This is a genomic window from Legionella nigrisilvae (genome assembly GCF_977063395.2).
In genome coordinates, this window is sequence record NZ_CDRUGZ020000044.1 from 1 (window position 1) to 57,671 (window position 57,671).

The following is a 57,671-nucleotide window of genomic DNA, read 5'->3' on the forward strand; positions in this document are numbered from 1 at the left end:
AAGCACTCAAAGGTTCTTCAAAGTGCCCACACAGTTTGTCTTCTATCTTCTTAATGAACCTGCCCCGAAGGCGTGCTGCGTATTCTACTGATTTCACTCTCAGTGTCAAACACTTTTTTCATTTTTTCTAAAAAAAATGATGACACTCTGTTTATTGTAAATGCAGCTTGGCAATTCTACGTTTACCAACTTGTATTATATAGGTCTTATTTGTTGATAATACAAGCGTGGGATCCTCAATTTTATCTCCATCTATTTTAACTGCACCTTGTTTTACCAGACGAATCGCTTCTGAAGTACTTTGGGTTAAATTCATTTGCTTTAATAATTGAGCTAAAGAAAGCGGCTCTTTGGTGGTTATGGTTTGTTCCTCTAAATCTTCAGGGATAATGCCTTTTTGAAATCGCTCTATAAATTCTTTGTGTGCATGTTCCGCTTGGGATTGGTCGTGGAAACGTGCAACAATTTCTTTAGCAAAATCAATTTTTACATCCCTAGGATTCGCACCATTCAGTACTGAAGTCTTTGAAGCCTGAATTTCCTTACCTGTTTTAAAGCTTAATAAATCTATATAGCGCCACATTAATTCATCCGATATCGACATAATTTTACCGAACATATCGGATGCTGGCTCACTAATACCAATATAATTATCCAGTGACTTAGACATTTTCTTCACCCCATCTAAGCCTTCAATCAATGGAGTCATCATCACAACTTGTGGCTCAAGCCCATAATGCTTTTGCAATTCACGGCCCATTAATAAATTAAATTTCTGATCCGAACCACCCAGCTCAATATCGGCTTTGAGCGCAACAGAATCATATCCCTGAAGTAAAGGATATAAAAACTCATGAATTGCGATGGGCTGACCTGTGGTGTAGCGCTTATTAAAATCATCACGCTCTAACATACGAGCTACTGTATGGGTAGCGGCCAAACGAATTAAATCTGTGGCATTAAATTTTGCAAGCCAATGAGAGTTAAATGCTACTCGTGTTTTATGAGGATCTAAAATTTTAAAAACCTGCTCTTGATAGGTCTTAGCATTATTAAGAACCGTTTCTGGGCTAAGCGGCAAACGAGTTACATTCTTCCCAGTTGGATCGCCAATCATCGCCGTAAAATCACCAATTAAAAAAATGACCTCATGACCATATTGTTGAAATTGCCGTAGTTTATTAAGTAATACAGTATGTCCCAAATGCAAATCAGGTGCAGTGGGATCAAAGCCTGCTTTTATTTTTAAGGGAGTTCCTTTTTGTAATTTTTTTTCCAATTCATGCTGGGGAAGTACCTCTTCACAGCCCCTTACAAGCTCGGAACAAACTGAATCTTCAACTATCATGACATCAAAACCTTTATAAATGATTGACCTATCTTCTCACACCGAGTATCTTAGCCCGGTTGGCAATTTCCTGCCATACCTAATAGGTGATTTAAGATAATTTGTCACCCGAAATTTAATAAATGCAGACAATAGCATGATTCCGGATGGCAATGTATAGGCAAACAATGGATAAAAAACCTTATATATATATCGAAAAAAGAAAAACGAATAAAAATAAAAAATCTAATCCATCTAAGGTATTAATGGGTTTTGCCTTGATTATTGCCTTTTCGCTACCCTATTTCCTTGTAAAAAAGTTTTCCCATAATCCACACCAGATCCCTACAACTCAGTCTATTGCCTTACCCGATCTTGATGAGGATGAAGAGTATCAAGATGAAACTTATTCAGAAAATCCATTTCAGAATGAAGCAGAACAAATTGTTGAAGAGTCAAAGCCCGATCTTACGGAAGAAACCGCTAAAACTGTTGTAGAAAACGCTGTTAAAACGGTTCAGCCCGTTAAAAAGATTACCAAGGACAATGAATGGCAAACCCTCAGGCCTCGATCTGGTGACTCCATGGCCACTATTTTTAAGCGTCTTGGGTTAACTGCCCAAAATCTACAATTAGTTATGCAAAAAAACCCCTATGCTAAAGCTCTAACCGCAATAAAACCCAGTCAAGAATTGAAATTTCTAATTAATAAGAATAAGTTGGAAAAATTAATTATCCCGATGAACACAATACAAACACTTACAGTGTATAGGGATGGAGCCGTTTATAAAACAAAAGTTGATTCCAAAAAAGTAAAAACCCAAGAGCGTTATGTTACAGGTGTAGTCAAAGGTTCCTTATTCGGCACAGCCCAACAGTTAGGGATCCCCAGAAAATTAATTCAGCAAATGACTACAATCTTACGTAAAGAAATAGATTTTTCGCGTTCTGTTCGTAGTGGAGATAAATTTTCTATTGCCTATGAAACGTTATATGTAGAAGAGAAAATGGTGGGTATAGGCGATGTTGTTGCCGTGAGCTATACCAACCAAGGTAAAACCGCTGAGGCTGTACGCCATATTAGTAGAAATGGTACGCGAGACTACTATACTCCTAAAGGAGAAAGCTTTAAAAAAGCATTCTCACGATATCCCATTAAATTTAGCCATATCAGTTCAACTTTTACCACTTCAAGATATCATCCCATATTACACTACAAGAGAGCCCACAAAGGAATCGATCTTGCAGCGCCCATAGGAACTCCTATTCAATCGGTTGGTGATGGGACAATTGTTAATATCGGTAGACATAATGGCTACGGTAATATGATTGAGGTCAAACATGATAAAACATATAGCACGCTTTATGGGCACATGCTTCGATTTGCAAAAGGTCTATCTAAAGGAAGCAGAATAAGACGAGGACAAGTTATTGGCTATGTAGGTCAAACTGGTCTTGCCACCGGGCCTCATTGCCATTATGAACTCCATGTCCATAATCAACCAAGAAACCCAACGACAACCTATTTGCCTACAGCATCCCCTGTTCCTGCGCGGGAAATGGCTCAATTCAAGGCAAAGGTGCGTAATGTGTTTGCTCATATGAAATCAATGGAAAAAACCAAGTATGCCCGCAAAAGCAAAAGTAAAGGCAAGAAAAAAACAAAAATGGGCTAATCTACAGAGCGCATGAGTCGGCGTGCGCCAACTCTTCGAGCTTGCCATTTAGCTCTGCATGGGGTGCTGTCAATGAAAAAACTCTTAGGGTTTCTCATCCGAATAAATAGCGACAAACTACTACTGACGCAATAATTCCGGCCAGATCAGCCAGTAAACCAGCGGGGATAGCATGTCGTGTGCGTCGGATTCCTACAGAGCCAAAATATACGGCAATAACATAAAATGTGGTTTCGGTACTTCCCATCATCGTTGCTGCAATTTTGGCAATGAGTGAATCTCCCCCATGTTGGTGAATCAATTCTGCCATCATCCCTGTTGAAGCACTTCCAGAAAAGGGCCGAATCAAAGCCAAGGGTAATACTTCTGGCGGCATGCCAATCATCGCTAAAAGTGGCGCCAGAAGATTGGCCATTAAACTAAAGAAACCTGAGGCCCTGAGCATACCTATAGCAACTATCATTGCGATCAAATAAGGTACTACGCTTAAAATCGTATCAAAACCTTGTTTCGCACCCACAATAAATGCGTCAAATACGTTAATTTTTTTTACTGCTGCAGCATATAAAGGAATTCCAACAACAAAAACTAAAAGCATCCAATTGGACAATTGATTGGCAAACCCACTCATAAGCTATTTTTCCCTTCAACACGAAACATCGGTAATTTTGCCAATTGTTTTACAGAAATAATGGCAACCAAAGTAGAAATGCTCGTTGCGATCAATGAACTGACTATAACGCTGCTTGGATTCGTACTTCCATTTGTCGCCAAATAGGCAATTGCCGTCGCAGGAATTAATTGTACGCTCGAAGTGTTTATTGCTAAGAAAGTACACATAGAATTTGTCGCAATTTTGGTGTGCTGATTCAGTGTTTGTAGTTCTTTCATTGCTTGAAGTCCAAATGGAGTTGCTGCGTTGGCAAGACCCAGCATATTTGCAGCAATATTCATAGTCATCGCCCCCATTGCGGGATGTTCCGTAGGAATATCTGGGAATAATCGTCTTAAAATCGGTCGAAGTATTTTTCCCAATAAGGAAACCAGGCCGGACTCATTTGCTATAGACATAATCCCCAGCCATAACGACATAATTCCTGCTAGACCAAGAGCGATTTCAAAGCCTATTTTTGCCGATTCTGTGACAGCACGTGCGACCTCATCAATACGTCCTTCAATTACGCCAACAACTACAGAAAGTAGTATCATTCCTAGCCAAATTAAATTGAGCATCCTTGCCTCCACACTTTGGAACGGGTTAAAATGTAGTCTTTACTTGGCTTGAGATAGAAATAACGAATGAAGTACACACTTACTCCCTTAAAACATCTGACAGTTATAGCCTGTTTTTTCATTTCTTTTCCAAGTCATGCTTTTGACTCAGATAGTACTCAAAAACAAGCTAACTCCTCAATAGAAGAACTATATCATAGACTGGGCAGCATGCCGAATAGTTCCATGTCTGACAGAATAGATTGGGTCAGTAGCCAATTTTTAGGCGTACCATATGTCCTTGGCTCCTTAGGGGAAGGACCAGAGGCTCGATACGATCAATACCCACAATACCGTGTTGATGCGTTCGATTGTGATACCTACGTTAACACAGTTGTCTCATTAGCGATGGCCAATTCGCTTACATCGTTTCAACAATGCATAAAAAATATACGCTATAAGAACGGGACTGTTTCTTATCTACAACGTAACCATTTTACCGGCCTGGATTGGAATCATAATAATCAGCGAAATGGAATTCTCAGAGACATTACACTTACTATAAAAGATCAAAATAACCAACCCGTAGCCAAAGTTGCTGATGCACTCGTTAATAAACCCAATTGGTATGCCTATAAAACTGTTGGAACCATCAGATTAGCAAACGGTGATAAGGGGAAAGAAGAGGAACGATTAGTTGAATTAAAAAGGAAGGGAGCCCAATTGGAAACTATTTCCGAAGAAGTTCCTTATCTTCCCCTCACTACTTTATTTTTGGAAAAAAATAAACCCAATATGTATTTATTCGCCCAAATTCCTAATGGTGCCATCATCGAAATCGTAAGACCAAATTGGGATATAAGTCAAAAAATCGGTACTGCATTAAATATTTCGCATTTAGGTTTTGCAATTCGAAATAAGGGTCAATTATATTTTCGACAAGCTTCGTCAGAATACGGAAAAGTAGTTGATGTTCCATTGATTGAATATCTTGAAAAAGTAATAGATAGCCCAACCATTAAAGGAATAAACGTCCAAATTGTTGTACCAGCACAACCATTAAAAGACTGTAAGCTGCCTGTTTGAAATCAAACATAATTTGAGTACACTATCCTCACTTTTTTTGTAGTATTTTTCGAGTTATTATAGGGAACATTTTTATATTAGTGTCATTGCTTATAGTGCCATTCCGCCCTGGCGGGAATAAATCCCACAAATTAATTCCGTACTTTGTTTTATGAGATATTCCCAGCCAGCGCGAAAAATGACACTGTGTTTAAAAAATGACGACAGTTCAGGTAAACTACAATCAAAACGTAGTCTGGGTGAGCGCAGCCCAGGTTAATTAAATTCCCGGGTTGCATTGCGCTTTACCCAGGTATCCAGACATCAGGGATCCATAAAATGAATTACGGATTAACGCAAAAACCAAATTTCTCAAGTAGTGAATGCCTTGTTCTTGGAGTATTTTCTGATGCTGAACTATCTAATCTTGCCCTAAGTAAGGAACATTATGGTTTAGTCAGTAGACTGATTAAAAAAACACCTGAACCGGGTGATATGCTATGGCATCATGATCTGGAGGGTAGTTTATTAATCATTCAATGTGGTGAACAAGCCAAATTTACGCCCTCTCAGCTTAAAAAAAGAGTTACTGAGATTACTGGAGCTTTAATCAAACATCGGGTTCGTTCTGCCACAATATGTTTGCCACAGATACCTCAATATTCAGCAGATTGGCAACTGGAGCAAATGATTATTCAGATCGACAATCAACGCTACCAATTACTCGATTTTAAAAAGAAAAAAGCCAAACCACATCAATTGGAAACAATAACTTTTTATTTGCCAAATGCGAGTGAAGAAGGATTAAAATTAGGTCAATCCATTGCAGCAGGTGTTGAATTAACCCGCCATCTGGCTAATATGCCCGCCAATATATGTACTCCTACCTATTTGGGGGAGCAAGCAATACAATTAGCTAAAGAATTTGCACAAAATATGAACTGCAAAGTGATGGGACCGGATGAAATGCATCAGATGGGTATGGAAACCTTATTAGCAGTAGCACAGGGTTCAGCCCAACCTCCAAGACTCATAGATATCCATTACAAAGGAGCAAATGATGCACCTCCAATAATTCTGGTAGGCAAAGGAATAACTTTTGATTCCGGTGGATTATCCATCAAGCCAGCCAATGCAATGGACGAAATGAAATATGATATGTCTGGCGCTGCCAGTGTGCTAGGTACTTTAAAAGCATGCGCTTTGCTAAAGCTACCTGTTCACGTGATTGGTTTAATTGCCAGCGCGGAAAATATGGTGAGTGGCACTTCCGTTAAATCCGGTGATATTGTTACCAGCATGTCGGGACAGACAGTAGAAATCATTAATACCGATGCAGAGGGTCGTTTGGTTTTGGCCGATGCACTGACTTATGCAGAGCGTTATCACCCGCAATTTGTCATCGATGTGGCAACGCTTACAGGCGGAATTATTGTGGCGTTGGGTACTGTTGCATCAGGTTTTATGACTCAGGATGAAGAGCTAGCAAAATTGATTGAGGATGCTGCTAAGGAAAGTAATGATAGAGTCTGGCGTATGCCTTTAGATGATGAATATCAAGACGCCCTGGATAGCCCTCTAGCTGATATGATCAATGCAGGCTTTGATCGTACTGCAAGTAGCATCACAGCTGCTTGTTTTTTGTCTCGGTTTACAGAAAAGTATCGCTGGGCCCATTTAGATATAGCAGGTACAGCATGGATTTTTGGAAAAAATCGTAATGCCACGGGCAGACCAGTTCCTTTACTAACTCAGATAATACGCCATGCCATCAATTCGCATTGATTTTTATTTATTAGCGAGCGACCAAAATGATCTACGTTGGTCGGTTGCTTGTCGACTTTTGGAAAAAGCTTATGCTAAAGGCCATAAGGTTTACGTATTGTGTAACAACAAACATGATGCAGAACTTCTCGATGAACTCCTGTGGACTTTTAAAGACGACAGCTTTATTCCACATAATTTACAAGGCGAAGGCCCTGAGCCCCCGCCTCCAATTCAGATCGGTTATGAACGCGAACCTCGAGGATTCAACGACATCTTGCTGAATCTTGCGGATTATATTCCAGATTTTTACTCCAAATTCAAACGAGTTATGCAAATTGTTGCCAATGTAGAAACGGAGAAAGAATTAAGTCGCGCACAGTACCGAGAGTATCGAGCTAAAGGATGTGAATTGCATACGCATCAAATTGAATTGAAGTAACGCTATCCTGTCATTCCTAGGGCTGGCGCAAGGGTAGCATCCACAAGTGGTGTCAGTATAATTCTAGTATGAGCATTTAGCCTGAGGTGAAGCGCAGGGACCGGCGGATGAAGAATTTCATCCAAAAAAGCTGGGTCCGCTGCTGAACCAAGGCCACACATAATTCACTTTAATCCCAAAGTACATCTTTATCTTTTTTTATAGCAGCTTGCAGTAAATTTATTAAAGGAACGGCTCGCTTTGACAAACTTATTTCCGGTTCATTTTCATCATCATCTTCGACAACTTTTTTTTCTTTTGTAAGTCCAGTCTGTAACTTTGCCAAAGCTTCAGGAAGATTTTCCGATTTGATAGCCCCAGGAATAGTACCGCTATGTCCCATTAAAGAAAGCAGACGCTTAGCTACCTCTTCAAAATAAGTTATATCTTCATAAGCATCTGTATGAAATGTTATTAACATCAAAATCTCCTTTTAAACTCAACTTTTACGTTATCCATAAACCTTTAGTAAATATTCTGCAACCGTATGTAAGCCCATTGCTTCCCCACCTTCGGGTTTTCCTGGTCGATTACCTAAATTCCATGCCATAATATCAAAATGCATCCAAGGTATAGATTTCCCTACGAAACGTTGCAGAAATAATCCTGCGACAATCGCCCCTGCATAAGGGTGATCACTAGAGTTCGCTAAATCAGCTACATTTGAGCGAAGCAACTCTTCATAAGGTGCAAATAAAGGCAATCGCCAGATGGGATCAACCACTTTATAAGAAGCCTCTGTTACTTCTGCAGCTAAGTGATCGTCATTCGTAAACAGCGCGGCAATCTCCGTACCGACTGAAACACGAGCAGCTCCTGTTAAAGTCGCAAAATCTATCAGTAAATCCGGTTGTTCTTCGCATGCTTTGACTAAAGCATCTGCTAAAACCAACCGTCCTTCCGCATCTGTATTATGTACTTCCACAGTTAAACCGTTACGCATGGTTAAAACGTCACCAGGCCTAAATGCGTCCGGTCCAATAGAGTTTTCTACAGCAGGTATAAACATTTGGAGGCGTATGGGTAAATTCCGCGTCATAATCCATTGCGCAAGACCTATCACATGGGCAGCACCTCCCATATCTTTTTTCATTAATCGCATCCCCGAGGCGGATTTAATATCCAGACCACCGCTATCGAAACAAACCCCTTTACCTACAAGAGTGATACGAGGATTTTTTTCCTCGCCCCAAGTTAATGACAACAAGCGGGGTTCTGATTTAGAGGCACGCCCAACAGCATGAATTGCTGGAAAATTATTCTTAAGTAATTCCTCACCGACCCATTGTGTGAATTGAGCTTTATGTGTTTCAGCTAATTGCTCAACCACCTCAGCTAATTCTTTGGGGCCTAAATCACTTGTGGGTTTGTTAATCAAATCCCTTACTAAAAAATGAGCCTGTGCTAATGCCAAAATTGGATTTAAATCATCTGGATGAACGATTAATCGACGTGGTTGAGTTTCTTGCTTTTTATATGCTTCAAAACGATATTGCGCCAAAGCCCAACTTATTGCTCCTTCTTGGGAACATACCCCTTGTACCTGATAAACATTAGGAGGAACAACTAATGCCGCATTGGCTAAAGCCTGGCTCTGATTCCCATCACCGGTGCCTATATAGACTTTATCAATCAAACCATCTGCATTCTGGATAAAACAAGAATCACATATTTTTCCTTTAAATTGGTACAAGGAAAGGCAATTCTGTATCGCCGGAGGAAGTATACAAAGCTCCTCTTCCCATTGACTTTGTGAAATCAAATAAAGTGGAATAGCTCTTTCAAATTGAGTCTCATAAAATAAGTTTGCTTGCATGTTTTATTCCTTCACTTGACCACGAAAATGGGCAGGTCTAAGCCCTGTTAATCCCAGAACGAACAAATAAATGATTACTGCAGTTACAACATGGGCAGACAGCACGCTTAAACGCATTACAGGCGAAAAACTAAGCCAGTAACTCACTGTACCACTCATTAAAATTAAATAAATGCCAATTGCTATATTAGCAATAAGTAATTGCATACTGTACTTTAACCATCCAGGAGAAGGTTTGAAAACCTCTCGTTTAATCAATAAATATAATAAAGTACCGCAATTAACATAACCTGCCAATGCGGAAGCTAAAGTCAGACCAGCATGGGCAAAATGCCAAATAAAAATAGAGCATAATACGGTATTTACGATCATAGATATCGCACCTACCTTAACTGGAGTGCTAATGTCTTGTCGGGCATAAAACCCAGAGGCCAATACTTTGACCATCATAAAAGCAGGTACACCGGCTCCCAGGGTAATTAAGCTTTTTTGAGTTTGAATTACGTCATAAGCAGTAAATTTTCCATAGGCAAAGCAACTCGCAATTAATGGCATAGAGAATAAGCACAAACCTAACCCTGCTGGAATTCCTATAAGCAAAATGGAACGCAATCCCCAATCTAAGGCACTTGAATATTGGCTAATACTTTGTTCCGTATGCCTCCGAGATAGATGGGGAAGAATCACAGTTGCAATCGCCACACCAAAGACTCCCAATGGAAAATCGGTAAGGCGGTCGGTGTAATATAACCAGGACACACTTCCAACTTTTAAAAAGGATGCAAAAATACTATCAACCATTAAATTAAGTTGAGCAATAGAAACACCAAACAAAGCAGGAATCATCAACTTAAGCACTTTATTCACTCCAGCATCATTTCTGACTAACTGAGGTTTTACTAATAAACTGCGTTGATGCAAAAATGGAATTTGAAAAAGCAATTGCGCAATGCCAGCAATAAGAACGCCCCAAGCCAAACCTATTACAGGTGTGGGCAAATGAGGACATAAATAGATCGCTGCAAGAATCATACTGATATTCAGTAATACCGGGGTAAATGCAGGGATTGCAAAATAGCCATAAGTATTTAATACCGCACCAGCCATTGCTGTTAGCGAAACGAGCATTAAGAAGGGAAAAGTTATACGCAACATTTCCGTAGCCAATACTGCACGGTCACTGTCATGACTAAAACCAGGAGCAAATAAAAAAATAATCACGGGTGCAGCAAATATCCCGATTAAAGTGACAACACTAAGAATTGTGCCCAAATATCCTGAAATACGCGCTATAAAAATCCGCACATCGGTGGGAGATCGAGTTTTTTGATACTCAGCAAGGACAGGAACAAACGCTTGAGCAAATGCTCCTTCTGCAAAAAGACGACGCATAAAGTTAGGAATGCGGAATGCGACAAAAAAAGCATCCATCCCAGCTTGAGCACCAAAAAAATTGGCGAGCACCATATCACGTACAAAACCTACAATACGTGAAATAAAGGTCATTACTGAAACCAATGTTGTTGAACGTAATAAGCTCTGCCTTTTAGGGACCATAATCTCTGTTTCTGTTGCGGACATAATTTTTTATACTGGGCAAATACCTTATAATATCCTAAATAAATCAACTGTCATAATTCTAAATGGTAAGTTTCGGTCATTAAACTGACTTTCCAGGGATAATTGGAACTTGCTATCGCCGCATTAATTTGAGCATAATTGACACATACCGTCATAGAGTGAATCAATTTATACTTTAGAAACAAAGAAGTCTATTGACAAATTCTAACTCATTGTGCATGATCATCATCTTTTTGTACCATCTGAATGAGTGGAGATTTTTAAGTGGCAAATATTAAATCAGCGATCAAACGTGCTCGCCAAAACGTAAAACTACGTCAACACAACGCCAGTGCACGTTCTATGTTCCGCACTTACATCAAAAATGTAATTAAAGCTGTTGAATCAGGTGATAAAGAAGCCGCGAATGCAGCATTCACCAAAGCGCAACCTATTATTGATAAAGCGGCTTGTAAAGGTTTAATTCATAAAAATAAAGCTGCTCGTATTAAAAGTCGTCTAGTAGCTCGTGTTAAGGCAATGGCTGCTTAATCAATAATCCGAATCTATCGAACTGGTAATTCCGGTTCGATTTCTTTTCCTCCTTCAATAATAGTGCAATCCTAATAGCGTCTCTTTTTATCTTATTCTATGATTTTATAGCAGACATATTTACAACACTGAATTACCCGGGTTATAGCATGCGCCTCACCCAGGGTCGGATCATGCTAATTAATAACAGATAATGTCACCATTTCAGGGGGTTCTTCATTCTGCAAATAAGATCTTCCAATTATCTTGCATAAACTGATTTTATCTTCGGTCGATAAATAAGCAGCTAAGGCTTCCAGCACATTATAATCTTCTGCGTCTTCTATTGTAGACGTCTCAGAAGGATATTCATCATAGATCGACCAATCATCTACTACTGCCATATAAAGAGAATTAAAAAGCAATTTCGCCCTCTTAATTTTATCTTGTAATTTTTTTTCTTCACAACTTCTCGGTAGAGAAAAGAAACTAAGAATTGAGCCTTGCCAACCTGTTGCTTTAGTTTCATTCTTGAGCTGAACAGTAGCAAATGCCTTATAACAGGAAATAATACGCTGGATTAAACTCTCTTGATATTCTTTGTACTTTTCAGGTAAAGATGCATTTCTTATTAACCACTCCAAACGCTGCAACCGACTGACAATGTTTTTCACTTCATCACGATATGTTTCATCTATTTTAAATAGATTTTCAGTATCCTCTGATAATTTATCAAAACATTGTGGGGGTACACTCCAATATAATTTAACTTCTTTATCTTGTTTCTTATCTCGATAAAAAACTTCTTTACCTGATGCTTTTTTATGAGTGTGTAAGGGGCCTTCGCTATGCAAAAGAATAGGTTCTAAACCGGGGATCAATCGTGGCAAAGAGGAGTTTTTAAATGGAGCAAGTTGTTCCTCAGATAATATTCCTTCCAAAAGCGAAACTGCCCTCGTTTTGCAGGTATTGGAATTTTTCAGACTGGGTCCTGCTAAATCAAAGGATAAACGGAAATCAAAAGGCTTGAGCCTAGAAGGACGTCCTTCAATTCTTGCTTTTATCTGTTCGATTTCAAAAATTTGTCTCGAATAGGCCTCTTCTTGATAAACTCTTCCTTTTTTTGAAGGATCTGTTTTAAAATTTTGGCCATCCCCTATTACTTCTTTAATAGCCGCCTCCTGCTCTGCTACAGCCTTTGCACATCTTTTTTGTAACAGTTCAAAATTATCCTGATCCAGCTCAAAAGTATATCCGTGTAATCCATGCCCAAGATCCATGAAACGTACTTCCTCGTTGATTAACATCCCATGATTTCCTTGAAAATCAACATCTAAATGGTATTTGTTTTTGAATTGCTCGAACCAACTACTTTTATCTCCAGTACTGGTAACTCCATAAAAGCCCCAAGCCTCAACAACCTCGAGCAATTGTTTGTTTTCATCCAGCATCGATAGAAAAAAAGAGCCATGCCAAAAAGGATTCCCGCCTACAGTATGATCAAATACGCAAAAAGTTATCGTATATTTCATGGTGACACTCCTGTCAATTGTTAGACTTTCTATTAAAAACTAGATAAATCAAAAGCTATTTTGAGTAAAATTTATAAAATTTGCAAGATTTTATCCCAAGGAAAGTAGAGTAAATTAAAGGGGCTTTTCTATTGAGAATAACGAGACAGTGTGTTCATAGACGATAAATAAAACTTCCCGGGTCATGGTAACGGCCCGGGAATTTAAGAATAGATTAACCATAAATACTGACTAATTTTGCCTGGTTCAACCGCTCAAAAGCTCGTTTTGCCGGTACAAAATTAGGATATTGAGTCACTAAACGTTGTAAAATCATTCGGGATAAAATCTCATCCCCCTGATTCCATTCATTTAATGCTTGCAGATACATAAAATCTGCATTTTGCTCCATAATTAAAGGAGCTTTATTCATTACCACAGGTTCAATAAAGCTTACACGAGCCTGATTTTGGGCTTCCATTCTTTGTAAAACTTTACGTGCCTGTACGCTGCCATTATCACTGGCTTGTTGTAATAATTCCTTGCCCTTAGCCAGAGAACGCTCACCAGCAGTACCTTCCAAATAATAAGTACCCAATTGATATTGCGCATAAGCGTTTTGACGTGCAGCCAGTTTTTCATAAAAACTTGCAGCCATTTTGGGGTTTTTCTCAACACCCACCCCGTAATGATACATCCTTGCTAAAGCCAACATTGCCTTCTCATTCCCTTTATCTGCAGATTGTTGGTAATAGTTAATCGCATCATTAAAATCAAGCTTGGTAATAACTCCTGTTTCTGATAACAAGCCCAACTGGTAAAGAGCATTGTCATTTCCTAAAGCCGCTGCTTTTTTATACCAGGCTAAAGCTTGTTGTGTATCACGAGACTGCCCGAGGCCATTGAAATAAATTGCCCCTAATTGATTCATTGCTTCATGAACTTGATGAGTTGAGGCTTCAACAAACAAATCCCTAGCTTTTTGATAGTTGACTGGCGTTCCTTTACCGTATAAGTACATTAACGCCAAATCATATATCCCTAAAGCATCTCCTTTTGCAGCCGCTTGCTGATAAGACTTTATAGCCTGGGAATAATTATCATTGACTGTTTCATCAATAAAACCTAACGCAACGGAAGCTTCAGGTAAGACTGAAGCAGCTTTCTCATACCACTGCTTCGCCAAATTATAATCTGGCTCACCATTTTCACCCAGCTGATAAAACTGCCCTAACTGATACTGAGCAAGAGAATTTCCTTGTTCTGCAGATGCAGTATACCAGCGTTGTGCCTCTGCTAGATTAGGTTCAGAGCCCAAACCTTTTTCGAGCATAAAAGCCAATTTCAATTGGGCATACTGGTCTCCTTTTTCAGCTAAACCGGTATAAATTTGTTTTGCTTCTTCCATTTTCTCTGGATCAGAATTTTCAGCCAAATAGAAATCTGCCAAAACGATTCCAGCATGACTATTTCCTAACTTATAAGATCGTATTAGATTAGGTAAGAAATCTTGTCCATTTTCTTTTTGCAAAACAGCCATATTAAAATCTGCATAAGAAAATTTGTCATCAACGGATTTTTGTAATAGTTCCATTCCCTTGGTCTTGTCTTGCGCAATACCCTTCCCTTCTGCAGTGTATGTCCCTAAGATAAAATCGCTCACTGAGTTTTGCCCCGCTTGCTGATACCAGGCGATCGCTTGTCCAGGATCCGCTTTTACCCCGACGCCTCGATCATAAAGTAATCCTAGCAATAATGCGGCGTTTTCATCACCAGAGGCTGCCTGATCCTTCGCAATCAGAAAAGCTTCGGCTTGTCTTGCTTTATCCTTATCCATAGCATTATAAAATGCAAGGGGCAACAATGCTTGAGAAATACCTCTATCTGCTGCTCCTTGATATAATTGTCGAATCATTGCTATTTTGTGCGCCCTAACGTTGACACTTAAACCGTTATCCTTTTGACGCGCCAAACTATCAGCGAGTTCATATTCTGCAGGGCCATAATTATTGGCCGCAGCTAGATATAACATAGAGGTTGCTTGTTCTGGATTAGGTTGGATGTATACGGTACCATCAGAACCCGTTATCCCCTGAGATAGGATTCTTGCCAAAACATACTGAGACTTTTTATTTCCTTTAAATGCTGCATCCGTTAAATCATTTAATGCGAGCTGATAATCATTTTTATCCTTTGCGTGTTGCAAATATAAAAGTCCCAAGTTGTATTCAGCGCCTAAATGTTGCTGTTGTGCCGCGTTTTGATAAAAAATAATGGCGGAAGAATCACTTTGTGCTACACCTATGCCATATTGGAACATTTGTCCTATTTGAAACTGCGATTGAGCATCACCTAATATAGCTCTGAAATATAAATGATTAAACATACACATATAGTTAAGTTGAGCTTGCCAACCCTGAGTCCACAAATCCATGAGGTTTGCCTGTGAGTGATCATCATAATCATAATAATTAGCATCTATATAAGGCACGGGTAAATTCAACTGGGCAAATATGGGTGAATTCGCCCGTTCTAATGCAGAAAGTTGTGGGTCTAAAGGATAAATAGGATAGGTCCATTGATTTGCCTGGAAGGTTGGGATTTTACTCAAGAGTGCATCGTAATAACTGGTGATTGGAACATCATTAGGTTGAACTAATTCAAATTGGGGCTGAAAAATAGACTGACGCAATATTTTTTTCAGTTGAGGTGCTTGATTATAAGCAAAATCGCCTAAAACTGCAGGATTGTTCCAAGCACTGAGTATTCCTTTCATTTGAAAATCAGTTTGTTCCAATTTATCGGTTGTACCGTTGCTTAACCACAAGGCGGCTTGCGCTAAAGCGGCCTCCTGATTTTTTGAACTTTCATCTTGATTCGCCTGAGCCAACCATTGTTTTGCCAAATTTTGATCCGCCTCAACGCCTATTCCTTTTTGATACATTTCGCCTAATTCACGTTTCGCTTGTGGCAACCCATCTTGAGCTGCTTTCAAAGTCCACATAAATGCAGTTTTCGGATCATAAATTGGACTTTTTTGCTGTAAATAAAGATGGGCCAAGTCCAAGTATGCTTCATCACTTGATTGATTACCGGCTTTATTAAACCACTGTAACGCTTGTTCTTTTTGATTTTGATCTAAAGCTAATTTCCCTAAAGCGACCATTGCAGGTGCAAAACCTTGAGCTGCAGCTTGATTTAATAGTTCTTCGCCTTTCTTCTCATCTTTATCGACTAGCTGTCCTTCAAGATAAAGCTCGCCCAATCGAGTTATGGCTTGAGGATTGCCATTAGCAGCTGCCTTATTTAACCAAATAAGACCTAATTTACGATTTGAGGAATTACGACTATCAATAAAATTCTTTGCTAAGGTAAATTGTGCCAGGGAATTACCACTTTTTGCCGCATTAATATAATATCGAGTTGCTGTATCGACATTTTTCTTAACTCCAACTCCATACATGTAAGCGGCTGCCGTAAACATTTGGGCATCTACATCCCCTGCATCGGCTGCTTTTTTAAACCAAGTAAAAGCTTGCTGGGGATCCTTTTCATGCAATAAGGTATATTTCGCCATCAGTTGGATTGCGGGGAGATATCCCTTTTGTGCGGATTGGGTAAAATAACGTATTGCTAACAAACTATTTTTTAACTGCCCATATCCATAGAGATAAATCCGTCCTAAGTAGTAATCAGCTACTGCATTTTTCCCTGATTGACTCATTAAAGGCTCTATCGCATTATTATAATTCCCTAATCGATAAGCACTGAAATCATCAGCAAAAGTATTTTGGCTAGCTGATGCAACGAATAAACATACCCAAGGTACTAGCGATTTCATGAAAATTCTCCCTCTTTGCATGGCAATTTAACCTGATTTTTATCATTATATTTTCAGATTTATACCCCAGGTATTATGCCATAATGCACGACTTCATTAACGGCCCCATTTCTCGTTGTGCCATCGACTATCCAAAAATTACCTTTATTATTCAAACCAAATTTAACATTAACGTATTCACAAACTTTGATTGTATCCGCGCAATCAATAATTTTGCCATAGGAAGTTTTACCATCTCCTGCAGTACAAATAAATTTGACTAAGGGTTCTCCTGTAGCTAATGCCGCCCATTGCCGACCACCTATTGAATGATTATATCGTGTTGTGTACTGGCTATTTTCATCACGCATTTGGTATAAACTGACCGTTTGTGGTGATTTGTTAAAGAAAAAATACAAAGATTGTAAAGCCCCTTCTTTCCCCGGATAAAGAGATAATACTTTTAAACTTTCTTTATATCCTACTGGTCTACATCCTATGGGAAATCGCGCCTCCTCTTTTTCCGCTTTGGCTTGCGCCTCTTGAGGATCATTTTTTTTGGGTTTGGCAGCTGCTTCAAGTTGTGCAGACATGAGTCCTAAAAAAAGCATCAATGAAATTGAAGTGATTTTATTTATTGTATTCATTATATTTCTCACTCACTGTCATTTATTGGGCGTACAATAATTGTTGTACCCATAAAATTATTTCGTTCACTTGATAATTCTACAAAGCTTTGATTTAACCATTTAGCATCTTGGGTGAACATTCGCACACATCCATGACTCGCTCTTACTCCTGGAATATCATCGGAGCCATGTAATGCGAAACCTTTATGGAAAAACATACAGAAAGGCATCTTTGCGCCACCTTTCCCTATAGGGAAAACATCGGAGACGCATTTTTCATTTTCTTTACTGAAAACCCGATAAATCCCAGTTAAAGTGCGGCAAGAACGATTGGCATCAGGGCATCGGTCTCTTCCTGATGAAATTGGGCCCCATTTCACCAGATTACCTTCAGCGTCATAAGCACCAAAGGCTAATTTATCCTGATCAACAATAATTTGCTTTTGGTGTTCATTCTGAATTTTTAATGGGAATGGTGCTACATCAAAAACAGTGAGATAAGCTAAATTTTTTGGAACAGCGATAATCTTGCCAGCCCATAAAGGGTTATAAGTACGATTGACCCTTTGAACAATATCGCGTTGATTTGGATCTGGGAATAAGGTTTCCCAGCTTTGACCCGATTCCACCTTAATACAATCGTATTGTGGGTATCCACATAATCCCGTGCCATAAAAGCTACCCGCATCCGCTATGGCAACCACGAGCATCATCACTGCAGCTGAAAGTAATTTATACATATGCCCCCCTCTCACCTTACTTTTTATTTTTACATGCAAGATTTGTGCTTAAATATCAATTTATTCTAATTATTATTCGAGCATATCTAAAATAAGTTTAGTACGAATATTAGAGTTTTTGCTAGGGTTATGAATAATATTCCGCTTTATTCATCGATAACTTAGGATTTGGAAAGGGAAACTTGAGGACTCGAACAGCAATAAAGCCCGGTCTTGCAACATTGTACCCAGAATCTAACCACTTTATGGCAATATGTTTTCGCCATGAAAAAATTGAAAAATACGTTTTGCTAAATGTTCACTAATTCCTGATACTTTGGCAATTTCTTCCAGAGGAGCCTTAGCAAGCTCGCGTATCCCTCCAAAACGATGCAGTAATGCTTGTCTTCGTTTTGCACCCACTCCTTCTATATCCTCAAGAGTAGATTCTAATCTCTTTTTTTGTCTTTTTTTCCGATGAGCAGTAATGGCGAAACGATGCGCTTCATTACGAATATGTTGTAACAAATGCAGGGCTTTGGAGTCATCTGGTAGCGTCAATTCGTGTGCTTCGTGTACTAAAATTAATTTTTCCCATCCCGCTTTGCGTGCAGGTCCTTTCGCTACTCCTAACAAGGTTACCGTTGCAACGTTTAATGACATAAGCACTTTCTGGGCCACCGCTACTTGCCCTTTGCCTCCGTCAATAATTAAAACATCAGGTAAAGATTGAGCTTCCACTAAACGCTTAAAGCGACGAGTAATTGCCTGCTCCATTGCAGCATAATCATCCCCTGGAGTAATGCCTTCGATGTTAAAACGGCGATACTCATTGGGAGTAGGACCTTCATGATCAAACACCACACAGGATGCAACGGTTGCCTCACCTTGAGTGTGACTAATATCAAAGCATTCCATTCGTGTTATTGGCTTATTCAGTCGCAAAAGCCGCTCTAATTCTTGGAAACGAGATTTCATTGTTGAATGTTTTGTAACATATTCTGCAACTGAAACACGTAAATTATTGCGTGCAAAATCCATCCAGCGAGACTTAACACCGCGAGGATTCACTTGAATTTTACACGATTTCCCACGCTGTTGAGATAAGGCCTCCTCTAAGGACTGATGATCATCTAAATTTTGATGGGTAATGATTAAAGCAGGAATTTTCTCTGGAGCATCCAAATAATAGAATCCTATAAATGCCTCAAAAGTTTGTTGCCACAAATCGTTCATATCCAGTTCATCTTCTAAACCTTTCTGAGGAACCGATGGAAAATAACAATGACTGGCTATTACTTGGCCTTCACGAATAGTCACGCATTGGACGCATGCAAATCCAGGACTAACCTCAATGGCAATAGCATCTGCATCCCCACGTAATTGTAAAACCCCCTGTTGTTCCTGCACCAATCGCAAACTTTTAATTTGGTCGCGCAGAAGCGCTGCTTCTTCAAAATTCAATTCGTTTACAGCTTTATCCATTCGCTTGGCAAGCTCATCAAGAATTAATTGAGATTTACCCTGTAAAAATCGCATAGCATCCTGCACTGAGCGCTTGTAATCCTCAGGAGTAATATAATTGACACAAGGTGCGGTACATCGTTTAATTTGGTACTGCAAGCAAGGTCTCGAGCGTGCATTAAAATAACTGTCTCGACAATTTCTGAGTTTAAAGACTTTTTGAATCGTTACTATGGTTTCTTTTACCCCGGCGCTACTTGGATAAGGTCCAAAAAAATCACCGGAAAGAGGTTTTTTTTTAGAGCGATAGCTCTCTATCCGCGGAAAATAAGGATGATTGGACAGATGAATATAGGGATAAGACTTATCATCACGTAATAAAACATTGTATTTGGGTTTTAATGTTTTAATCAGATTACTTTCTAATAATAAAGCCTCTGTTTCGCTACGGGTAACAGAAATTTCTATGGACGCAATTTGATTCACTAAAGATCGGGTTTTAATACCTGTATTTTGTTTATTAAAATAGCTTGTAACTCGTTTTTTCAGATTGGAAGCTTTACCTACATAAAGAAGATTACCCGTTCCATCAAGCATACGATAGACTCCGGGTTCATTAGGTATTTTAGTGAGAAACAAAGCTAATTCTGTAGAAATATTCATTTAATAATAATAGCAATCATTTTGGCTTAAAAAGTGTTTTCTGGGGACAATGCTGCACCTGTTACCAACTCAGAGAGTTTTGGAGAGAAGTCAGACACTGCGCCCAGGTACTAGAACCCTTTTAATCTTCTGACGTCAAGTCGATTGGATTTTCTATAATTCCATGTTTTAGAGCTAAATAAGTCAACTCTACATCATTTTTAATGCCTAATTTTTCAAATGTTCGATAGCGGTAGCCATTAATTGTCTTGGTGCTAAGAAAAAGCCTATCACTAATTTCTTGCACATTCATGCCACTAGTAATCATCAACATCACTTGCATTTCACGTTCAGACAATACATCAAAGGGTGAACCTTGTACTTCTTCCAAGCTATTAATCGCGACTCTTTGAGCAATTTCAGCGCTGAGGTACTTTTCGCCTTTGGCCACTTTACGTATCGCTGCAGCCATTTCTTCAGCACCTGATTCTTTAGTCAGATACCCCATAGCTCCTAATTGCAAAACGCGAGTCGGTAACAAATCAGAACACATCGCGGTTACAGCTATAACCTTAACATGTGGATTTGATTTTTTTAGGCGACGTGTTACTTCCCAGCCATCGATTCCAGGCATTTTCATATCTAAAAGGACCACGTCAGGAGAATGTTTTTTTACCAGTGCTAAAGCTTCTTCACCGCTTTCTGCATCAGCAACTACCTCTACATCCGACATATCTTCGAGTAATCGTCGAATACCCATTCGAACCAGTGCATGGTCATCAACAATTAGTACTTTAATCAAATAATGCTCCTTGACCTTAAAGCCAATGAACAAACTAGGTTGGTCGATGTTAACAAGACTAGCTGTTCATTACAATACATAGATTAACATGCCCTAATATGGATATTAGGGTTATCTGGATCCACTTTGAAAAAAGGTGGAAACTCCCCTAGTTCTCGAGTTCGAGCTAAGAGTTTACCTATGTCTGATAAAACAAAATCGTACAAAACCTGATAATCTTTGATTACAAAATATACTGGTTGCAACATATCGATGCGGTATGGCATTCGGAATGCTGCAACTGGCTCAAAAATCACTCTTAATGGAATATCGCTTTCTACGCTATATACTGTTTCACTAATGGAAGACAATATTCCGCCACCATAGGCTCGGAGTCCATTTGCGCTTCTCACTAAACCAAACTCCACGGTAAACCAAAACAACCGTTGGAGTAAGGGCCAATCTGATTCAGGAAACGTTAGTACTTTTTGAGCATAGTCATAAACAAACTCTGCATACACCGTATCAGTCAACATAGGACAATGGCCAAACACTTCATGAAAAATATCCGGCTCTTTAACATAATCCAACTCTTCCTCACTTCGAATAAAAGTAGCTACCGGAAAATGTTTGGTTGCCAACAGTTCAAAAAATTCTCGAGCAGAAATTAACGCCGCAACTGCAGACACTTGCCAACCTGTTTCAGCTTTAAGTCTTTGATTTAGATCAGGAATTTGTGGAATTTTTTCAGATGTTAAAGCTAAAGTTTTTAATCCAGCTATGAATTCATCACAAGCCCTTCCGGGTATTAATTTTATTTGTCTTTCAAATAAAATATTCCAGATCTTATGTTCTTCTGCAGAATAATTAACAAACCCTTGAGCGTCTGGAACATGCGCTACATAACGGCTTGAAAATTCCATAATTTCTCCTTTACATACAAATAATCATACACATCAATCGCAAGAATAGTATTTATCTTAAAAAAAAACACCTTTTCTAGTTATTAGGCAATTTCAGAATAAATGTCAATAACTATTACAGATTTTTCAAATTATGCTATAAAATCATACGAATATGATCCTAGGAAAATCAACTATGACAGTAGCCATTTTAGCAACCGGTGATGAAATTGTTCATGGTGATACTTTAAATACCAATGGGCGCGATATCGCCCATGCCCTAAGCTCAGAAGGTTTATCTTTAGGCTTACATCTCTCTTGCAGCGACAAGAAAGGTGATATAGTCAACTGCCTAAAGTTCTTGACCAAAAAGCATGACATTATCATTACCATTGGGGGACTCGGCCCAACGACCGACGATCTCACTCGTTTTGCCTTATCCCAATTTACAGGCGAGGCATTGGTACAACATTCAGAAGCTCTTGAACACATTAAAAAACGACTACGGGATGCAAATTTAATCCTCAATGCAGGAAATTTACAACAATGTCTTTTTCCTGAGCGAGCTCAACTTTTACCTAATCCAGTGGGTAGCGCCTTAGGATGCTATTATCAGTGGGATAATAAAATCTTTTTTTTATTACCTGGCCCTCCCCGCGAATGTTTGCCCATGTTTAATAATTATGCCCTACCTCTCCTGCAGCAAACCACCCATAGCCAAAAGCAAATACTCAAGTGGCGAATTTTTGGTTTAGCAGAAAGTGAAATAGCCCAAATATTAGAAGAAGCGCTCCAAGGAGTTGATTGTCATACAGGCTATCGCTTGGAATCACCTTATATTGAATTTAAGGTTCGTTGTGCCCCAAATTTGATGGATAAAATCAAAGCCATTGTCAATCCCATCCTCGAGCCACATATTATCAGTTCTGTAGAAAAAAAAGCTTCTGATCACTTACGTGAATTAATTGCGAGTATTAATGAACCAATAACAATAATCGACGAAGCAACAGGTGGATTACTGCAATTATTACTGACCAAACCTAACATCCATCACTTACTACATTTTAGTGGTTTACATCAAAATATGCTGTATTTCCATATACGTGGTTTAACAGAATATTGGCAGCAACAACCGACAAATGGGACAACACAATTAATCATTGATTATAGTAACCACTATCAAAAAGGTCGTGAAACCCATAACATACCCTATCGTAATGTTTCCGTAGTAGAACATGCTGCAGAATGGCTATGCTGCAGACTCTTTCATCTCATCAATCAACTGCATCAATGAATAGCATAATTGTTGTGTTCCCTCACCACTAATTGCAGAGATGGCAAACACCTTATCCTTCCAGTCCAGACCCTTTACGATTGTCTGTATTCTTTCTTCTCGACTCGCCACATCAGGTAACATATCCATTTTGTTCAACACCAGCCATCGAGGTTTTTGTAAAAGCTCAGGATTGTATTCTGCTAACTCATGAATAATAGCTTTAGCGGATGCAACCGGATCACTGCCATCTAAGGGAGCGACATCAATTACATGGAGTAACACACAGGTACGTGAAAGATGTTTTAAAAATCTATGCCCGAGTCCAGCTCCTGTAGAGGCTCCTTCAATGAGGCCAGGAATATCTGCCATCACAAAGCTTTTGTGCGCAGAAACACTTACAACACCCAAACCTGGATGCAAGGTTGTAAAAGGATAATCCGCTACTTTTGCTTTGGAACTTGACACTGCCCGGATTAAAGTAGATTTGCCAGCGTTAGGCAACCCTAATAAGCCTACATCAGCCAAAACACGCAATTCCATACGTAAATGCCGTGATTCACCTGGACTTCCTTGAGTAGTTTGTCTTGGAGAGCGATTCACACTACTTTTATAGCGGGTATTTCCTAGACCATGAAATCCACCTTGAGCGATCAATACGGGTACGCCTGGTTCTCTGATATCAGCAAGTAATTCTCCAGTATCTACATCATAAACCATAGTGCCAACAGGAACCTTTATCGTTAAATCATCGCCTTTTTTCCCAGTACAATTTCCACCCATACCGTGCTGACCATTGCGGGCTTTATAATGACGCATATAACGAAAATCAACCAAGGTATTTAAATCCGTACTGGCTTCAAAGTAAACGCTGCCTCCATCACCCCCATCACCCCCATCAGGACCCCCACGTGGTATGAATTTTTCGCGTCGGAAGCTTAGACAACCATTTCCACCATGGCCTGCTTCTACTTTTATCACTGCTTCATCAACGAATTTCATGACCAACCTCAAAATAAAAAAAAACCCCGTTGCCGGGGTTAAATAACGACATTGTGTTTGGGTATAACATATAGCCTGAATAAAGTACATCGTATTCAGAATATGTCAAAAACACCAAGCCGCTTTGAGCGGCAATCGGTTTCCAGTATGAATTAGTTAGCAGCTTCTTCTTTTGCTTCTGCAACTATAGTCACATACTTACGGTTTTTATCACCCTTGACAACAAATTGTACTAAACCTTCAACTAAGGCAAACAAGGTATGATCACGACCACAACCTACGCCAGGCCCTGGATGAAAACGTGTACCACGTTGTCTTACGATTATTTCACCCGCATTAACAAATTGACCGCCATAACGCTTTACACCAAGATACTTGGGATTCGAGTCGCGGCCGTTACGAGTACTACCACCTGCTTTCTTATGAGCCATTGCTATCCTCTCTTACTTGCTTATCGCAGTAATTTTAACTTGCGAATAATATTGTCTGTGCCCCATTTGTTTCATGTGGTGCTTACGACGACGGAACTTAATAATTTTAACTTTTTTGTGACGACCATGATCGAGCACTTCAGCTTTCACTATTGCCTTGGCAACTAATGGGGTACCACAAACGATTTTATCACCATCAGCCAACATTAATACTTCTTCAAATTGTATTTCATTGCCAACATCTTCAGGCAGTAATTCAATTTTTAATACATCACCTTCCTTCACGGTGTATTGCTTACCGCCAGTTTTGATTACCGCATACATAATATTTCTCCAATTCGCCTGATTGGCTATCACAAATTCAATAAAGTCGCATATTCTATGAAATTATGACTATGACTTCAAGTTCATTTTAAAATATTGTATACTTCGCCACCCTTTCCGAATATTTTAATTCATTATTCGGTGTTTAATCTGGTCGCGGATTAAATTTTAAAGGAACTGAAACGATTCGACACCTCTACTCTTGCAAAAAACAGGTTGAGTGAAATGTGCTGAATAGTTATCAAGAACTTATATAAAATTTTTGGAGTATATAATGTCAAATATCCTTTTAGAAGCACAAGCAAGAACGGATATGGGGAAAGGTGCGAGCCGCCGCCTACGTCGTCTTGAAAATAAAGTACCCGCTGTAATTTACGGTGGCGATAAAAAGCCAATGTCTATTCATTTTCAACATAACAAAGTAGTTAAAGCACTGGAAACTGAAAGTATTTATTCAAGTGTTTTTGATATTACAGTGGATGGCAAAGTTGAACATGTTATTTTAAAAGCGTTGCAACGTCATCCTTACAAACCTGTTGTAATGCATATGGATTTACAACGCGTTTCTAAAACTGACATACTCGTTAAATTAGTACCTATTCACTTCATCAATGAAGAGAAAGCTCCAGGTATTAAAGCTGGCGGTATCATTAACCACACAATGACTCAAGTGGAAATTCGTTGCCAAGCAAAAGATCTTCCTGAGTTTATTTCAGTAGATATGTCAGAAGTTAAAATGGACGATATTATTCATTTGTCTCATTTAAAATTACCAAAAGGCGTACAACTAACTGTTGATGTTACTGATGGAAGTCATGACGCACCTGTTGTTAGCATTCATATGCCAAGAGGAAACGTAACAGAAGAAGAAGCAAACGAAGCGGCCGAAGTTTCAGCCTCTGCTGTACCTACTGTTAACGCTGAGAAAAATGAAGAGTAATCTTCAAGTTTGAAAATGTAACCCGTAGCCTGGGTGATGCGGACAGCAGAACCCCAGGTATCATTCCGCTTTACCCAGGCTACATAAGCTCCAGAATTACGACCTCTATCAAAGAGCTATATCATGGCTATAAAACTTATCATTGGTTTGCGCAATCCCGGATCAGCCTATGAACATACACGTCATAATGCCGGTGGATGGTTGGTCTCTGCCTTAGCTCAGCGACATGGTGTTTTTTTCAAATTGGAAAAAAAAATGCAAGCCGAATTGGCTGATTTAGAATTAAATCAGCATTCAGGTAAATTGATCTTGCCCCTTTCTTTTATGAATCATAGCGGTCAACCTACCCGGATTCTTAGTCAATTTTATAAAATTCAACCCGAAGAAATACTGGTGATTCATGATGAATTGGATTTACCTCCAGGACGAATTAAACTTAAAACGGGTGGCGGTCATGGCGGTCATAATGGTTTAAGAGATATAATAGCTCAACTAGGCAGCCCAGAATTTCATCGCTTACGAATTGGAATTGGCCATCCTGGTCATAGAGATTTAGTTCATCAATTTGTGCTCAGTAAACCCTCGGCACAAGACAGACAATTAATTTATGATGCAATTGATAGAGGTATAGCGGTAATGCCTTTAGTCTTATGTGGTGATTTAGCTAGAGCCATGAATCAATTGAACGTTTAGATATTGTTTCTCCGCAATTTAAAAATCCATGTAGATTTTGAATAGGTCGCAGAGTAACAGTTTAATTTAGTTTAAAATGCGTTCGAAATAAAAAAGAAGGTATTCTTTTTTATCGAACTAAATTATTTAGGATCGATCCCATTTAAAATGCAGCAAATTTTATGGGGTAAAGTTCGTTTAAGGACATAAAAAGAAAACCAGCTTTTTTTCTTTTTATCCGAAATTAACGTTAGTTTTAACATTTAGAGGTATTACTCATGGGATTTAAATGCGGCATAGTGGGCTTGCCCAATGTTGGTAAATCAACTCTGTTCAATGCACTTACCAAAGCAGGTATTGAAGCAGCAAACTACCCTTTCTGCACTATTGAACCCAATGTTGGGATAGTTACTGTTCCCGATCCCCGGCTTGATGCTTTGAGTGAGATAGTAAAACCGCAACAAGTGCTTCCAGCAACCATGCAATTTGTTGATATCGCGGGTATCGTAAAAGGAGCATCCAAAGGTGAAGGCTTAGGGAATCAGTTTCTAGCCAATATTCGCGAAACCGATGCCATTGCTCATGTAGTGCGTTGTTTTGAAAATACGGATGTAGTCCATGTAGAGGGTCATGTTAATCCATTAAGTGATATCGAAGTAATTAATACAGAACTGGCTTTAGCAGATATGGAAACTCTTGAAAAAGCCATTTTAAAAGCAGGAAAAAATAGTCGTAGCGGTAATAAAGAAGCAATTTTTGAAATGAAAACCTTGGAAAAAATCAAGGCACATCTTGATGAAGGGTTTCCTGTTCGTACTCTTGAATTAAGTGCTGAAGAGGAACCTCTAGTACGCCGTCTATTTCTACTCACCGCCAAACCTGTGCTCTATATTGCCAATGTGGATGACAATGGTTATGAAAACAATCCACTACTGGATAAGGTTCGTAACTTAGCGCTGCAGGAAAAAGCCAGTATTGTTGCTCTATGTGCAGCAACAGAAGCGGAATTAGTCGAATTGGATGAAGCGGATCGCCAAGAGTTTATGGAAGATTTAGGATTAAGCGAACCTGGACTACATCGAGTAATTCGTGCAGGTTATGAATTGTTAGGATTACAAACTTATTTCACCGCGGGTGTAAAAGAAGTAAGAGCCTGGACCATTCCTAAAGGAGCTACAGCACCTCAAGCTGCAGGTGTTATTCACTCCGATTTTGAAAAAGGATTCATTCGCGCAGAGGTCATAGCATACGATGCATTCATCGCCTGTAAAGGGGAACAAGGAGCTAAAGAAGCCGGAAAGTTACGTCTAGAAGGCAAGGATTATATCGTGTGTGATGGAGACGTGATGCATTTCCGATTTAATGTATAAGTTCAAGTTAAACCCAGTTTTGCTTGACAATTCGTATGCTCAAACCTTAGCATTTGTTGATTGAATCGTAGAGGACAAACAATGGCGATTGATAGTATACGCGCGCTAATTAGTGACGATTTTAATGCAGTTAATACTTTAATTATTAATAAAATTGAATCGCAAATTGGCTTAATTGATGATATGTCCCACCATATAATACAAAGTGGCGGCAAAAGATTACGGCCATTGTTGGTTCTTTTAGCAAGTAATGCATGTGGTTACCAAGGTAAAGAGCATATTACTCTGGCTGCGATGGTTGAATTTTTCCACACAGCCACGTTACTTCATGATGACGTCATTGACGAATCTACATTAAGAAGAGGACGTCAAACTGCAAACGACATCTGGGGTAGCAAAGCAAGTATTTTAGTTGGTGATTATCTCTTTACCCAATCAATCGAACTTATTGTTGATTCCGGAAATTCAGAAGTACTCAAACTCTTTGCTAAAACCGCACTCGAGATCAGCTGTGGGGAAGTAAAACAACTATCTAACCGCCATAATCCTGCCTTAACCTTTGATGAATATTTCGATGTAATTCGTGCGAAGACGGCTCTTTTATTTGCAGCTGCGGCCTGTATAGGGCCGATGATTAGCAACGCCTCTAAAGACCTTCAAGACAGCCTCTATGCTTATGGCCTCCATCTAGGAAATGCCTTCCAGCTTATAGATGATGCTCTGGATTATTGTTCTGATGCCAAAACTATAGGTAAAAACATAGGAGACGACTTAGCGGATGGGAAAGCCACATTACCTTTAATTCATGCTTTACAACATGGCACTGAAATGCAAAAACAGCAAATCATGAGCAGTCTAAAACAAGGAAGCCTAGATTTCTTACCCGAAATTCTTAAAGCTTTGGAAGAAACCAAAGCAATTGAATATACCAAAAACATAGCCGCTCAAGAAATCGACAAAGCATTATCTTCATTAGTGATATTACCCGATTCAAATTACAAAGAAGCGCTTATCAATTTGGCACATTTTGCTTTGCAAAGAAGCTATTAATTGAGCACGGAGTGTAGCTCAGCCTGGTAGAGCACTGCCTTCGGGAGGCAGGGGTCGCAAGTTCGATTCTTGTCACTCCGACCAATAACAGCAAGGGTTCTTGAGGTTTTCAAAAACCGAATTGTCATCACAAGGTGCATATAGGGTGCAAATTGAATATTCAATTGCTGATAGCTTGTTATCCGTGGAATGAAAACAGCAAGAGAATTTAAACGATTTTCCTGATTTAAAGAAATGGGTTTATAACAATTAAGGAATGCCCTACTACTCAACGGGCTTATGATATAGCAAAAGGAATGAACGTCCTACAAACCTCAAATGATACTGCCAAAAGATATTATTTAATTAAGCTCCAAAAAAAATGGAAATTAAAACTTTTTATACAGTAAACTTGCTTCCAAAAAAATACCTATCGAGGTTTATCACCATTTACTATGTTATTTCGGTAATTCTGAAAATTACCGAAAACCTACAAAAATTCTATACTAGGTCAGCAAATTAACCTCGCTCTGCGGTAGTTAACTTTGACCTATTCCAACCTATATTAAAGTACCTAAATATTGAACTTACACTTTGAAATTATTTGCAAAACAGTTGCATAAATTTTCACTCAGCTAGAGTGGAGCTATTTACATTAGAACCTTCTGCTCCATTTTCTCTAAAGTCTCTTGCATAGTCTCAATTAATTTAGCCGCTTCATTTTTGAAAAAACTGTAACTTACTTTATTCGTATTTTTATTAGTATCTGGATAGAAATAAGATATAGGATTAAAGTAAGAAATAAAGCCATAAAAATCTGTTTCAGAAATGTCACACGAAGATTCAAGGACGAAACTTTAGGTTTTTGTTAAATGGGTATTAGGTTGTTCAACTTTCATATAATGGCATTGATTTCATATAATTCTGTGATAATATTTAACACATTTGCTCAAATATAAGCATTTTGTATGTTAACAGCAATTTTTCTATCCGTTGGGATAATCGTTTTTATAGTTATTTATCTGATTAATAAACTATTTTATTTTAGTCTTGTAGAGAACACTATCAAAATATGTGAAGCAAAAGAAGACTATGTTACTTTACGGGGTGTAATTAAAACATTTGCCTATATTTTATCCCCATTATCGAAACAACCTTGTTGCGGTTATTTATATTTAGTGATAGACAAACATGATTCAGATCGAATTGTACATATAGAAAGTAATATAGTAGATTTTTTACTGGATGATAAAACAGGAAAATGCATTGTACATCCCCAATCCGTGGGAACTTTTCATAATAATGCCCAATGGCCTCCCTATATTCGATTTGGAGATTCCATTAGTCCATTTAACTTAAATTCAAATCCAGGGAATAAGCGCTATCGGCATATGGAATATAGGCGACAAGAGGGTGAAGAAATATTTCTACAAGGTTATTATCGAAGAGCAAATGCGATTCCTAACGATTTTCCTGTGCTAATAGGAACGATTTGCGGAAAGGAAGACAGGCCTTTAGAAATTATTCCCGCCTACAAAGGTTCCGAAGTTTCAACTTCAAATGAGGGCAGCTGGTTTATTCAATTAATAGACCCGTTTTTAACATTTTGCGTGAAATTCATCTATCATCAATAAGCCAATCCGAATAACTTGATAGTCCAATCAAGTCGCTTAGCATCTAAAACTTACAATATAGCTTTATGGAGATAGAGAATCCGATCTTGCCATTTAGCTACTAATTCTTGAGTATTGAAGTCCAAATAAGGCATTTTTTCTCAGTATTGCTCCACTAACAATCAATTTAAATCACAACCATTATGAAAATAGTATCATCAAAGAGGTTCTTTATAGTTCATACGAAAACATAGGGAGAAAAGCGATTTCCTGGGAATTGATTTGAAATATCATATAACTTATGATCTTTCCTCAAAATCAATCCAAGGTATGAAGTAATGCCAAATGTAACAAAATGTTTCATTATAGCGCTGATTACGCTGATTCCTAGCCTGTCTTTTGCCACTCTAAAAAAATTTACCAACAGAGATTGCCCTGCTTTAGGGATGCCTAAAACAGTATTATTGGTCCATGCCTCATGGTGCTCACACTGCAAGGCTTTTTTGCCCGTGTATGAACAAGTTTCTGATAAGGAAAAGTACAAAGATTGGATTTTCTATCAAATGGTAAATGATAAATTTGCAAAGGTTTGTGGTATAGCAATCAAGGGCGTTCCTATCACTTTTAAAAATAACATGAAAAAGAACATCATGGGAAACAGGACGCAAGCAGCCCTTGAAGAATTTCTAGACTCGACTATTTAAAATGATGACTTATACATCATTTGATGTCGCAATAAGCTTAGTCGATGCCCACCTGAAGTATCGTCACGTTATTTGAAGCACAATGTCATTCCGGTACAGGGAGAAATCCATCTCCAAACAGATGCGTAATTATTTGAGGGAAAGATCCCCACCTACGCGGGGATGACATTAGACCGCAGGATAACATTATAAATCGCGGGAGTGGTCAATCAGTTCTCCTAGTATAGTAGCAATGCATAAAAATGGATGGATCAGAATGGATTCCCCTCAGGTGTATTCTCCATCTCCCTTTTTTGCTCTTCAACCCAAGCTAAAAAGGCCTCTCGATCAGCTTCAGACAAACTTTTAAATTTATTTTTAACTGATTCAATAGGTGGTAGCTGTTTCCTTGGGGTTGGTGAAAGCAATACATCTTTTAACGCTACTTTACCGTGTACTACCTTATTGTATGTCTCTTTATCGTAGTTCCTTAATTTAAGAAGCTGGCCATCATCTGATTTAGATCTTGAGGGTAAATAGGTGATTGTTTGCTCAACTTCAGGATTTGTAGTTTTACTATCTAGTGCAAATAGATTTTTATCCAACTCTTTAATTGGAATTTTATTTTTTTTAGCATAAGTCCTGACTGAGCCATCCACTTCATTTAGAACATCACCCCATTCAAGGGCATGCTTGCCATGAATGTCCATTGCACACTTTAAAAGCCATAATCTTTGATTATTAGTAATACTTAAACCGCTAGATGAGTGTTTCAGTGCATACTCTCCAAAATTTTTATAGTTTTTTTCTTCCCACACCTTCTGGTCTATAATTTGTTCGATGATTTTGGGCAGTTTTTGAAATACAAGCTCTTGTGCTTCCAAAATACATTTATTGGCTTGTGTATGGACGTCTTCTTCCGATGATTTCCATGAATCCATCGTTGTACTGTTCGGTGTTTTTACAAAATTTTCCATTGCAACCCTATTTTTTTAAAGTAATAACCTATCCACTCCCCTGCTAAACAGAGGTTGTTTCTTAAAAGAGAACATGAATTTTACTAAAAATCAATTTCAATCCAACAATAACGAAACTGGTTAAAAAGGTAATAGATATTTATTGAGTATTTGATGGCTGTTCTTGTGTAATATATACTCACAAGCGATAAATTATTAACACCAACCCACACAAAAGAATAATGGACTTATATTTAGAGGCTACAAATGACCACAGAAACAACTAAAGCGAAACCTAATTATCTCATTCATATGATCTATGCCGCAGCTTTTGTACTCGCAGTACAGATAGTTGTTGTTTATCTTATATGGAACAATATTCAAATAAATAATGAGAGAAAGGCAATAGACGAGAAAACCCGGCAGGCTCAAGAAGCTCAGGCACTTAAAGAAAAAGAACGAAAGTTAATCCTTTCAACGTGTCAAAAAATTGTCTCTAACTTGCATAAAAAATCATTGACGGAGGCTTGTATTACTCAAAATAATGATAGTATGAAAAGATACAAAAATTGTTTAAATGAGGCTAAAAACTGGGCAGACTACAATGCCTATTATCCCCATAACAATGCACTTTATGCTTATGAAGTTAATGAATGTAAAAGAAGATATAGCATGAGCGCAAAATCTAATTCGAATTGTGTTTTACCTAAATCAATAGCAAATAAAATAAATGCTGATTTCAATAAAATGCAACAAAGTTGCTATAAGATCACCTAAAAAGATTTGAAGTCGTAACCCAAGAAATAACTCAGATCAATTAAGCATTAACTTAATCAACTTTAATCAAGTCATAAAGGGTTGAGTCAAAATCACTGAGATAGTATTAATTTACTGTGTCATTCCCGCCTGTGCGGGAATGACTAAAGGAATACCCTTGATATAAAATAGATGCCAAATCGTAGGTCACAAAAGTCTTTTTTTCGATTCGAAAGCCTGTATTTACTTTAATACATCGGGTCTTTTTTCTGTTTGCATTTCCTCAAAGAAATCTAAACTCTTTCCTCCTGAGAGGTAAGAAATTAGTGCCGATGTGTGCTCCTCAGTATAATCAAGCTCCTTAGCCATACTTAGATAGAAATCCAACTCTTGTTTCCCATACTTTTTAACTTCATCTGGATCAGGTGTTTTAGTTTGAATCAGATCATAAAATTTATGTAAAACTTGTTCATATTCTCTTTTCAGTTCTGAGGATAATAATTTTTGATCCACGTATAGTGGATTATATTCAATCTTCCAGGCAAGCAAATTTTTGCGATCCACTCTCGCGAGACAAGAAGATATATGGGCCGCACTTAAAGTGCACTCATTTTCATGACTATAATCGGTTTCATTACCCGTAGAACTCATTCCCATTGCACCTTGAATATATATTTGATGGTATCGTTCTTGTTCGGGAATGTTTTCTAAATTCATTACCATTATTTCATGATCTTTAGCCAAATAATTAGCAAAACTTTTCGCTGAGGATAAGGTCAGTGAAGTAGAAACTCCCTTGATATTGCCACGTTGATGCTCAAGCATCTCATTTTCTTTTTCTTTGAGCCTAAATGATCCAGGATTTCTTCCTACCAGCCCATGCATTTTTTGATTATGTTCACAATCAGCCTCTAATTTTGACATCCCTCTAAATGCTAAATTATAGGTTCGAGGCATAGAAAAAAGGTTGAAGAGATTAAACTCATGCAACTTTTTGCCACCAAAAGTACTCGTTGGAAAACAACAAATCTCAATTGTCCACTGTGAGCTGAATGTTGTTGGATACGATTGAGCTCGAGTCCATAAAGCTCTATTTGATGGACCACGTTTTACGTTAGAAGCAAACAGCGGAGTTCTACTGTGCATATACCACCACCTTGATGGTTAATAATCATACTTAAAGTGTAGAACAAATAATCTTTTGGTACGCAATTAGGACATGTTTATTTAGGAATTAACAACGAGTGAATAAGTATTTGCAAAATCATAAGCCTTGATAATACTAGGAATTTCGATCAAGTTCAGAAGATAAAACTCATACTGATTAAATTTTTGGAATTAGCATGAAGTGTGTTTTAAGTAAAACTTTGCAGCCTCCTCTAGGCTCAGAGTAGGTATCAATATTATAGGTTATGCCGAATTATTTCTTATAATGCATAGCCCGATATAGAAATCATGTATGTCCTTGTGAATCATGGACAACAGCGATTCAAAGCAAAACAAACAACGTTTATAGAAGATATTTAACAAACCCAAGGGTCGTCTAACTCCTGAGTTTACGCAGCTAAAAATTTCAGTTGAATAGAACATATGAACTTAAAAAGAGGAAAACCTTTGATAGATTAGGTAATATTATTAAAGACCATTTTTTTAAAGAAACAAAGCAAAACGATCTGTTCAAGACCGCTCAAAAGGAAACGTTTGATAAAAGGAATATTATGTTAATTGGCGCTTTTGTTTTTTTGGCTGTAGCAATTCTGATGGCTATTTATAGATTTAAAGGAAGTAATCCTACCCTTATCCTTTTAGCTAAAATCTTTTTATATCTTTCCCTGGCTGCTTTTATTAGCCTATTAATGGTGCATGTTCTTAGCTCTGCACCACCAAATTCCAATGAAAAACACAATCTCCCCCTATAAGAACAGGAGAAATGGTGTAGCATGTACGGTAAAAACTAGGGGACCGTTTTCATTTAGTGGAAATTAATACTCCAATTGCATTACCGAAAAATACCAGGATTGAAAAAATGAATATATAAACTACTTCTATCATGATAAATGAACCAATTTTTACCAGGAAAAATAAATATATGAATTGACCGAGTACAATACCAAGATAAGAAGAAATAAACATACGGTTACAAATCAATCCAACAATTAATCCATAACAAAATAGGCAAAAATAATACAAAATGATGTTTTGCATCAATTCTATGTTGAGCAGTGAATTAAAAAAAAACCACAAACAGAGTCCAAAAGAACATCCCACTATAAAATGCCCAACGGTTTTCTTCAAATTCATAGTCCATTTTCATAATGGCACTCACCAAGAGAATATCCCTTTCGCTCATCCCTCTAAGGGGACTAGAGTGCTTTTTTAGCCAACCGATTTAAAATATGTTTGGGAAGCAGCAGCCAATAATGACCCTCGTTTTTCATATGTTCACCTAAAAACGTGGCAAACTTACCTGAACCCCAATAAATATCGCCTCGCATAAATCCCCGAATCGCACCCCCTGTATCTTGCGCGATCATAAGGCGTTGAAATTGCTTTTCATGGGTTTGATTTTTACCTGGTCGTTTCGTGTCCAACCAAAGCGGAGCACCCAGCGGAATCCATTTTTTGTCTACAGCCAAAGAATATCCCGGTGTAAGAGCCATCCCTTGAGCGCCAAGAGCCATGGGTTCCTTTAAATCTTCGAAAAAGACAAAGGACTTATTTTTCTGAATAATTGATTTGGCTTTTTCAGGATGATTCTCTAAATAGCGGATAATCGCGGCTTTAGAAGCATTATGCCGGCTCATGATCCCTTTATTAATCATCACTTTCGCGATTGAAGTGTAAGGTGCACCATTCTCACCTGCATAACCTAAGTATATATTTTCACCATTAGGTAATTGAATAACACCCGAGCCTTCAATCTCTAAGAAAAGCCGTTCAGCGGGACTATGGATCCATGCAATTACCCGTGCCTTTTTCTTAAGCGCTCCATTATCAATTTGCTGGCGAGTGTAGGAAGTTGAATATCTACCCTTGGGTAACCCATAAATAGGCGTATTGTACTTGGTGCTTTTCGTTAAATTCCCTTTGATTTTGGGCATGTAGTAGCCGGTAAATAACCCATGGACGGGTTTTTTTTGTGCAAACTCAATTGGACGAAACCACTTCTCAAAAAATTCTTTTGCTGAATCGTCTGATATTGAATCCAATGCCAAGGCTGCTTTACATGCCGGATGCCAATCTCGAGCTTTCAATTTAATATGTTGGGTCCGGATCGTATGAGATGGGGACTGTTTCAAGAACGTCTCACATGATTTCTGAAAAGCGATTAAAGATTTCTTAACATCTGCAGTATCCCAGCCTGGTAATTCCTCAAACGACACCTTTGTTAGGGCAATATTATGGCTTTTCATAATAACCTCTCTTGGGGTGTGCTTAGGCCGAGAGCTTTCTCTTGCATTAGCAACTGCTTTATGAGCACCCTTAGGTGTCATAGTTGCTACTTTTCCAGCACTCTGATGTGGGCTACTATTTTTTGCCGTAGAGTTCCTTACCGGTTCAGTATTAATAACTTGCTTATTGGGAATATATGGCTTCTCGTGAACCTTAGCTTTCTTATAAAGCGACAGTCCGACCAAACCGAATATAAGGCAACTAATACAGATTATTGTGTAAATTAATTTCCTACTCATAGTGCGCAAGGTTTACATAAGATGAAATTGAAATCAACACTTTTTAACTTTTTTTACACATCAATAGACCATTTTGGTAAAAATTGTCTCTATTTTTATGAAATAAATACAGATAATCTCTTTAAATAGAGGATAAAATTCCTCGAGGACAAGTAAGAAATAAGTACACATTGGGTTATTTAAAACCCAATGTAATCACTTAAGATTTGACATTTTCTACAGCGCTAAACCAGAGATTAATGCCTTCAACTAATGTAGGATGGGCAAACATGACATCACGAAGTTTTTGATAAGTGATGCCTAACTCCATAGCCAATTGGATCACTCCGAGAATTTCGCCCGCTTCAGCACAAAAAATAGAAACACCCAAAATCTGATCGGTTTTTGCATCAATAACAGCCTTTAAAATACCTGTAGTTTCCCCTTGTGTTTTGGCTCTAGGAATAACTGCAGCAGGAATTTTTGCTATTTTTAGAGAGTAGCCCTGGGCAATGGCTTGTGCTTCTGTCATTCCAATACGAGCTAATTCCGGATCCAGAAATACCGTATAAGGAATGAGCCGTCCCTGAATGGAATGCTTATTTTGTGGATTTTGGAGATTATGCTTGACTAAACGATAATCATCTAATGATAAATGGGTAAACTGGGCTCCCCCCTTTACATCACCTAAAGCCCAGATCCCTTTAATATTTGTTTCAAGGTACTCATTTACTTTAATAAAACCCCGTTCATCTAGCTCAACACCCGTTTTATCTAAATTTAATCCTGCTGTATTCGGGAGGCGACCCACAGCAATTAACACATCACTTCCCCGAATTTGTTCAGTGACCCCATTCTGATTGGTATGGATCACGATGTCACCTTTCTCTTCTTGGATACTATCGATTTTGGTATTTAGTGAACAACGAATTCCTTCTTTAGCTAATGTATCTAGAACCTGTTCAGCAATATCCCGGTCTTCTCGTCCCAAAAACTTACTATCCGCTTCTATCACCGTGACATCTGCACCTAAACGACGAAATAACTGGGCAAACTCTAAACCAATATAACCCCCACCGACGATAAGCAAATGTTTAGGAACAGCATCAACATTCATTAAGCTGTCATTGGTATGATATTTGATTTTATCAAGTCCCGGTATAGGCGGAACAAAGGGTAAGGCACCCGTATTAATAAAAATTTGATCGGCAGTAATTTCCACTACTTTTTGATTATCCCGAGGTGAAGAGAGACTCACTTCAATTTTCTTCGGGCCAACAAAATGACCCCGCCCCAATAGAAGATCCATTCCAGAATTTAAAAATTGTTTCAAATTAGCCTCGCGCATAGCATGCACAATTGCATCTTTGCGAGCCCGTATCTCTTTAAAGTCAATAGGTGCCAGAGCAGCCTCTAAACCATAAGCCGATGCAGAACGACAAAAATGGGCAATCTTGGCGGATTGAACCAGTGCTTTTGTGGGGATACATGCCACATTGATGCACGTACCACCAATTTGATTGTCCTCGACCATGGCAACCTTTCGACCTGCCTTTGCTAAATCGACAGCTAGGGTTTTACCACCCTTGCCACCACCTAATACGATCACATCATATTTTAATGTCATGATTTTTCCTATTGCATCAATAAATTACATCCATTAATAAACTATAGAATTAAATTATCCTATTTTGAAATTTCTAACTTAGGCTTGTTATTTAATTGTATAGACATAGTGTTTAGTTCGGTAAAAACTTTTTTAAGAGGTACATCTGAAACTTTAAAGAACCCCGAAAAGGGAAAACTTAAAACCGTAATAGCAGTCATGTAAATAGCGAGAAAAATACATAAAATAATAAGAAATAAGTGTCCCTTTGAAGTGGTTTCAAGTGAATAGATCCCAATTATAAAAAAAGCACCGATAAATATAATTAGGTACCAGGCAGTAGGAATTTGTGAATAAAGCATATTCAAACGAAAATTTCGATTTTCTATTGCCTGGTTGAATGATGAAACTGCATTATTGTAATAGGTGGAGACGATATCTGAAGGTTTAAATTTCAAAGGTTCATCATCCAACCTATCACTTGCTTCTTGTGTTTTTTTACCTTCTTGTCCGCGAGACATAGCCTCTAATTCATCATTTAAAATCGAGGAGATATACTGAGTTAAGTTATTTACAATGCCTTGATGAACCTCAGGAGGAAAAGCCCGTGAACTTTCACCAATAATATATAATTGAGTTGCTTCAGCAGTAACAAATTCAGCAGATTTTTGATGATTAGACCATAGAATATAAACAATAAATCCTAAAAAGATACTGTAAAAGCTACTAATGCTTCCCACAACGTCCATTGCAGTTTCTACGTCTTGTTTATTCTTAGAGATCTTATATCTATAATGAGAAACGGTGTGACTTAACAAGAAAAAAACCAGTAAGAACGTTGGAAAACAATTGTTAATCAAAGCATAAAGCATTGAAAAACTCCTATAAACATTATGTGATTGATTTTTTAATCGTTACCGTGATGCATTAAAGATTTATTCTGTATTTCTAATTCTAGACATAAAATGAATTAGTCGCTTCGTTACTTGCTGATTTTTTTAAAATATAATTTAGCAAATAAGAAATGAAATTATCTTGATAATCTAAATCTGGATTCGGTTTTTGTTTCGATACAAGTTAAGGTATGCTAATTGTTACGGGAGTACAGTGCTCGACTAATTGGCTTTTATGCCATAATTAGAAAAATAATTATGGCATACCGCTATTAATCTCCCTTCTCGAGGGCAAAATTTCCAGTAAGATTGATGGTGCTTATTCCAAAAGAATTGTTACTCGAATTCGTAGTAGAAGAAGAATTATTGTTATTATTACTAAAGTTAAATGTAGAAACGTAACGAAAATCTAAACCAATGGTAGTAAAATCATCAATATAATAATTAAATCCAATGATGCCCTGTGCTGCGAAACCAAAATTTGAGGTATCGAAGCTTTCGTTGACGATTGGCGAACAAGTCCCCAAGGCGATGCATTGTTCATTACTTTGAAATACGGCATGATTCAGAATATCAGCGCCGCCCACACCCACCCCTAAATAGGGTACAAAATTTACATTAGGGTCAGAAGATAGAAAATCATAAAACGCATTGAAGAATCCATACAATCCTATTGTATAACCATTAAAACCTAAGCCCACGTCGACAACCTCAGCAGGACATGTTCCTTCAGGGCCTAAAACGGCGGGACTTATAAGTGTACAAGAGCCTGCAGTTAACTGACCATAGTTATTGATATTAAAAAGAAACTCCCCTTCTAATCGGAAGTTTTGTATTTTATATCCAAGAGAAGCTCCCAACCCGCCTCCGACAGGACCTAATTGTACAGCCCCTACAGTTCCTAACGAAGGAAGTTGGGTCAATGAAAAATCAAGATCAAGATTTGTGGCATGACTCACTTGTCCCAGTAAACCCAAATATAGCCCCTGAACCGGTTCATAACAGAACGCACTGCTACTAGCCGCCAAACCCAATATAAATCCAAATTTAATTATCTGTCTCATTCTATATCCTATATATTAATCCAAAGGACAAAGTGCGATGTTTTCTACACAAGTTGAAAAGGCTATATGAAAACATACTTCCCATGCAAATTTTTTATTTTAAGATGTTGGCAGCTACCTCGAAAACTCTTCTTTGAGCGGAAAATTTATCTTGGAATAACTTAAGCCCCTCTTCACGCATCTTCAGTGCAAATTCAGTAAAATACACATTTAGGGACTCTCTATTTTCCAATTGATATTGAACTGTTAATTGTTCCTGAGTTGTACTTTCATGTTCAGGTTTTAAAATACTTGCTTGAATAAAACCAGGAAGCTGAAGCATTTCTTTAACATGCTTTTTTAGCCATAATTGAAATTGAGGATAAATATCTGCATCAATGACCAAATTTACTTCGTAGATAACCATAACTCTTTCCTAAATTAAGATCGAAATTAAAGCAACATAAAGACACTTCGCTTTTAGGTCAATACGAAGGGTACAATTAAATTGGCTGTTAATCCAGTAAATCAAACAGGATAAGAAATAAAAATTTTTGAGCAGTATTTTTCCCGAAAAATAAAGAATTTACAATTTTTTGAGTAATTCAAACTGCATATGAAGCGATGTGCCAAAGCTCATGAACATCTATTTTTTGAATACCTTTTTCTTTGTTGGAATTCCAAAGGTATATAATTTGCAAAAAAAGCTCGAAATGTGAGATCACTTCAATAGATTTTCAAAACTCCTAACGACCTCGCAAGTGGAAGTCAGATCCGATACCCGCACCTAAAGCGTCCTGAGCACGTTCCACACTTCCCCCTGATCAGTTTAGTAGAGAGCAGGCTGCAAAAGTATGCTGAAAACAAACGAATGCAATAAAGAAGAGCGAAACTAAAAATGAAACAATCATTTTTTCACATGGATTACTATGCTTACTTCTCAACGGTTGACAATGAAATTCCGCTTTTATAGAAGTTAAAGAAGTTAGAGAAGAGGAAGTTGATTTTTGAACCAGGAACCATTTTGCAATTCATAGTTTATTCGTGACCCTTTTAAGAAATCGTTTTTATTAATTTTTAAAATCTGGCATACATTTGGGATGATTTCCATGACGCCAAACGATAAAGGAATTCCATCAGACGTCTCGGAGTTGCTTAAATAATAATTCTGCCAATATTCTTCCAAATAATTTTGCCAATAGAGACTCACTACAGGAAGATTGCTCTGACTTGTATCTAATTTTGCTGTACCTTCCACAATAATTTGACCAAATTCAGGATTTACCAAACAAATGCTTAGATTAGAACACTGATTTAAATGATTCCATTTCGGTGAACGAGTATTAGTAAGAAAAATAAAGGAACCCCTGGGAGTAAAATGATAAAGATCCATAGTTCTAACAGATGGTTGTTGCTTCATGACCGTAGTGACCTGGGCAAATACTTTATTTCTAGGAAAAGAAAACCACTGGTTTAAATAATGTTCAACGGTGTGAATTAATTCTGAAATATCAGTAAGCATAATTTCTTTAATTAAAAATAAAAACACATCATAAAAATAAATACGCATAGAGTCAAAAATTATCTTAACCCGCTGAAAGATAATCAAAAATACAGTGAGATCAAAATAAATGCACTTTTCACAAAAACTACTATACTTTTAAAACTTGGACGAACAGGAATTGAGTGATATGGATGCTATTCAATTAGCACGGGATATACGTTTGAAAAGGACTAGTTCAAATTCACATAGATTTTTTTTCAAACCACAAGACCTATCAAAAGCAAGGGCCCACCCTTTACTTACTTTCTATTTGGAATTGCTCAAAAAAATCAATATCGCTCTTAATAAAAGAGGTGTGCTACATCTGAATGAGCAAAAAAATAATGAATTAAGATTCTTATTGAAATTTAACTTATTAGTTTTTCTGACGGTTACACGACAATTTAATCTCATTGACCACGTGTTTAAAACGCCAGCCTTTATCGCGAGACAACGTCATTCAATGGTTTTTGCTAAAAAAATTCATCGCAATGCAAAACAAAAGAAAAAAAATCGATTAATGGCATTATTTGCACCAAAGATCACAAGTTATCCCTTTGGAAAAAAGAACAATAATCTTCATGATTTATCAGAGATGAATCAGCTAAATAGATCTCATCACTTATCTCCTGAGCTCAAGATTAAAAAAGTAAAAACTCTTGAAGACGAAGTGAATGAATCGATGCTCGAGTACTATGAAGATGAATTGTGTTTTGAGAAATCTCTTCATTCAGCAGGATATGTTCATAATAATTTAACGTTTTTTACAAAATGCGCAAAACAATCTATAAATATAAAAAATCGTCCTTTTATGGCTCAACGGCTCACATTCTTTTCCTCATCGCCTCAGTATAAGCATAGAAAAACCAAGCTATCGGAACTAAGCTTTAATTTAAACGATCAAAAAGAAAATAATATGAGGTGTAACTAAAAGGTTTATTTTTGTAGGATTGTTTCAGCAAAGTTGCAACGCAACAATCCTACAAAAATAAAGAAACGGGGTTTTAAACCGCACATTCAATGCACTCTACTCCCCCCATATAGGGTTTTAAAGCCGGGGGAATGTGAATGGTTCCTTTTTCATCCTGATAATTTTCCATCAAAGCAACTAATGTTCTACCCACTGCAAGCCCAGAGCCATTGAGCGTATGTACCAGCTCAATTTCACGGGTTTGCTCTTGTCTGTAACGCGCTTTCATACGACGTGCCTGGAACGACTCCATATTTGAACACGAGGAGATTTCTCGATAAGTATTTTGACTGGGCAACCAAACCTCCAAGTCATACGTCTTTGCTGAGCTGGGGCTCATATCCCCGGTACAAAGAGTGATAACACGGTAGGGAAGTTCTAAACGTTGCAAAATTGCTTCTGCGTGACTAACCAGTTGCTCCAACGCAGCGTAAGATTCTTCAGGTTTAGTAATCCAAACCAGTTCTACTTTTTCAAACTGATGCTGTCTGATCATTCCTTTGGTATCTTTACCATAAGAACCCGCTTCACTACGAAAACAAGGCGAATGGCATGCATAACGAATAGGCAAAACAGACTCTTCTAAAAGAGTATCACGAACTGTATTGGTGACAGGAATTTCTGCTGTAGGAATCAGATAGTATCCATGCTCCCCAGTTAATTTAAATAAATCTTCTTCGAATTTTGGTAATTGTCCAGTTCCTAGCAAACTATCCGCATTGACAATGTAAGGCACATAAATTTCTTGATAACCATGTTGTTGGGTATGGATATCCAACATAAATTGGATCAAAGCTCGGTGCAATCGAGCTATTTGATTTTTCATAACTACAAACCGACTACCGGTCAGTTTCGCAGCTAAGGAAAAGTCCATTTGGCCTAGATTATCACCCAATTCATCATGGGATTTAACTTCAAAATCAAAAGTTGGAATGTCTCCCCAACGTCTCACTTCCTGGTTATGCCGCTCGTCTTCACCAACGGGAACAGACTCATGGGGTATATTTGGCATCCTTAAAGCAATGGCTTCAATTTGCTCTAGCAAGTCATCTAATTCTTTTTTCTTTTCATCTAACTCTTTAGCAAGACGATTCATGTCTTCGCGCATTGGCTCAATATTTTCACCACGAGCTTTTGCCTCACCAATGCCTTTGGAACGTAAATTACGTTCATTTTGCAATGCCTGCGTTGCAACTTGTAACGCCTTACGTTTTTCTTCTAAAGCAGTAAAAGATGAAACATCAAATTTAAAACCTCGCTTTAATAATTGCGAAGCGACAAATTGAGGATCATCACGTAATAATTGAATGTCTAGCATAGGATATCACTCTAACTTATTAAACCTTCTTAGTTACCTAACAATTCCACGTGTGGATTGATTTAAAGCATCAATCATCAAAACCACTTCAGGACATTCATTTTGCATCAATTCTAATTCAGTAACCGCTTGTTGTACCGTTAATCCCTTGCGGAAAATTATCTTATAAGCACGTCGTAAGCCATCGATCGCTTCAGATGAAAATCCTCTCCGACGCAAACCCACGGTGTTAATGCCACAAGCTGAGGTTGTATCACCAGAAATCATTAGATAAGGTAATACATCTTTACTTACATAAGAAGCTCTAGCAATAAATGCATAGGCGCCCACATGGCAGAATTGATGTACCGCTGCATAACCACCAATATTTGCATAGTCACCGATGGTTACATGCCCTGATAAAGCAGCATAACTTACTAAAATAATTTGATTGCCAATGATGCAATCGTGTCCTACATGTGAATAAGCCATTAAAAAGTTTTTATTACCTATACGAGTAACCCCTCCCCCTTTAACGGTGCCACGACTGATCATACAATATTCACGAATGATATTATCGTCGCCAATTTCTAGCCGAGTTGGTTCGCCTTTATAAGTAATGTCTTGGGGAGCATCCCCGACTGAAGCAAATTGGAAAATTTTATTATTTTTTCCAATCGTGGTTGGTCCTTCAATAATTACATAAGGTCCAATCCAGGTATTTTCACCTATCTCCACGTCAGCCCCAATTACACTGCCAGGACCTACTGATACCCCTTTTGCCAATTTTGCAGTGGGGTGAATTATCGCTCGTTCATCTATCACTTTTGAATTTCCTTTGCAGCACTTAATAAATCCGCGGAACAGGCCAGTTTATCACCCACATAAGCTTCGCCATGCACACGCCAAAATTCTCTTTTTCTTGCTAATATTTTTACTTCCAAGCGTAGCTGATCTCCCGGAGTAACTACATGTTTAAATTTTGCATTATCTATACCCGCAAAAAAATGCAAAATACCATAATTTTCTTCGGGTGTTTGAGATAATCCCGCTAAAAGTCCGCTCGCCTGGGCCAATGCTTCAAGCATTAAAACTCCTGGCATAATTGGATTTTCTGGGAAATGGCCAGAAAAAAAATTCTCGTTAATTGTGACATTTTTTATCGCCGTCAAACAATCAAATGGAGTGTAATCTAACACCCTGTCTACCAAAATCATTGGGTAGCGGTGGGGTAATATACTAAAAATCTGTTTTATATCTACAGGTTCACTCATACGCAGTTTCTCGCTTAAATAAGTATGCTTAGCATGGTCCAAAAGTGAGGTCAAAAAAAAAACCATTATCCTAATTTAAAAGGTTCAAATCAATTGCTAATGTTAAAAACAAATGCTCATTCAATACTACTTAATTTTTTCTCTAAAGCACCAAGCTTTATTATATAATCGTCCAATCTTCGAAATCGGGCTGCATTCCGACGCCAACGCCGGTGCTCATGTACTAAAGTTCCAGAAGAATAAATTCCAGATTTGGCAAGCGATTTACTTACAGTTGACATACCTGTAATCACTACGTCATCTGCCAAATGGACATGAGCTGCAATACAACTAGCACCGCCAATGATACAATCAGCACCAATTCGCGCATAAGCACCTATAGCAGCACAACCCGCAATTATGGTATTTTTACCTACCAACACATCGTGTGCAACCTGAACTAGATTATCAATACAAACCCCCTCCGCTAAATAAGTATCACTTAAAGAACCTCGGTCAATTACCGTATTAGCTCCTACGTGCACATTATTTTCAATAATAACAGCACCAACGCTATGGCCTTGTTGCCAGTGCCCTTGTGCCTTTAAATAATTGAATGGAGACGCGCCAATGACGCAGCCAGCATTTAGAACCACAGAGGCGCCCAACTGACAACCTGAATGGATTATTACTTGATGTCCAATTCTACTGCGTTCCCCTATTCGGACCAAAGATTCAATAACAGTGTGAGCTCCAATCGTAACTCCATCCGCTATATGAGCGTCCGCACCTATCACGCTGTGAGGACCTATCGATACCTTTTGACCTAATTGAACCGATGGGTGAATTATGGCAGTAGGATCAATCCCAGAGATTGGAGTGTTGGGTGCTGATAAAAGCTGGGAAGCTTGCATCATCGCTTGTAAGGGATGAGCCACGACAATACAGTTACCCTTGTATAAATGCTGATGTTCCGCTTTGAGTAAGACTGCCCCTGCTGATGTAGTATCTAGAGCCTTGCGTACTATGGTGTTATCATAATAAGCGACATCTTTTGACGTAGCACGACTAAGAGAAGTAAAACAAAAAATGGCGTGATCCGCATTTCCATGCCACACGCCATTTAAAAGATTCGCAAGTTCTGCTAAAGTCAGCAAGTTATTCGCCGAATTAGTTAATTGCTTTAACAACTTTATCAGTTACATCAAGAGTTGTTGCACTGAAAGGAGCTGCATCTTTTTGTACAATAAGGTCGTATTTGTCATCTTTAGCAACTTTTGCAATAGCTGCACGCACTTTAGCATACAATGCTTCCATTGCTTCATTATTTGCAGTACTTAATTCTTGTTGATATTGTTGACCATCACGCTCAAATTGTTGTTGTGCACTAACAATTTTCTTTTCTATTTCTTTCTTTTGGGTAGCGCTTAGGACTGCACTATCACGCTTGAATTTTTCCATATCCGCTTTGATACCTGCTTCAACGGCTACAAGTTTATCGCGACGGGGTTTAAATTCTTTTTCCAGTTTCTTTTGGATTTCTTTTATTTGACTGGAGGTTTGCATGATCTTTTGTAGATCAACTACTCCAATTTTTGCTGTATCAGCAAATACGTTTGCCCCAAACACGCTGAAAACAAGGGCCATTATGACCAGACCTAACCGCTTCATAACTAATCTCCTAAATTAAAGAGCATGATGCTAGCATAATTCGAAATAGGTTGCGATATATACAGCATGATTTTCTATAATTTTGTAATAAACAAGAAATTCTAGTTAACCTCACACTCATTTGTGAGCATGAGGCTAAAAAATTTCGTTTAAAATCCTGAAGATAAAGCAAATTGGAAGACTTGCGTTTGATCGAATTGCTGAGGATTCAGTGCCTTAGCCAAGCTAAATGCCAAGGGTCCAAATGGAGAGCGCCATTCAAGCGAAAGACCTGCTGAGTATCGTAACGGACCTTCATATTTTCCAGTTAAGGTAGGTAAGGTATTCACCCCAAAGACGTTACCCGCATCAACAAAAACTGTTGTACGTACGTTATCTCGGCTTAAAGGATATGGGAGTATAATTCCTGCAGTTCCAGTAAGTAATAAGTTACCTCCTACAGAATTACGGTAATTGTCTAATGGACCTAAAGAGAAACTGTCATATCCGCGCACTTGGCCAGGCTGGGCAGTACCCCCCGCATAATAATTCTCGAAAAATGGCAATCCCTTATTGTTAAATGAATTTCCATAGCCTGCAAACCCTTGCAACGAGAAGATCCATCCTCGTGTTATAGGCTGATACAAGCGCGCTTGATAAGACCCTTTATAGTAGGACAAGGAGTTCGAACTAGCCGGCAATGCAATTACGCCAGAAAGTTGTTGGTTGATGCCTCTAGTAGGGTATGGAAATTGGTCATAGCTGTTTCGATTCCATCCTGTAGATAAACGAATTTCTTGAAAATGAGTTCCATACATTTGCACAAAATTCTTGATAGGTACTACATTACCCACGCTTTTGATTTCTACATCCTGATAGCCATAACCCAATTGCCATCTGCTTGTTTCACCAAGAGGGATACTATAATTCACGTCACCGCCGAAACGGTTGGAATTGTATGTACTAACATTAAGGTTTCTGGGATCGACGCGAGCATAATAAAGATTGAGGCCGCGGCCTATGCCTGTATCAGTATAAAAAGGATTATAGTAATTAATCGTGTAATCTTGTCCCCATTTACTTGCCGTAAATGCAGCTCCCATGGAGCGCCCTGTACCCATAAAGTTGTGTTGGTTTACTGAAGCATTCAATTGATAACCATTGGTACCATAGCCAATGGAAGCACTTGCCTCAGCAGAAGGCGCTTCTTCTACTTGTACATCTAAATCAACCTGGTTGTTTGCTTCAGGTACCGGGGTAGTTTTTACATCAACATTTTTTAAATACCCTAATAAGCGCAATTGTCTTTCAGATTCTTTGATATTATGAAGCGATAATAATCCCCCTTCATCCTGGCGAATGACACTTCTCAATACATAATCACTTGTTTTTGTATTGCCATGGAATTTAATACGGCGAACGTATACATGCCGACCTGGCTGTACAATAAAATTAATGAATACTGTTTTGTTCTCTTCATCGATTTGCGGGTCCGCATTAATGGCAGGGAATCCGTAACCGATATCTCCTAAAGCCAAGCCAATAGCAGAAATTGAATCCGTCACTTTTTTACGTGAGAAAACAGCACCTTGTTTAACTTGAATGAGCGAATTAACTTTTTCTGGCGGCAATATCGGTTTGCCTACTACTTTATAGCCTGAAAAATGATATTGGGGTCCTTCTTCAATATGAACGTTGATGTAAACGTCTTTTCTATCTGGTGATAACAATACTTGTGAGGATATAATTTTAAACTTCAAATAACCTCTATCCATATAGAAGGAGCGCAATGCCTCTAAAGACGCATCCATACCTGACTTGGAATACTGATCTTTTTTAGTAAAATAAGTGAAAATGCTGGATTTTGATAAAGCAAACTCTGGTAATAATTCGTTTGTAGAGAAATCGTGATTGCCTATTATTTTGATTTGTTTAATTCGTGAGACACGCCCCTCAGAAATCGTAACGGTAATACCCACTCTGTTATCAGTTAAAGGACTAACTCGAGTTTCTATACGCGCGTTGTATTTTCCTCTGGCGTTATAGGCTTGCTTTAATTCTTTCTCCAAACGCTCTAAAGTGGATGTTTGAAATACTCGCCCTTTGGCTAAGCCTAAGTCCTTAAGGAATTCTTTCATCTTGTCGCTAGGAATTTCTTTATTTCCTACAACACTAATTGAACCTATGGTTGCCCGTTCCACCACATTGACAATTAAAGTATTGCCTTGTCGCTCCAAGGAAACAGACTGGAAAAAACCAGTATCATAAAGAGTTCGAATAATCTCAGCAGTTGATTCAGGGCTTATTTCCTCTCCCACTTGAACGGGAATATAGTTGAGTACTGTTCCAGTGGTGACACGTTGCAAACCTGTAACTTTAATACTTCGCACAACAAAAGTATCGGCTGCTATTGTTTGTGAAGACCAGGCTATGAGCGAGGAACAACAAACACCTAATATAAATTTACTGCTGATTTTTTTCATTATTATTTTACGCCCAGTACTACGTGTACTTTACTCAAACTCTGTACACCGAAAATTGAAACACTTTTTATAGGAAGTAGAAACTACTGTCAAGTTTTTGTTCCCTGACTTTGCCAATACTTTGCTATTGGGATCTGATTCACACTCACTTATCCTGCAAGTCTTGATAAGTCGTTTGATAAAGCAATAAACATAAGCGCTGCCAATAGCAATAATCCTAGATAGGCTCCTGCAGATTTTAAACCATCGGATAAGGGCTTACGTCGGATCGTTTCAAGTAGATAATAAAACAAATGTCCCCCATCGAGCATGGGAATGGGCAATAAATTTAATGCTCCTAAGCTGATGCTCACTAAAGCCAGGAAAAATAAGTAGGAGGCTAATCCACTTCGTCCAGAATCCCCTGCCCCCTGAGCAATCCCTACTGGACCACTTATATTATTTAATCCAAGCTTGCCAGTAACCAACCTCCCCATCAAAGTAAATGTGGTACCGGTCAATTGTACTGTTTGTTTTAATGCAGTACCTACGGCTGTTAAAGGATCTTGTCGTTCCAAACGCAACCAATGTGCAGGCCATTGGACTTTTTGGGATCGTACACCTAAAAATCCTTCAATTTTATCTTTATTTTTTTGGCTTCCTGTGTGGACAATTACTTTATGTATATGGCCTTTCCTATTTACAGATAAAGTTAACTGTTTGTCTGGGCGTGTCTGAACGTAATCAACTAAAAATAACCAGTCGTTAAACGGTTTACCATCGACGCTCAATATCTTATCGCCATTTTCTAATCCTGCTTTTGCTGCCGGAGAATTAGGAACAACCTCTCCCACTATTGGAGGGATTGAAGGAATAAAGGGTTCAATACCTAGGCTTTGCAGAGCATCTGGTTTTTTACTATCTATTTTCCAATTAGTTAAAGGCAAAGAAACTGTATGAATATGCCCATCAACCAAAGACTTCAATGTTAATTGTATTGTTTCCTGAGAACCAACAAGAGGCATGATCGCATATTGAAAATCACGCCAGCTGTTTATTTTTGTATCATTCAGCGCGATGATTTCTTCCTTCGCTTTTAATCCTGCTTGTCCCGCAATACTATTAGGTTTTACTGATTCAATCATCGGTGCCAAAGATTGCATTCCGATAACCAATACCCACCATAAAGCGACAAACGCAAAAAGAAAATTAAAAAACGGACCTGCAAGAACAATTGCAGCTCGTTTCCAAATAGATTGATTATTAAATGCTAAATGTCGCTCGTTCTCCGGAACTTCTCCCTCGGATTCATCTAACATTTTGACATAGCCACCAAGAGGAAATAAGGACCAGGCATATTCGGTTCCTTTCTTATCACACCAACGAGCCAAAATGGGGCCAAAACCAAAAGAAAAACGTAGTACTTTAACGCCGCACCAACGCGCCACTTGAAAATGGCCATACTCATGTACTGTAACTAATAAGACTAAGGCCAAAAGAAAATACAGCAATGTTGAAAGCATAGTGCTATCCCAAATGAAGTAATACTCGAGAATTATTCTCCCAGAATTCTCCGGCCCTAGAATAAAGTGCTTTTACTAGCACATTCGCGAAAAAAACGTCCTGTTTTATCGATTTATAAGCTCGGAATGGTTTGAATAACCCATATTAAGTAGTTACAAAGTTAGTCCGAAATAAAATAAAGGTAAAGCTGCAATTAAACTGTCCAAACGGTCTAAAATACCCCCATGACCAGGTATAATAGCGCCTGTGTCCTTTAAATGACAACGACGCTTTAATATACTGATGAATAAATCACCAAAGATCGCAATAATTATAGTACATAAGGCTAAAATGAACCAATGAACACCGGCAACTGGATGAAAATAACTATAGCCAGCCCAGGCAATTAACATCGACATAACAACGCCACCAACAACCCCCTCCCAAGACTTTCCAGGGCTAACTTGAGGAATTAACTTATGTTTCCCCATAAGTTTTCCGCTAAGATAAGCGCCTGTATCTGAAACCCAGATTAAAAATAACAAATAAACCAGGAATGCTTTACCATTCGCTAAAGAATATAAATGAATAAGACTTTGAGCGAATAAAGGGAGGAGTATTAAACATACAGCTGCGACAATGCCAGGGTATCCCCAGTATTTCTGTGATCCTGGAAAACTAAGAATGGCAAGAATATTCAATGCCCAAATAATTAATCCAGCATATAACCAATAGGAAAAAAAATAACCACAAGCCCATAAACACACCAGCATCAATACCATAAATCCAACTTTCAACTGCCAATTCTCTAAAGGGATCAGTTGAAAACACTCTCTTGCTGCAGCAAGAAAAATTACCAAAACGATACTCAACAAAAGCCATTGATTACCATAAAAAATAAGCGATAAAACCAAAGGTACTAAAATGAGGGTTGTAATCAAACGTTGTAAGAACATCTCTTGGTCCTTAAAGTTAGGATCTGTTTACATTTCTATCAATGTAATTAGTCTCTAGAGTTATTAGGAAATTTGCCCAAATCTTCTTTTTCTTTTATTAAAGGCAGCCAAGGCCAATTCAAATTCATGCTCACCAAAATCTGGCCAATGTATTTCAGTAAAATAAAGCTCTGTATAGGCAAGCTGCCAAAGGAAAAAATTACTAATTCGTAACTCACCGCTGGTACGAATAAATAAATCCGGATCAGGTAATCCTACTGTGTCTAAATACTGAGCAAAACAGGTTTCATTTATATCATCAACGTTCAATTCACCATTTAAAACCGCTTTGGTTATTTTTTTTGCGGCATTTACCAAATCCCACTTACCACCATAATTAACAACCACATTAAGAATTAATTGTTCATTTTTTGCGGTCAAAAATTCTGCTTCCCGCATTTGTTTTTGCAATACTGGTGAAAGTAAATCTCGGTCCCCAGTAAATCGTAAGTGAATCCCGTGTTGATCCAATTCAGGAAGTTCCTTTCTTAATGACTCGAGAAACAATTCCATTAAAAAATTAACTTCTTCAACAGGCCGAGACCAATTTTCTGAACTAAAAGCAAATAAACTAAGACAAGGAATACCTTTAGTCATACAACAACGAATCATTTTCTTTACTGATTCAACACCCGCTTTATGACCTTCTATACGCGGTAACCCTCGACTTTCAGCCCAACGACCGTTTCCATCCATAATAATGGCAACATGCTGAGGAATTTTTTGTTCCAAAACTACTCTTCCCAATCTAATAAATGGTGCATAGTCTAACCTCTTTAATACAAAAATGTCACTACTGATAGGAGGAACGATCGAAGTAAAGAGGTACTAAATTTTCCATGGCCTTAACATTGTATAGGACTTGGTTCATCCTATTTCGATCAAGCATTCCTTAATCTAGACAAGAAGCTAATCGTGACATTTCAGTCAAATGTTTCTCGATGTTTTACGAGGGTTATCTGTTTTACTTTAAGCTTGGTGAAAAAAATCCACTCTGGAGGTGTTTTATTTCTTCAAGAAACATGACAGAAGTCGAGAGAATGGATTACGAAATATTTATTAAGTAAGGTATAATTCGTCCATAAAATTTGGATTGCGTCCTGGAGGACTTCATGCAAAAAAAAGCAACCTTGTTGCTCATGATCTTAGATGGCTGGGGGTATAACGAAAATAATAAATATAATGCGATTGCCCAAGCCAACACACCACAATGGGACGAATGGTGGAAAAATTGCCCTCATATTCTTGTGCAAGCATCCGGATTTGCAGTAGGTTTACCTGATGCGCAAATGGGCAATTCCGAAGTTGGACACATGCATATTGGCGCAGGCAGAGTGATACAACAAGATTTCACACGAATCAATGAGAGTATAAATCATGGAGAGTTCGCCAAAAATCCTGTTTTTCACGAGGTAATTCCAACATTACAAAAAACCGGGAAATCATTGCATCTTATGGGATTATTTTCTCCAGGGGGAGTCCACAGCCATGAACACCATCTGTTTGCCTTGCTCGACTTATGTGCCCAGCTAAAATTTACTTCCGTTTATTTACATTTATTTTTAGATGGACGAGATACGCCCCCCCAAAGTGCATTACAAAGTTTAGAGCGCCTCAAAACAAAGTTAAAAATACATCCGGTAGCTCGAATATGCTCGATTAGTGGACGCTACTATGCGATGGACAGAGACAACCGCTGGGAAAGGTTAGAGCCCGTCTATACTTTATTAACTCAAGGCAACAGCGAACATCATTTTGAGGATGCAGAAACAGCAATAAAGTCTTATTATCAACAAAATCTTTCGGATGAGTTCATCCCCCCTACTCTTATTGGAGAGAAAAAAGTAATTGAAGATGGTGATACCGTCTTATTTTTTAATTTCCGTGCCGACAGAGCTCGACAATTAACCACCGCTTTTATTGATCCAACGTTTAAAAAATTTAATCGAGCAGTGCAACCCCAATTATCCTATTTTGTCAGTATGACTCAATACGATAAAAATTTACCAACCACCCAAGTCTTTCCTCCTATTCCTTTAAATAATACTTTAGGAGAAGTGCTTTCGGCTCATGGCCTAAGTCAATTACGCATTGCAGAAACGGAAAAATATGCTCACGTAACTTTTTTCTTTAACGGTGGAAATGAGAATATTTTTACTAATGAAGAACGGATTTTAATTCCCTCTCCTCAAGTCGCTACCTATGACTTGCAACCTGAAATGAGCGCCCCTCAATTGACAGATCGTTTGGTAGAGGCAATTAATAGCCAGGATTATGATGTGATTATTTGCAACTACGCCAATGCGGACATGGTAGGTCATAGCGGAGATTTTAATGCCACAATTCGTGCAATCGAATGTCTTGATCAATGCATGAGTAAAGTTTGGCAGGCACTAGCTAGGCAAGGAGGAAAATTACTCATTACGGCTGATCATGGCAATGCCGAGGAAATGTTTGACGAAACAACACATCAAGCACATACAGCTCATACGAGTGATCCAGTCCCATTAGTATACGTGGGAGGTAATTGGCATTTTACTCAAAGTGAAGGAAACTTGATTGATATCGCCCCAACTATTTTGGGCTTGCTAGGTATTACTCCCCCGGCAGAAATGACAGGTCATCAATTGTTAGAAAAAAATACTCATGAATAAACGGAATAACAAAATTTCTTTTAATTTATGTCTCGCGGATGTAAAAAAGTACTGCTTACACAACCCAAAACCAATCGCACAAAAATTAAAAGGCAATCAATCTCTTTGGCAACAGGGTTTTGAGAATGAGATTAGAACAGACACCCATAATGATAGGGACATCATATCAATGAAGAACTATTCTCAAGAAATAGGCCACACGAGTTCTTTTTCGGAACATAGAACAACTTATTTTACTGGATTATTCTTTAGTATATTGCTTTGCTTCGGGGGATATGCCAAATCCGCATCAACTGTAGTTCAAACACAAAATAAATTAAAACAATTAGATGCACAAATAAACAGTCTTCAAAAGACATTGAACTCAGCGCACGATAAACAAGGTCTTTTAAATAAGGAATTGTCTGAAACCGAAAAGCAAATTGGTGCAGGGATTCATAAATTACGCTCGATCCAAGAGGATATAAAAAATAAAGAAAATAAAATCGCCGACCTACAAGAACAAGTAAATCAATTAAATCAACAGCTAATTACTCAACAGCAATTATTAGCCAAACATGTACGTGCCCGTTACCAAATGGGGGAATACCAACCACTTAAATTGCTTCTGAATCAGGATGATCCCAATAGAGTCAGTCGAACATTAACTTATTATCAATACATCGTTAAATCACGGCAACAACTTATCGAGAAAATTGATAAAACACGCGCGAGTCTTAGTGAGAGTAAAGAACAACTCAGAACAGAGCTTATAGCCAATAAACAATTAAAAACAGAACTTACTCAACATCAGGAGGAGCTACAACAAAATAAAAGTTATCATACGGCTTTAATTAAATCATTAAATAATGAAATTCAAGATAAACAAAACACTTTACGGGAGGTACGAAGAAATAAAGAAAATTTGGCACGTTTACTCAAATCATTAGCCACCCAGCAAAGTATTACCCCTGCAAGCACACCTTTTAATCAGATGCGCAAAAAATTGCCGCTACCAATCCACAGCCAGAGCCACTCTCTGCGAAAAATGAACCAAGGAGTGACATTTTTTGCCGAAGAAGGCGCTGTAGTCACTGCTGTTTACCCAGGTAAAGTAGTGTTCAGTGACTGGCTTAAAGGCTATGGTTTACTTCTTATCATTGATCACGGACAAGGCTTTATGACCTTGTATGCTCATAACCAATCTCTATTCAAAAGCAAGGGCCAGTATGTACGTCAAAATGAACAAATAGCGAGTGTTGGTCATAGCGGCGGAATTAAACAAAACGGTCTATACTTTGAAATAAGACTAAGGGGAAAAGCTATTCCACCACTTAACTGGTTGTCTTAGGTTAACCCTGGCACCTTAATTGCATTTCAATAATTATAATAAAAGAAGATGGCTTATTTTGTGGCCTTGCATCTGAGGAGATCGCTATGTTGATAAGAAAACTATATCCATGCACGCTTGCGATAGTATACGCGTTTACTCTTATGTTGCCTCTCACAAGCTTTGCAGAGGATGAGGCTAATACAGATACGTCTACAACCTCAAGCTCTACGAATAAAGCGGTTCCTTTAGAAGATGTTCAACGTTTTTCCAATGCTATTGGTGAAATTAAAAAATATTATGTCAAACCTGTCAAGGATAAAGAACTCTTTGATAATGCCATTCGCGGTATGCTCAGTGGACTTGATCCTCACTCCAGTTACCTAGATGAAGAAGAGTTTAAAGACCTCCAAACATCCACCAGTGGTGAATTTGGTGGTTTAGGTTTGGAAGTTACTATGGAAGATGGAGTGGTTAAAGTAGTTACTCCTCTCGTTGATACGCCAGCCTTTAAAGCAGGAATCAAATCTGGTGACTACATTATTAAATTGGGAAAAGAATCCGTTCAGGGTCTTTCACTTAAAGATGCAGTCAACCTAATGCGTGGTAAAGCTGGAAGCACTATTCAGTTGACTATATTACGCAAAGGGGTTAATAAAGCGCTTACTTTTGATTTAATCCGAGAAATTATCCTCATTAAAAGTGTACAAAGCAAAATAATTGCCCCCGGATATGGTTATATTCGTTTAACCCAATTCCAAGCATTAACTGGGAAAGATATGTTGCTTGCTATCGAAAGGCTAAAACAACAATCTGGTGGAAATTTAAAAGGTTTAATTCTGGATTTACGTAACAACCCAGGAGGACTTCTTGATTCAGCAATACAAGTCTCTGATGCATTCCTTGGTAAAGATAAATCAGGCAAACCAGAAACAATTGTCTCTACTAAAGGGCGTTTACCTGGTTCAGATTTTACCGCTCTCTCCAAAGGAGTAGATGTCTTACACAATGCACCAATGGTTGTATTAATCAATAATGGCTCTGCATCTGCAGCTGAAATTGTAGCTGGCGCACTAAAAGATAATAAACGAGCTGTTGTTCTTGGCACAACAAGTTTTGGTAAAGGCTCCGTACAAACTGTATTGCCTCTAGATGAAAAAACAGGGATCAAGCTAACTACCGCTTTGTACTACACTCCATCAGGAACTTCAATTCAAGCTCAAGGAATTGTACCTGATATAGTAGTCAATGAAGTAGAAATTCCTAAAGCGGCTGCGAAACCTGTTGATCCTACAGGATATAGTGAAGCTAATCTTAATAAACACTTAATCAACAAAAATAATCAAGAAACTACAGCTAAGAATTTCAAAGCCCAAATGGATGAGCTCATGCATAATGATTATCAACTTTATGCTGCTTTGACGGTTTTGGAGGGTATGGCTTTAGCTAATAGATAATGGGACTCTGGTAAAAAAAAGGAGCCACTCAGGCTCCTTTTCTCTTATATCTGCAACCTAGAAGAAACAGTCTGACGCCCGATACAATCTTTCAAATTTACTCCGCGCCAGTTGAAATGCCACCTTAAAATTAGGCAATAAGCGTCTTCTTCTGATAAGAAATACCATTTTTGTCTAAGTTAAATACTCCCATGACTCCGGTTCCTGGCTTAATAGCTAACAGATGTGTTGCGATTGCTTGGCTAGAAAAATCCGAATGGGTTTTCATCGCAAGCAATGCACTATTATGAATTAAATGGAATACATCAAAAGCATAGCCAGCTTCACTGATAGGATGGCTAAGATATTCTTGTTTAAATTGTGCGATAAATTCAGGTTTCATTGATTTGGTTAAAACAGCGGCTTGCTTATGATTA

The 57,671-nt window shown here is 38.2% G+C and carries 52 protein-coding genes and 1 tRNA gene (1 of these 53 running past the window's edge); 19 read left to right on the plus strand and 34 right to left on the minus strand.

What is annotated here, in order from left to right:
• Window positions 1-151: 151 nt before the first annotated feature.
• The gene (gene tyrS / locus ACWTE2_RS32305) at window positions 152-1,348 is read right to left on the minus strand and encodes a tyrosine--tRNA ligase (protein WP_454785994.1); all 1,197 of its coding nucleotides are present in this window, start codon (window positions 1,346-1,348) and stop codon (window positions 152-154) included.
• A gap of 167 nt (window positions 1,349-1,515) precedes the next feature.
• On the opposite strand from tyrS, the gene ACWTE2_RS32310 reads away from it, so the two are divergent.
• Complete coding sequence (locus ACWTE2_RS32310; RefSeq protein WP_454785995.1) at window positions 1,516-3,003, plus strand: M23 family metallopeptidase; 1,488 nt, start codon at window positions 1,516-1,518, stop codon at window positions 3,001-3,003.
• Window positions 3,004-3,097: 94 nt separating this feature from the next.
• Here the strand turns inward: ACWTE2_RS32310 and ACWTE2_RS32315 are convergent, their stop codons facing one another.
• Window positions 3,098-3,634, minus strand: coding sequence for a spore maturation protein (locus ACWTE2_RS32315; RefSeq protein ID WP_454785996.1), 537 nt, complete (start codon window positions 3,632-3,634; stop codon window positions 3,098-3,100).
• A complete protein-coding gene (locus ACWTE2_RS32320) occupies window positions 3,631-4,236 on the minus strand; it encodes a nucleoside recognition domain-containing protein (protein WP_182391412.1) in 606 nt (201 codons plus the stop codon). Before ACWTE2_RS32320 ends, ACWTE2_RS32315 begins: the two co-directional genes overlap by 4 nt.
• Window positions 4,237-4,302: 66 nt before the next feature.
• Here ACWTE2_RS32320 and ACWTE2_RS32325 point away from each other — a divergent pair, with 66 nt between their 5' ends.
• The 3 genes from ACWTE2_RS32325 (at window position 4,303) to ACWTE2_RS32335 (ending at window position 7,486) form a co-directional block, all read left to right on the plus strand.
• The gene (locus tag ACWTE2_RS32325; protein ID WP_454785997.1) at window positions 4,303-5,301 is read left to right on the plus strand and encodes an N-acetylmuramoyl-L-alanine amidase-like domain-containing protein; all 999 of its coding nucleotides are present in this window, start codon (window positions 4,303-4,305) and stop codon (window positions 5,299-5,301) included.
• A 318-nt stretch (window positions 5,302-5,619) separates the two neighbouring features.
• Window positions 5,620-7,065 (plus strand): leucyl aminopeptidase, encoded by a 1,446-nt coding sequence (locus ACWTE2_RS32330; RefSeq protein ID WP_454785998.1) that lies wholly within the window; start codon window positions 5,620-5,622, stop codon window positions 7,063-7,065.
• A complete protein-coding gene (locus ACWTE2_RS32335; RefSeq protein WP_454785999.1) occupies window positions 7,046-7,486 on the plus strand; it encodes a DNA polymerase III subunit chi in 441 nt (146 codons plus the stop codon). The genes ACWTE2_RS32330 and ACWTE2_RS32335 overlap by 20 nt, the downstream gene beginning before the upstream one ends.
• Window positions 7,487-7,655: 169 nt before the next feature.
• Here ACWTE2_RS32335 and ACWTE2_RS32340 read toward each other — a convergent pair whose 3' ends face one another.
• From ACWTE2_RS32340 to murJ, 3 genes are read right to left on the minus strand one after another with little or no spacing between them, the layout of a single operon-like run.
• On the minus strand, window positions 7,656-7,946 hold the full coding sequence (locus ACWTE2_RS32340) for a DUF1840 domain-containing protein (RefSeq protein WP_182391416.1): 291 nt from the start codon (window positions 7,944-7,946) through the stop codon (window positions 7,656-7,658).
• Between the two features lie 30 nt (window positions 7,947-7,976).
• Window positions 7,977-9,341 carry a leucyl aminopeptidase family protein gene (locus ACWTE2_RS32345; RefSeq protein ID WP_454786000.1) on the minus strand — a complete coding sequence of 455 codons (1,365 nt, stop codon included), beginning with the start codon at window positions 9,339-9,341 and terminating at the stop codon, window positions 7,977-7,979.
• Between the two features lie 3 nt (window positions 9,342-9,344).
• Window positions 9,345-10,922, minus strand: a complete 1,578-nt coding sequence (murJ, locus tag ACWTE2_RS32350) for a murein biosynthesis integral membrane protein MurJ (protein ID WP_454786001.1) — start codon at window positions 10,920-10,922, stop codon at window positions 9,345-9,347.
• A gap of 264 nt (window positions 10,923-11,186) precedes the next feature.
• On the opposite strand from murJ, the gene rpsT reads away from it, so the two are divergent.
• Window positions 11,187-11,453: a 30S ribosomal protein S20 gene (gene rpsT, locus ACWTE2_RS32355; RefSeq protein WP_182391419.1), complete on the plus strand. Its 267-nt coding sequence runs from the start codon at window positions 11,187-11,189 to the stop codon at window positions 11,451-11,453.
• A gap of 176 nt (window positions 11,454-11,629) precedes the next feature.
• On the opposite strand, the gene ACWTE2_RS32360 is transcribed toward rpsT, so the two are convergent.
• From ACWTE2_RS32360 to phhA, 7 genes are all read right to left on the minus strand, one after another.
• Window positions 11,630-12,964: a DUF4586 domain-containing protein gene (locus ACWTE2_RS32360; protein ID WP_454786002.1), complete on the minus strand. Its 1,335-nt coding sequence runs from the start codon at window positions 12,962-12,964 to the stop codon at window positions 11,630-11,632.
• A gap of 214 nt (window positions 12,965-13,178) precedes the next feature.
• The gene (locus ACWTE2_RS32365; protein WP_454786003.1) at window positions 13,179-16,784 is read right to left on the minus strand and encodes an SEL1-like repeat protein; all 3,606 of its coding nucleotides are present in this window, start codon (window positions 16,782-16,784) and stop codon (window positions 13,179-13,181) included.
• Between the two features lie 59 nt (window positions 16,785-16,843).
• The gene (locus ACWTE2_RS32370; RefSeq protein ID WP_454786004.1) at window positions 16,844-17,410 is read right to left on the minus strand and encodes an endopeptidase IV; all 567 of its coding nucleotides are present in this window, start codon (window positions 17,408-17,410) and stop codon (window positions 16,844-16,846) included.
• 8 nt (window positions 17,411-17,418) lie between these two features.
• A complete protein-coding gene (locus tag ACWTE2_RS32375) occupies window positions 17,419-18,132 on the minus strand; it encodes a L,D-transpeptidase (RefSeq protein WP_454786005.1) in 714 nt (237 codons plus the stop codon).
• A gap of 243 nt (window positions 18,133-18,375) precedes the next feature.
• Window positions 18,376-20,238 carry an excinuclease ABC subunit UvrC gene (gene uvrC, locus ACWTE2_RS32380; protein ID WP_454786006.1) on the minus strand — a complete coding sequence of 621 codons (1,863 nt, stop codon included), beginning with the start codon at window positions 20,236-20,238 and terminating at the stop codon, window positions 18,376-18,378.
• Window positions 20,239-20,359: 121 nt separating this feature from the next.
• A complete protein-coding gene (gene letA / locus ACWTE2_RS32385; protein WP_182391424.1) occupies window positions 20,360-21,019 on the minus strand; it encodes a two-component system response regulator LetA in 660 nt (219 codons plus the stop codon).
• A gap of 83 nt (window positions 21,020-21,102) precedes the next feature.
• Window positions 21,103-21,921 (minus strand): phenylalanine 4-monooxygenase, encoded by an 819-nt coding sequence (gene phhA / locus ACWTE2_RS32390; protein ID WP_182391425.1) that lies wholly within the window; start codon window positions 21,919-21,921, stop codon window positions 21,103-21,105.
• Between the two features lie 175 nt (window positions 21,922-22,096).
• Here phhA and ACWTE2_RS32395 point away from each other — a divergent pair, with 175 nt between their 5' ends.
• Window positions 22,097-23,194, plus strand: coding sequence for a competence/damage-inducible protein A (locus ACWTE2_RS32395; RefSeq protein ID WP_454786007.1), 1,098 nt, complete (start codon window positions 22,097-22,099; stop codon window positions 23,192-23,194).
• Here the strand turns inward: ACWTE2_RS32395 and cgtA are convergent.
• The 3 genes from cgtA to rplU form a co-directional block, all read right to left on the minus strand.
• Complete coding sequence (gene cgtA / locus ACWTE2_RS32400; RefSeq protein WP_182391427.1) at window positions 23,150-24,175, minus strand: Obg family GTPase CgtA; 1,026 nt, start codon at window positions 24,173-24,175, stop codon at window positions 23,150-23,152. The genes ACWTE2_RS32395 and cgtA overlap by 45 nt on opposite strands.
• Window positions 24,176-24,327: 152 nt before the next feature.
• Window positions 24,328-24,606 carry a 50S ribosomal protein L27 gene (gene rpmA, locus ACWTE2_RS32405; RefSeq protein WP_182391428.1) on the minus strand — a complete coding sequence of 93 codons (279 nt, stop codon included), beginning with the start codon at window positions 24,604-24,606 and terminating at the stop codon, window positions 24,328-24,330.
• A 12-nt stretch (window positions 24,607-24,618) separates the two neighbouring features.
• Window positions 24,619-24,930 (minus strand): 50S ribosomal protein L21, encoded by a 312-nt coding sequence (rplU, locus tag ACWTE2_RS32410; RefSeq protein WP_182391429.1) that lies wholly within the window; start codon window positions 24,928-24,930, stop codon window positions 24,619-24,621.
• Between the two features lie 274 nt (window positions 24,931-25,204).
• Between rplU and ACWTE2_RS32415 the strand changes: the two genes are divergently transcribed.
• From ACWTE2_RS32415 to ACWTE2_RS32445, 7 genes are all read left to right on the plus strand, one after another.
• The gene (locus tag ACWTE2_RS32415; protein WP_454786008.1) at window positions 25,205-25,870 is read left to right on the plus strand and encodes a 50S ribosomal protein L25/general stress protein Ctc; all 666 of its coding nucleotides are present in this window, start codon (window positions 25,205-25,207) and stop codon (window positions 25,868-25,870) included.
• A 123-nt stretch (window positions 25,871-25,993) separates the two neighbouring features.
• Window positions 25,994-26,563, plus strand: a complete 570-nt coding sequence (gene pth, locus ACWTE2_RS32420) for an aminoacyl-tRNA hydrolase (protein ID WP_454786009.1) — start codon at window positions 25,994-25,996, stop codon at window positions 26,561-26,563.
• Between the two features lie 257 nt (window positions 26,564-26,820).
• Complete coding sequence (gene ychF, locus ACWTE2_RS32425; RefSeq protein WP_182391432.1) at window positions 26,821-27,912, plus strand: redox-regulated ATPase YchF; 1,092 nt, start codon at window positions 26,821-26,823, stop codon at window positions 27,910-27,912.
• Between the two features lie 81 nt (window positions 27,913-27,993).
• Entirely contained in the window at window positions 27,994-28,962 is a 969-nt protein-coding gene (locus tag ACWTE2_RS32430; protein WP_454786010.1) for a polyprenyl synthetase family protein, read from the plus strand.
• Window positions 28,963-28,969: 7 nt separating this feature from the next.
• Window positions 28,970-29,046, plus strand: a tRNA-Pro gene (locus ACWTE2_RS32435).
• A gap of 863 nt (window positions 29,047-29,909) precedes the next feature.
• Window positions 29,910-30,575, plus strand: coding sequence for a hypothetical protein (locus ACWTE2_RS32440; RefSeq protein WP_454786011.1), 666 nt, complete (start codon window positions 29,910-29,912; stop codon window positions 30,573-30,575).
• A gap of 317 nt (window positions 30,576-30,892) precedes the next feature.
• On the plus strand, window positions 30,893-31,258 hold the full coding sequence (locus tag ACWTE2_RS32445) for a thioredoxin domain-containing protein (RefSeq protein WP_454786012.1): 366 nt from the start codon (window positions 30,893-30,895) through the stop codon (window positions 31,256-31,258).
• A gap of 251 nt (window positions 31,259-31,509) precedes the next feature.
• Here ACWTE2_RS32445 and ACWTE2_RS32450 read toward each other — a convergent pair whose 3' ends face one another.
• A complete protein-coding gene (locus ACWTE2_RS32450; RefSeq protein ID WP_454786013.1) occupies window positions 31,510-32,214 on the minus strand; it encodes a hypothetical protein in 705 nt (234 codons plus the stop codon).
• A gap of 246 nt (window positions 32,215-32,460) precedes the next feature.
• On the opposite strand from ACWTE2_RS32450, the gene ACWTE2_RS32455 reads away from it, so the two are divergent.
• Window positions 32,461-32,970 (plus strand): hypothetical protein, encoded by a 510-nt coding sequence (locus tag ACWTE2_RS32455; RefSeq protein WP_454786014.1) that lies wholly within the window; start codon window positions 32,461-32,463, stop codon window positions 32,968-32,970.
• Between the two features lie 222 nt (window positions 32,971-33,192).
• Here the strand turns inward: ACWTE2_RS32455 and ACWTE2_RS32460 are convergent, their stop codons facing one another.
• Window positions 33,193-34,095: a hypothetical protein gene (locus tag ACWTE2_RS32460; RefSeq protein WP_454786015.1), complete on the minus strand. Its 903-nt coding sequence runs from the start codon at window positions 34,093-34,095 to the stop codon at window positions 33,193-33,195.
• Between the two features lie 572 nt (window positions 34,096-34,667).
• On the opposite strand from ACWTE2_RS32460, the gene ACWTE2_RS32465 reads away from it, so the two are divergent.
• Window positions 34,668-34,868, plus strand: coding sequence for a DUF1328 domain-containing protein (locus tag ACWTE2_RS32465; RefSeq protein ID WP_454786016.1), 201 nt, complete (start codon window positions 34,668-34,670; stop codon window positions 34,866-34,868).
• Window positions 34,869-35,312: 444 nt separating this feature from the next.
• Here ACWTE2_RS32465 and mltA read toward each other — a convergent pair whose 3' ends face one another.
• The 6 genes from mltA to ACWTE2_RS32495 all read right to left on the minus strand — a co-directional run bounded on the left by mltA (window position 35,313) and on the right by ACWTE2_RS32495 (window position 41,732).
• Window positions 35,313-36,587: a murein transglycosylase A gene (mltA, locus tag ACWTE2_RS32470; RefSeq protein ID WP_370530124.1), complete on the minus strand. Its 1,275-nt coding sequence runs from the start codon at window positions 36,585-36,587 to the stop codon at window positions 35,313-35,315.
• 253 nt (window positions 36,588-36,840) lie between these two features.
• Window positions 36,841-38,247 (minus strand): mercuric reductase, encoded by a 1,407-nt coding sequence (locus ACWTE2_RS32475; protein WP_454786017.1) that lies wholly within the window; start codon window positions 38,245-38,247, stop codon window positions 36,841-36,843.
• A gap of 59 nt (window positions 38,248-38,306) precedes the next feature.
• The gene (locus ACWTE2_RS32480; RefSeq protein ID WP_454786018.1) at window positions 38,307-39,098 is read right to left on the minus strand and encodes a bestrophin-like domain; all 792 of its coding nucleotides are present in this window, start codon (window positions 39,096-39,098) and stop codon (window positions 38,307-38,309) included.
• 293 nt (window positions 39,099-39,391) lie between these two features.
• On the minus strand, window positions 39,392-40,183 hold the full coding sequence (locus ACWTE2_RS32485) for an outer membrane beta-barrel protein (protein ID WP_454786019.1): 792 nt from the start codon (window positions 40,181-40,183) through the stop codon (window positions 39,392-39,394).
• 94 nt (window positions 40,184-40,277) lie between these two features.
• Entirely contained in the window at window positions 40,278-40,589 is a 312-nt protein-coding gene (locus ACWTE2_RS32490) for a DUF4286 family protein (protein ID WP_454786020.1), read from the minus strand.
• A 558-nt stretch (window positions 40,590-41,147) separates the two neighbouring features.
• Window positions 41,148-41,732 (minus strand): pyridoxamine 5'-phosphate oxidase family protein, encoded by a 585-nt coding sequence (locus tag ACWTE2_RS32495; protein ID WP_454786021.1) that lies wholly within the window; start codon window positions 41,730-41,732, stop codon window positions 41,148-41,150.
• Between the two features lie 289 nt (window positions 41,733-42,021).
• Here ACWTE2_RS32495 and ACWTE2_RS32500 point away from each other — a divergent pair, with 289 nt between their 5' ends.
• Window positions 42,022-42,636 carry a hypothetical protein gene (locus tag ACWTE2_RS32500; RefSeq protein WP_454786022.1) on the plus strand — a complete coding sequence of 205 codons (615 nt, stop codon included), beginning with the start codon at window positions 42,022-42,024 and terminating at the stop codon, window positions 42,634-42,636.
• 73 nt (window positions 42,637-42,709) lie between these two features.
• On the opposite strand, the gene serS is transcribed toward ACWTE2_RS32500, so the two are convergent.
• The 9 genes from serS to ACWTE2_RS32545 form a co-directional block, all read right to left on the minus strand.
• Window positions 42,710-43,993, minus strand: coding sequence for a serine--tRNA ligase (gene serS, locus ACWTE2_RS32505; RefSeq protein WP_182391446.1), 1,284 nt, complete (start codon window positions 43,991-43,993; stop codon window positions 42,710-42,712).
• 33 nt (window positions 43,994-44,026) lie between these two features.
• On the minus strand, window positions 44,027-44,797 hold the full coding sequence (gene lpxA, locus ACWTE2_RS32510) for an acyl-ACP--UDP-N-acetylglucosamine O-acyltransferase (protein ID WP_454786023.1): 771 nt from the start codon (window positions 44,795-44,797) through the stop codon (window positions 44,027-44,029).
• The gene (gene fabZ / locus ACWTE2_RS32515; RefSeq protein ID WP_182391448.1) at window positions 44,794-45,246 is read right to left on the minus strand and encodes a 3-hydroxyacyl-ACP dehydratase FabZ; all 453 of its coding nucleotides are present in this window, start codon (window positions 45,244-45,246) and stop codon (window positions 44,794-44,796) included. The genes lpxA and fabZ overlap by 4 nt, the downstream gene beginning before the upstream one ends.
• Before the next feature lie 116 nt (window positions 45,247-45,362).
• Entirely contained in the window at window positions 45,363-46,382 is a 1,020-nt protein-coding gene (lpxD, locus tag ACWTE2_RS32520) for a UDP-3-O-(3-hydroxymyristoyl)glucosamine N-acyltransferase (protein ID WP_454786024.1), read from the minus strand.
• Between the two features lie 13 nt (window positions 46,383-46,395).
• Complete coding sequence (locus ACWTE2_RS32525) at window positions 46,396-46,896, minus strand: OmpH/Skp family outer membrane protein (RefSeq protein ID WP_182391450.1); 501 nt, start codon at window positions 46,894-46,896, stop codon at window positions 46,396-46,398.
• Between the two features lie 149 nt (window positions 46,897-47,045).
• Window positions 47,046-49,358 carry an outer membrane protein assembly factor BamA gene (gene bamA, locus ACWTE2_RS32530; RefSeq protein WP_454786025.1) on the minus strand — a complete coding sequence of 771 codons (2,313 nt, stop codon included), beginning with the start codon at window positions 49,356-49,358 and terminating at the stop codon, window positions 47,046-47,048.
• Between the two features lie 149 nt (window positions 49,359-49,507).
• Entirely contained in the window at window positions 49,508-50,860 is a 1,353-nt protein-coding gene (gene rseP / locus ACWTE2_RS32535; RefSeq protein ID WP_454786026.1) for an RIP metalloprotease RseP, read from the minus strand.
• A gap of 153 nt (window positions 50,861-51,013) precedes the next feature.
• Window positions 51,014-51,796 (minus strand): phosphatidate cytidylyltransferase, encoded by a 783-nt coding sequence (locus ACWTE2_RS32540; RefSeq protein ID WP_182391453.1) that lies wholly within the window; start codon window positions 51,794-51,796, stop codon window positions 51,014-51,016.
• A 63-nt stretch (window positions 51,797-51,859) separates the two neighbouring features.
• Window positions 51,860-52,567, minus strand: a complete 708-nt coding sequence (locus ACWTE2_RS32545) for an isoprenyl transferase (protein ID WP_182391454.1) — start codon at window positions 52,565-52,567, stop codon at window positions 51,860-51,862.
• Between the two features lie 380 nt (window positions 52,568-52,947).
• On the opposite strand from ACWTE2_RS32545, the gene gpmI reads away from it, so the two are divergent.
• The 3 genes from gpmI to ACWTE2_RS32560 all read left to right on the plus strand — a co-directional run bounded on the left by gpmI (window position 52,948) and on the right by ACWTE2_RS32560 (window position 57,255).
• The gene (gpmI, locus tag ACWTE2_RS32550) at window positions 52,948-54,489 is read left to right on the plus strand and encodes a 2,3-bisphosphoglycerate-independent phosphoglycerate mutase (RefSeq protein WP_182391455.1); all 1,542 of its coding nucleotides are present in this window, start codon (window positions 52,948-52,950) and stop codon (window positions 54,487-54,489) included.
• A 169-nt stretch (window positions 54,490-54,658) separates the two neighbouring features.
• A complete protein-coding gene (locus ACWTE2_RS32555; protein WP_454786158.1) occupies window positions 54,659-55,819 on the plus strand; it encodes a murein hydrolase activator EnvC family protein in 1,161 nt (386 codons plus the stop codon).
• Window positions 55,820-55,905: 86 nt separating this feature from the next.
• Window positions 55,906-57,255, plus strand: coding sequence for a S41 family peptidase (locus tag ACWTE2_RS32560; protein WP_454786027.1), 1,350 nt, complete (start codon window positions 55,906-55,908; stop codon window positions 57,253-57,255).
• Between the two features lie 130 nt (window positions 57,256-57,385).
• On the opposite strand, the gene ACWTE2_RS32565 is transcribed toward ACWTE2_RS32560, so the two are convergent.
• A protein-coding gene (locus ACWTE2_RS32565) for a type 1 periplasmic-binding domain-containing protein (RefSeq protein ID WP_454786028.1) crosses the window boundary here: on the minus strand, window positions 57,386-57,671 show its end. Its footprint extends 455 nt past the window's final position; only the last 286 of its 741 coding nucleotides appear in the window; its start codon lies off the right edge, out of view — the gene reads right to left on this strand; it ends in the stop codon at window positions 57,386-57,388.

Excerpts from the sequence above, each read along its gene's own strand:
- serS (WP_182391446.1), bottom strand. The coding sequence starts at position 43,993 with ATGCTAGACATTCAATTATTACGTGATGATCCTCAATTTGTCGCTTCG.
- ACWTE2_RS32445 (WP_454786012.1), top strand. The coding sequence starts at position 30,893 with ATGCCAAATGTAACAAAATGTTTCATTATAGCGCTGATTACGCTGATT.
- pth (WP_454786009.1), top strand. The coding sequence starts at position 25,994 with ATGGCTATAAAACTTATCATTGGTTTGCGCAATCCCGGATCAGCCTAT.
- ACWTE2_RS32465 (WP_454786016.1), top strand. The coding sequence starts at position 34,668 with ATGTTAATTGGCGCTTTTGTTTTTTTGGCTGTAGCAATTCTGATGGCT.
- fabZ (WP_182391448.1), bottom strand. The coding sequence starts at position 45,246 with ATGAGTGAACCTGTAGATATAAAACAGATTTTTAGTATATTACCCCAC.
- rseP (WP_454786026.1), bottom strand. The coding sequence starts at position 50,860 with ATGCTTTCAACATTGCTGTATTTTCTTTTGGCCTTAGTCTTATTAGTT.
- ACWTE2_RS32310 (WP_454785995.1), top strand. The coding sequence starts at position 1,516 with ATGGATAAAAAACCTTATATATATATCGAAAAAAGAAAAACGAATAAA.
- ACWTE2_RS32360 (WP_454786002.1), bottom strand. The coding sequence starts at position 12,964 with ATGAAATATACGATAACTTTTTGCGTATTTGATCATACTGTAGGCGGG.
- cgtA (WP_182391427.1), bottom strand. The coding sequence starts at position 24,175 with ATGAAATTCGTTGATGAAGCAGTGATAAAAGTAGAAGCAGGCCATGGT.
- ACWTE2_RS32325 (WP_454785997.1), top strand. The coding sequence starts at position 4,303 with ATGAAGTACACACTTACTCCCTTAAAACATCTGACAGTTATAGCCTGT.
- ACWTE2_RS32315 (WP_454785996.1), bottom strand. The coding sequence starts at position 3,634 with ATGAGTGGGTTTGCCAATCAATTGTCCAATTGGATGCTTTTAGTTTTT.
- ACWTE2_RS32560 (WP_454786027.1), top strand. The coding sequence starts at position 55,906 with ATGTTGATAAGAAAACTATATCCATGCACGCTTGCGATAGTATACGCG.
- bamA (WP_454786025.1), bottom strand. The coding sequence starts at position 49,358 with ATGAAAAAAATCAGCAGTAAATTTATATTAGGTGTTTGTTGTTCCTCG.
- ACWTE2_RS32450 (WP_454786013.1), bottom strand. The coding sequence starts at position 32,214 with ATGGAAAATTTTGTAAAAACACCGAACAGTACAACGATGGATTCATGG.
- ACWTE2_RS32490 (WP_454786020.1), bottom strand. The coding sequence starts at position 40,589 with ATGGTTATCTACGAAGTAAATTTGGTCATTGATGCAGATATTTATCCT.
- phhA (WP_182391425.1), bottom strand. The coding sequence starts at position 21,921 with ATGGAATTTTCAAGCCGTTATGTAGCGCATGTTCCAGACGCTCAAGGG.
- ACWTE2_RS32345 (WP_454786000.1), bottom strand. The coding sequence starts at position 9,341 with ATGCAAGCAAACTTATTTTATGAGACTCAATTTGAAAGAGCTATTCCA.
- rplU (WP_182391429.1), bottom strand. The coding sequence starts at position 24,930 with ATGTATGCGGTAATCAAAACTGGCGGTAAGCAATACACCGTGAAGGAA.
- ACWTE2_RS32475 (WP_454786017.1), bottom strand. The coding sequence starts at position 38,247 with ATGACATTAAAATATGATGTGATCGTATTAGGTGGTGGCAAGGGTGGT.
- gpmI (WP_182391455.1), top strand. The coding sequence starts at position 52,948 with ATGCAAAAAAAAGCAACCTTGTTGCTCATGATCTTAGATGGCTGGGGG.
- ACWTE2_RS32440 (WP_454786011.1), top strand. The coding sequence starts at position 29,910 with ATGTTAACAGCAATTTTTCTATCCGTTGGGATAATCGTTTTTATAGTT.
- ACWTE2_RS32365 (WP_454786003.1), bottom strand. The coding sequence starts at position 16,784 with ATGAAATCGCTAGTACCTTGGGTATGTTTATTCGTTGCATCAGCTAGC.
- ACWTE2_RS32460 (WP_454786015.1), bottom strand. The coding sequence starts at position 34,095 with ATGCACAGTAGAACTCCGCTGTTTGCTTCTAACGTAAAACGTGGTCCA.
- ACWTE2_RS32415 (WP_454786008.1), top strand. The coding sequence starts at position 25,205 with ATGTCAAATATCCTTTTAGAAGCACAAGCAAGAACGGATATGGGGAAA.
- ACWTE2_RS32320 (WP_182391412.1), bottom strand. The coding sequence starts at position 4,236 with ATGCTCAATTTAATTTGGCTAGGAATGATACTACTTTCTGTAGTTGTT.
- ACWTE2_RS32340 (WP_182391416.1), bottom strand. The coding sequence starts at position 7,946 with ATGTTAATAACATTTCATACAGATGCTTATGAAGATATAACTTATTTT.
- ychF (WP_182391432.1), top strand. The coding sequence starts at position 26,821 with ATGGGATTTAAATGCGGCATAGTGGGCTTGCCCAATGTTGGTAAATCA.
- ACWTE2_RS32395 (WP_454786007.1), top strand. The coding sequence starts at position 22,097 with ATGACAGTAGCCATTTTAGCAACCGGTGATGAAATTGTTCATGGTGAT.
- rpmA (WP_182391428.1), bottom strand. The coding sequence starts at position 24,606 with ATGGCTCATAAGAAAGCAGGTGGTAGTACTCGTAACGGCCGCGACTCG.
- ACWTE2_RS32540 (WP_182391453.1), bottom strand. The coding sequence starts at position 51,796 with ATGTTCTTACAACGTTTGATTACAACCCTCATTTTAGTACCTTTGGTT.
- ACWTE2_RS32485 (WP_454786019.1), bottom strand. The coding sequence starts at position 40,183 with ATGAGACAGATAATTAAATTTGGATTTATATTGGGTTTGGCGGCTAGT.
- ACWTE2_RS32495 (WP_454786021.1), bottom strand. The coding sequence starts at position 41,732 with ATGCGTATTTATTTTTATGATGTGTTTTTATTTTTAATTAAAGAAATT.
- ACWTE2_RS32525 (WP_182391450.1), bottom strand. The coding sequence starts at position 46,896 with ATGAAGCGGTTAGGTCTGGTCATAATGGCCCTTGTTTTCAGCGTGTTT.
- ACWTE2_RS32370 (WP_454786004.1), bottom strand. The coding sequence starts at position 17,410 with ATGAATACAATAAATAAAATCACTTCAATTTCATTGATGCTTTTTTTA.
- ACWTE2_RS32480 (WP_454786018.1), bottom strand. The coding sequence starts at position 39,098 with ATGCTTTATGCTTTGATTAACAATTGTTTTCCAACGTTCTTACTGGTT.
- ACWTE2_RS32335 (WP_454785999.1), top strand. The coding sequence starts at position 7,046 with ATGCCATCAATTCGCATTGATTTTTATTTATTAGCGAGCGACCAAAAT.
- ACWTE2_RS32430 (WP_454786010.1), top strand. The coding sequence starts at position 27,994 with ATGGCGATTGATAGTATACGCGCGCTAATTAGTGACGATTTTAATGCA.
- uvrC (WP_454786006.1), bottom strand. The coding sequence starts at position 20,238 with ATGAATATTTCTACAGAATTAGCTTTGTTTCTCACTAAAATACCTAAT.
- murJ (WP_454786001.1), bottom strand. The coding sequence starts at position 10,922 with ATGTCCGCAACAGAAACAGAGATTATGGTCCCTAAAAGGCAGAGCTTA.
- ACWTE2_RS32375 (WP_454786005.1), bottom strand. The coding sequence starts at position 18,132 with ATGTATAAATTACTTTCAGCTGCAGTGATGATGCTCGTGGTTGCCATA.
- ACWTE2_RS32555 (WP_454786158.1), top strand. The coding sequence starts at position 54,659 with ATGAAGAACTATTCTCAAGAAATAGGCCACACGAGTTCTTTTTCGGAA.
- ACWTE2_RS32330 (WP_454785998.1), top strand. The coding sequence starts at position 5,620 with ATGAATTACGGATTAACGCAAAAACCAAATTTCTCAAGTAGTGAATGC.
- tyrS (WP_454785994.1), bottom strand. The coding sequence starts at position 1,348 with ATGATAGTTGAAGATTCAGTTTGTTCCGAGCTTGTAAGGGGCTGTGAA.
- ACWTE2_RS32455 (WP_454786014.1), top strand. The coding sequence starts at position 32,461 with ATGACCACAGAAACAACTAAAGCGAAACCTAATTATCTCATTCATATG.